Origin of the sequence: Halosimplex aquaticum (assembly GCF_028747785.1) — an archaeon.
In the GTDB taxonomy this organism is placed as follows: Archaea; Halobacteriota; Halobacteria; order Halobacteriales; family Haloarculaceae; genus Halosimplex; species Halosimplex aquaticum.
This window is the reverse complement of sequence record NZ_CP118158.1, coordinates 4,474,468-4,529,376: the sequence shown is the minus strand read 5'-3', so window position 1 is coordinate 4,529,376 and position 54,909 is coordinate 4,474,468. Positions and strand designations below refer to the sequence as shown.

Genomic DNA, 54,909 nt, shown 5'->3' with positions numbered 1-54,909 from the left:
CTCGTCCTCAACACGGAACCCGGCGAGACCGTCAACATGACCGTCCTCCGCGACGGTGAAGTCCAGCAGATCGACGTAACCATCGGCGAGCGGCCGGAGCCGCAGGGCACCTGAAAGCCGCAGGGAACCTGCGGTCCTCGCGGTGCGGTCCGCCACGCCCGAACCCGTCGGCGAACACCTATCTTCGACGCGGCCGTAGATCCGCGTATGGACAGCGACGCGGACGAATCACGCTCGTCGACGGACCGGCTCGACTCCTCGATTGATACGGACGGAGGCGGCGAGACAGAGGACGCCGAAGCGTCGGACCAAGCCGACGGAACCGACGAGGCCGACGAAGCCGACGAGACGGTCCGGGTGTGGCTCGTCGAGCGCACGTACTCCGACGACGAGCAGAACATCATCATCCTCGTGTACGCGACGCTCGACGGCGAGCGCTACTTCCGCAAAGAGCGGGCGCTGACGAGCTTCACGAGCGATATCCGCGAGACGACCGCCGCCGTCGACGTCTCACCGAGCAACCTCGGAACGGTCGAGGACCCCGAGGAGCGAGACCGGTACGCCGCCGAGGCCGCGCGGATGGCCGACGCCTACGAGCCCGACGACCCGGTCTGAGACCGCTGGGGACCTCAGTCGTCCAGGTCCTCGAACTCGGCGATCCGCTCGCGCAGTTCGGGAGGGATCGGCCGCGATTCGCGCGTCTCCGGGTCGACGAACACCTGCGTCGTCTCGGCCTCGGCGACGAGTTCGCCGTCCTGGCGCAGTTCGTAGGCCGTGGTGAAACTCGACTCGCCGAGGCGGGTGACCGCGACGCCCACGTCGACGGTCGACAGTTCCGTGACCGACGACCGGAAGTCGATGTTCAGCGAGACGACGACGGCGGAGAACTCGTTGATGTCGTCGAGCCCGAGCACCTCCTCGATGTACGCGACCCGCGCCTGCTCGCAGTAGGTCCCGTAGACGACGTTGTTGACGTGGCCGAACGTGTCGAGGTCCCGGTAGCGGACGTCGACTTCGTGTTCGAACGCTGCGTCCATAGCTCCGGTGTGGACGCGCCCGGTGTTAACAGCCGCGGAACTGCGCCCGGGAGCCGCCGCTGGCCCGCGGGCCCTGTTCTGCCGCCCCCACCGACGGGATTACACGTCGGGCGCCCCGAGGGACGAGTGATGGACGAACACACCCGGGACTACGACGTCGGGCCCCCGACGTCCGGTGATCCCGCCGGCTGGCGGGCCGATCGCGGCGCGTCCAACGGGTGGGAGCACGGGACTCTCCGGCGCGCGGTCGTCCACGGCGTCGCCCTCTTCAACGCGGGCGAGTACCACGAATCGCACGACTGCTTCGAGGACGAGTGGTACAACTACGGGCGCGGGTCGACCGAGAGCAAGTTCCTCCACGGGATGGTCCAGGTCGCCGCCGGCGCGTACAAGCACTTCGACTTCGAGAACGACGACGGGATGCGCTCGCTCTTCCGCACGGCCCTGCAGTACCTCCAGGGAGTCCCCGACGACTACTACGGCGTCGACCTCCACGAGGTCAGGAACACGCTCGCCGACGCCCTCGACGACCCGTCTGTCCTCCGTGAGTGGCAGATCCCCCTGGACGGCGAGCGACCGGTCGCCGACGACCGGGACTTCGCGTACGCCGAGTCGCTGGAACACTGACGACCGCCAGGGCGGAGCGCTCGGTCGGATCAGAGCTCTACGGCCTCGTATCCGCTCAGGGTCTCCGGGACGGTGACGGTGGTCTGGGTGGTGGCACCGGACTTCGTCGTCAGCTTGATCCGGACGGTGCTGCCCTCCCGGAGCGGTTCGTCGGTCTCGTCGACGTTGACCGTGCCGTCGCTCGTCTCCAGCGTCACGTTCGTCGGGGCCTCGCCGGTGTCGAACGTCAGGATGAACCTGTCGTCGGCGTCGTTGAGAACTGGGAGCGAGTCGTCCGCGTCCTTCAGCGCCGTCGCCGCGAAGTCGGCGTCGCCCGCGTCGACCCGGTAGTGGGTGAGCTTGTAGACGCCGCTCGGGTCGATCCACTGGACGGTGACGTTCTGGAGGTCGACGTTCCCCGCGCCCGGGTTCGCCTGGACGGTGACGTTCACGCGCCCGATGACCTCCTCGCCGCCGACCATCCCGACCGCGCCCGACTTCGGCGCGACGTCTATCCGGTCAGTCACCTGGTCGCTGGAGGCCTGGCCCGTCTGCGCGGACTTCGTCTGGAGGAACCCTGCGGTGTTGATCAGGACACCGGCCGCGATCGCCGCCACCAGGACCATCGCGATGAAGACGATGAGCGTTCCGATACCGACCTGTGCTTTGCCGTCAGATCTGCGTACGAACATCTGTGAGTCACGTTCCGAAACGGTGGCCCGCCTGCCGCTCGATCGACGTGTCCGGCGAACCCCTCGTTGGTACCCGTGCTTTCGAGAACTGCCTAATAAACGTGTTCGAGCGGTTATCAACGGTGAGTCCGCCGGCGTCCGTGGCCGGCCGAGATCGACGTCGCAAAAAGGGAGGAGTCGGCGGCCGACGCGTCCCGGAACGTGCCAGTCACGGGAGAAAGCGGTCCATCTATAGGGGCCAAACCGGTACCACGGATCGATGCGAATCGAGACGCTGGGCGACGGAGAGCCCGAGATCGCCGTCGTCGGTGGGATCCACGGCGACGAGCCTGCCGGCGTCGAGGCGGTCGAACACTTCATGGAGACGCGACCGGACGTCGCGAGACCGGTGAAGCTGGTGATCGCGAACGAGGAGGCCATCGAGCGCGGCGACCGCTACGTCGAGGCGGACCTGAACCGCTCGTTCCCCGGCCGCGCAGACGGGCAGAGCCACGAGATCAGGCTCGCTCACGCCCTCGGCGAGGAGGTCGGCGACTGCGTGACGCTGGCGCTGCACACCACCCACTCGTACGAGGGGATGTTCGCGCTCGTCGACGAGATCCGCGACCTCGCCCGCGACATCTGCCCGCGGCTGTCGGTCGACGCGGTGGTCGAGACGGGCCACGCCGAGGGGCGGATCTTCGAGGTGGCGCCCGACACCATCGAGGTCGAGTGCGGCTACCAGGGCTCCGAGCAGGCGGCGCGCAACGCCCGGCAGGTCACCCGCGAGTTCCTCGCCGCGACCGGCGCGCTCGCCGACGAACAGACGCCCCACCAGACCGACCTCCCCGTCTTCAGGTTAGGGGACCCCGTGCCGAAGGTCGACGCCGAGACGTACGAGGTGTTCGTCGACAACTTCGAAGAAGTCCTCGCGGGCGAGAAGGTCGCGGCCGCCGACGGCGAGGCCGTGATCGCCGACACCGACTTCCACCCCGTCCTGCTGTCGGCCTACGGCTACGAGGACGTGTTCGGCTACACCGCCCAGCGCGTCGGGACGCTCTCGGGCTGAATCGCGGCTGTCTCCGGGCGACGGCTCACTCCAGCCTCGGATTCACTCCTCGTCCGCCTCGAAGACGACGGTCGTCAGGTCCCGGTCGAGGGCGCAGAAGTCGTGGGGCGGGTCGCCGACGACCGTCTCGATGGTCCGTTCCTCGTCGAACTCGACGCCTTCGGGTTTGCAGTACTCGTGGCTCGGGCAGTCGGTGTGGGGGCAGGGGCCCTCCAGTGACACCTTGCTCCCGGCGTAGGCGCTGGCGCTCGCGACGTTTGCGCGGACCGACGCGGGTTCGACCTCGACGGCCACGACGCCGGCGTCGTGGACGGCGCAGTCGAGCGTGTTCCCGTTCTCGCGGACGGAGTCGACGCGATAGCGGCGGCCCTCGGTGAGGTTGAGACACTGGTCGCGGTACGGACAGCCCTCGCAGGCGCTCGACTCGCCGCGGTAGACGAACTCCTGGCCGGGGTCGGCCAACCGCGACCCGACGAGCGTGAGCGTCGACATACTCCCGATTTCACACCGACGCGGATTAAGGGTCTCGGCTCCGCCCCGCCTGACAGAAACCGACGGTCGACGACGCGGGACACCGCCCCCGGTTCGCCCGCCTCACTCCTCGCGGCCGGTCAGTTCGTCGAGCCTCTCGAAGTACTCCTCGCGAGGGACCTGGTAGAGCGAGCGGTAGTCGACCTCGCCGGCGGCGAACTGGCCCGCTAACTCGACGGCGCCCGCCTGCGCGGCCTCCCGGGAGTCGTAGCGGTCCTCCGAGCGGTTGACCTCCGGCTCCAGGTAGAGCGTGACGAACCACGGGTCGTCGGGACGGGTCTGGTCGCCGGGGTGGCGACGGCGCCGGCCCTTCGTGAGGTAGATAGTCGGGAGACAGGGCGCGGGGAACGCGTCGCTGTCGAACACGTCGGGCCGGTACGCGAGGACGGCCTTGTGGCGCTCCTCCGACCACACCACCCAGTCGTCGTCGAGCCCCTCGAATGGCATGTGTGATGGTGGTCGCCCGCGGACCAAGAGTGACGCGGTCGACGGCAGCTAGCAGTGATGCGGTCGAGGGCAGCCAGCAGTGACGTGGTCGATAGCGGCTAGCTGTCACGCAGTCGACGTCGTCCACCGGCTCGCGCCGGAACGGTTGCGCGGTGTATCGGGCGACCCGAGAGGTGGAACCGGGACAACCCCCGGGTGGCGCTCGCGCGCGCAGCGAGCGCGGAAGCGCCCAGCGTGTCATCGCCGTGACGTTGAATGCTACGTGGTAACGTCACTCACGTGAAAGCGCCGCTCTGACGGTCCGAACGGCCGCGAATCGGCCGACGTTTATATAGCAAGCGAGGGGGCGGTGTGACGATCCCGACGAATCCCACTTCGTCCTGCTTTTTTCGATATATATTACACGAAATAAACGGCCGTGTGGCGCCGTACCGCGGAAAGGCTTATCAGTGCCCAGACCTCATATAATAAATAGTATCGGTGGTTGCTCCACGGTACGCTGTCGCTACTGTCCGAGGGTCGCCCGCGCGGTTCTCGGGAGTTGCGTGTTCACACATGCCAACCGAACACTCGCCCCGGCGGTTCCGGCGGTCCCTGTTGTCCAGCGACGACGAGCCGGGCGGACGGTCCCGGGGGCGACGCACCGACACACGAAACCGCGGCCGCTCGCCGGTCGCGTCCGTCAGCCGGAGCGCGCTGGCGGCACCACAGTTCGACGTGAACTGTCCGTGATAGCATGACACAGGAAACCCTCGAAGAGCTGAGTCGAGAGTACAGAGACACGATCCCCGCGGACCTCCGGGAGCACCGGTCGTTCTCGGCGTACCTCGATCAGCTCTACGACGAGCCCACGATCGCCCGCAACGCCCACCAGCGCGTTGCCGACATGTTCGACTACTACGGCACCGAGTACGACGAAGACGCCGGCGTCGTCGAGTACAAACTCGCCTCGGAAGATCCGCTCAACGACGGCGAGAACACCTTCTACGGACGGATCGTCCACGAGTCGATCCACGAGTTCGTCAACAAGGTGAAATCCGGCGCTCGCGGGCTCGGCCCGCAGAAACGCATCAAGCTCCTCCTCGGCCCGGTCGGGTCGGGGAAGTCCGACTTCGACCGCCAGGTCAGGCGCTACTACGAGGACTACACCCGCTCCAACGAGGGCCGGATGTACACCTTCCGGTGGACGAACCTCTGCGACGTCATCCCGGACCAGGACCCGGCCGACGACACCGTCCGCTCCCCGATGAACCAGGACCCAATCGTCTTGCTCCCACAGGAGCAGCGCGACAGGGTCATCGAGGACATCAACGAGGAACTGGACGCCCCGTACACCATCCGCAACGAGCAGGCGCTGGACCCGGCCAGCGAGTTCTACATGGACCGCCTGCTGGCCCACTACGACGACGACCTCCAGCAGGTGCTGGAGAACCACGTCGAGATCGTCCGCCTCGTCGCCGACGAGAACATGCGACAGGCCATCGAGACGTTCGAGCCCAAGGACAAGAAGAACCAGGACGAGACCGAACTGACGGGCGACGTCAACTACTCGAAGATCGCCGTCTACGGCGAATCGGACCCCCGGGCGTTCGACTACTCCGGGGCGTTCTGTAACGCCAACCGGGGCATCTTCTCCGGCGAGGAACTCCTCAAGTTGCAGCGGGAGTTCCTCTACGACTTCCTGCACGCCACCCAGGAGCAGACGATCAAGCCGAAGAACAACCCCCGGATCGACATCGACCAGGTGATCGTCGGGCGGACGAACATGCCCGAGTACAAGGACAAGAAGGGCGACGAGAAGATGGAGGCGTTCAACGACCGCACCAAGCGGATCGACTTCCCGTACGTCCTCCAGTACGAGGAGGAGGCGCGCATCTACGAGAAGATGCTCAACAACGCCGACCTCCCCGACATCATCGTCGAGCCCCACACCCTGGAGATGGCCGGGCTGTTCGGCGTCCTCACCCGCATCGAGGAGCCCGACACCGGCAACGTCACCCTCGTCCAGAAGGCCAAGGCCTACAACGGCGAGATCGACGAGGCCGAGGACATCGACGTGAAGAAGCTCCGCGACGAGGCCGCCGAGAAGGCCGAGATCGGCGAGGGCATGGAGGGCGTCTCCCCGCGGTTCATCGGCGACGAGATCGCCGAGGCGATCATGGACTCGATGCACCGCAGTCGCGACTTCCTCTCGCCGCTGACGACGTTCAACCACCTCGAAGCCAACATCGAGAACCACGGCTCCATCCCGGAGGACCGGTTCGAGACCTACCACCGCTACCTCGAACTCGTCCGCGAGGAGTACAAGGAGCGGGCCATCGAGGACGTCCGCCACGCGCTGGCCTACGACGTCGACGAGATCCAGCGCCAGGGCGAGAAGTACATGGACCACGTGATGGCCTACATCGACGACGACACCGTCGAGGACGAGATCACGGGCCGCGAGCAGGAACCGGACGAGCAGTTCCTCCGCAGCGTCGAGGAGAAACTCGACCTGCCCGAGGACCGCAAGGACGACTTCCGCCAGGAAGTGTCGAACTGGGTGTCCCGGCGCGCCCGCGAGGGGGACACGTTCAACCCGCAGGACAACGACCGCCTGCGCCGCGCCCTCGAACGGAAGCTCTGGGAGGACAAGAAGCACAACATCAACTTCTCGGCGCTGGTCTCCAGCGGCGAGATGGACGACGACGAGCGCAACCAGTGGATCGACGCGCTCATCGAGCAGGGCTACTCCGAGGAGGGGGCGCGGGAGGTGCTAGAGTTCGCCGGCGCCGAGGTCGCAAAGAGCGAGATGGAAGAGTAGATATGAGCGGTCACGACTTCATCGGCGAGGCCGACCGGTCGCTGGACCGAACCTACGAGGAACCGCGGAGCCTCGCCGAGTACGTCGACCTCGTCCTCGACGAACCGGCGCTGGCCGCCCACGCCTCGAAGTACCTGCTCAGCGCCATCGAGGCCGCCGGGACCAGGACCGTCATCGAGGAGGGCGAGCAGAAGGAGCGCTACCGCTTCTTCGACGACCCGCACAACGACGGCGAGCACGCCATCCTCGGCAACACCGAGGTGTTGAACTCCTTCGTCGACGACCTGCGCTCGATCGCCGCCGGCCGCGGCAAAGACGAGAAGATCGTCTGGCTCGACGGCCCCACGGCGACCGGGAAGTCTGAGCTCAAGCGCTGTCTCATCAACGGGCTGCGCGAGTACTCCAAGACCGACGAGGGCCGCCGGTACACCGTCGAGTGGAACGTCGCCGGCGCCGGCAGCGGCGGCGCGGGGCTGACCTACGCCGACGAGCCGGTCGCCGACGAGGACGACTGGTACGAGAGCCCCGTCCAGGCCCACCCGCTCACCGTCTTCCCCGAAGACGTGCGCGAGGACCTGGTCGCCCGGATCAACGACAACCTCGACGACCACATCCCGGTCCGCGTCGAGGGCCGGCTCGACCCGTTCTGCCGCGAGGCCTACGAGTACCTCGAGGAGAACTACCGCCGCGAGGGGGTCGAGGAGCTGTTCTCGGCGATCACGGACCCCCAGCACCTGCGCGTCAAGAACTACGTCGTCGACGTGGGCCAGGGCATCGGCGTGCTCCACTCGGAGGACGACGGCCCGCCCAAGGAGCGGCTGGTCGGCTCGTGGATGCGCGGGATGCTCCAGGAACTCGATTCGCGGGGCCGGAAGAACCCCCAGGCGTTCAGCTACGACGGCGTGCTCTCGCAGGGCAACGGCCTGCTAACCGTCGTCGAGGACGCCGCCCAGCACGCCGACCTGCTGCAGAAGCTCCTCAACGTCCCCGACGAGAAGTCGGTCAAGCTGGACAAGGGCATCGGGATGGACATCGACACCCAGCTGATCATCATCTCCAACCCCGACCTGGAGGCCCAGCTCAACCAGCACGCCGACCGCGAAGGCCAGGACCCGCTGAAGGCGCTGAAGCGGCGCCTCGACAAACACGAGTTCACCTACCTCACGAACCTCTCGCTGGAGACCGAACTGCTCCGCCGGGAGCTCACCGACGAGACGGAGGTGTGGGACGCCGACTCCTGGGGCGAGCTGGAGGAGTGGATCCAGGAGCCGCTGTCCGTCCACGTCCGCGACGAGAACGACGAGGTGAACGCGAAGGAGCTGGCGCCCCACGCGCTGGAGGCGGCCGCGCTCTACGCGGTCGTGACGCGCCTCGACGTCAGCGACGTGCCGAACGGCCACGACCTCGTGGACAAGGCCCTGCTCTTCGACCGGGGCTACCTGCAGGAGGGCGACGAGCGCATCGAGGCCGACGAGTTCGACTTCACCGACGAGGGCTCCGACGGGAGCCACGGCATCCCGGTGACGTTCACGCGGGACGTGATCGCCGACCTGTTCCACCGCGAGCAGGACCGCCACCACGGGGACCTCGACGTCGAGCACGTCGTGATGCCCCGCGACATCCTCAACGCGATGGCCGAGGACCTCTCGACGGCGCCCGTCTTCTCGAACGCAGAGGCGGCCGACTTCGAGGAGCGCGTCGTGCCCGTGAAGAACCACGTCTTCGGCCAGCAGGAGGACGACGTGCTCGACGCGATGATGCGCGACAAGCGCGTCGACGAGGAGACCGTCGAGGAGTACATCGAGCACGTCTACGCGTGGTCGACCGACGAGCAGATCGAGAACGACCGCGGCGAGTACGTCGACCCCGACCCGCTGAAGATGAAGGTGTTCGAGATCGAGCACCTCGGTCGGTTCGACGAGGTCGACTACGCCGGCAACCGGCCCGGCGAGGCCGTCGAGGCGTTCCGCGAGGACAAGATCATCACCGCCCTCAACCGGCACGCCTGGCAGCGCCGCGACGAGGAGTTCCGCGTCGAGGACGTCTCCCCGAAGGAGATCCCGGTCATCCAGACCGTGCTCGGCAGCCACTCGTGGGACGACGTGAAACGCGCCTACGAGGACTTCGACCCGCGCCAGTGGGACGAGCCGCCGAGCGGTACCGAGACGGCCGACCTGAAGGCGAAGACGGTCGAGAACATGCAGGACATGTTCGACTACAGCGAGGCCTCCGCGGAGCTGACCAGCCGCCACGTCATGAGCCAGGTGAGTTACAAATGGGACTGAAAACTACGCCGACCCCGCCGGCGCGACGCCGGGCGGCGAGCGCCCGAGGTGAACGATGGGACTGAGAGACGACTTAGAGCGCTACCGGGAGGTTGGCGAGAACCGCCGGCAGGACCTCTCGGAGTTCATCCAGTACGGCGACCTCGGCCAGAGCCGCCCGGACTCCGTCCGCGTGCCCATCAAGATCGTCGACCTGCCCGAGTTCGCCTACGACCAGCGCGACAAGGGAGGCGTCGGCCAGGGCGACGCTGAGGAGGGCGACCCCGTCGACGCCGAGCCCCAGCCCGGCGACGGCGACGGGGAGGACGGCGACCCCGGCGAGGAGGGCGGCGAACACGAGTACTACGAGATGGACCCCGAGGAGTTCGCCCAGGAGCTGGACGAGCAGCTCGGCCTCGACCTCGACCCGAAGGGCAAGAAGGTCGTCGAGGAGACCGAGGGCGACTTCACGGACATAACGCGCTCGGGGCCCACGTCGACGCTGGACTTCGAGCGGCTGTTCAAGCAGGGGCTCAAGCGCAAGCTGGCGATGGACTTCGACCGCGACTACGTCCGCGAGGCCCTGAAGATCGACGGCTGGGGCCCCGCGCGGGTGTTCGAGTGGGCCCGCGGCGAGAACATGCCCGTCTCCCGCGCGTGGATCGAGGAGGCCTACGACGAGATCCCAGACGCCGAGAAGACGACCTGGGCCAGCCTCGACGAGATGGAGGAAAACACCGAGCGGGTCGACACGGCCCAGCGCATCCGCCGGGAGGGGATCGAAGAGGTGCCCTTCCGCCGCGAGGACGAGCGCTACCGCTACCCGGAGATCGTCGAGGAGCGCGAGAAGAACGTCGTCGTCGTCAACATCCGCGACGTGTCCGGCTCGATGCGCCAGAAGAAGCGCGAACTCGTCGAGCGGACGTTCACGCCGCTGGACTGGTACCTCCAGGGCAAGTACGACAACGCCGAGTTCGTCTACATCGCCCACGACGCAGACGCGTGGGAGGTCGAGAGCGACGAGTTCTTCGGCATCCGCTCCGGCGGCGGGACGCGCATCTCCAGCGCCTACGAACTCGCCGCGGAACTCTTAGAGGAGTACCCCTGGAGCGAGTGGAACCGCTACGTCTTCGCGGCGGGCGACTCGGAGAACTCCTCGAACGACACCGAGGAGTACGTCGTCCCGCTGATGGAGCAGATCCCGGCGAACCTCCACGCCTACGTGGAGACCCAGCCGAGCGGGAACGCCATCAACGCGACCCACGCCGAGGAGGTCGAGCGGAACTTCCGCGACGCCGACGACGTGGCCGTCGCCTACGTCTCCAGTCCGGAAGACGTCGTCAACGCCATCTACGAGATCCTCAGCACAGAGGAGGAAGCACAATGAGCAGACCGATGAGCGACCGGATCGAGGCCCAGCGCATCGCCGCCGACCTCGAGGAGCCCGTCGACGAGGCGGGCAACCTCGCCCGCAAGTTCGGCCTGGACCCCTACGAGGTGAACTACTGGATCGTCGACTACGACGAGATGAACGAACTCATCGCCTACGGCGGGTTCCAGCAGCGGTATCCCCACTGGCGGTGGGGCATGCAGTACGACCGCCAGCAGAAGCAGGGGCAGTTCCTCGGCGGCAAGGCCTTCGAGATCGTCAACAACGACGACCCGAGCCACGCCTTCCTCCAGGAGTCGAACACCCTGTCGGACCAGAAGGCGGTCATCACCCACGTCGAGGCCCACGCCGACTTCTTCGCGAACAACGAGTGGTTCGGCATGTTCGCGGAGAACCCGAACGCGGCGGCCATGCTCGCGCGGCACGCCGACGCCATCGAGTCGTTCATGACCGACCCCGAGATCGACCGCGGCGAGGTCGAGAAGTGGATCGACCACGTCCTCACGCTGGAGGACAACATCGACCAGCACGTCCCCTACGAGCCCATCGACACCAGGATCGACCTGATCGACGAGCACGAGACCGCGGACGTGGCCGAGCAGCTCGAAGAGCTCGACCTCTCCGACGAAGTGAAAGGACAGGTGTTCACCGAGGAGTGGCTGGAGGCCCAGAGCGACGACGAGGAGGGCGCGACCTTCCCCGCCGAACCGGAGAAGGACGTGCTCGGGTTCCTCCGCAAGCACGGCATGCAGTACGACGGGGACGCCGCGCGGGCCGACGAGATGGAGGACTGGCAGAAGGAGATCCTGGAGATGCTGCGCCGGGAGGCCTACTACTTCGCCCCGCAGAAGATGACGAAGGTCATGAACGAGGGGTGGGCCGCCTACTGGGAGTCGGCGATGATGACCGGCGAGACCTTCGCCGGCGACGACGAGTTCGTCCTCTACGCCGACCACATGGCGAAGGTGCTCGGCTCCTCCGGGCTCAACCCCTACAAGCTCGGCCTGGAGATCTGGCAGTACGTCGAGAACTCGACCAACCGCCGGGAGGTCGTCGAGCGCCTGCTCCGCGTCGAGGGAGTCACCTGGCGCAACTTCCACGACACCGTCGACTTCGAGCAGGTGCTCGGCCTGATCGAACCCGACCCCGAGGTCGCGTCGGTGGTCACGCACCTCGACGATCTCGACCCCGAGGACCCGCGAATCGACGCCGACGCGCTCGAATCCGCCCGAGAGGGCGAGATCGACGTCGAGACCTACCCGTGGAAGGTACTCACCTACGAGGGGCTGGCCGAACGGCACTACTCGCTCACCAAGCCCCAGAACCGCGGATTCGTCTCGCGGGTCAGCCAGGGGGAACTGGAGCGGGTCTCGCGGTACATGTTCGACGATTCCCGGTACGCGTCGGTCGAGGACGCCCTCGCGGACATCGACTACGCCCGCGGCTGGGACCGGATGCGGGAGATCCGCGAGAGCCACAACGACGTGACGTTCCTCGACGAGTTCCTCACCCAGGAGTTCGTCGACGAGAACGAGTACTTCACCTACGAGTACACCCAGTCGACCGGCGACTACCGCGTCACCTCGACGGACTACCGCGACGTGAAGAAGAAGTTGATGCTGCAGTTCACCAACTTCGGCAAGCCCACCGTCGTCGTCGAGGACGGCAACTACAACAACCGCAACGAGCTCCTGCTGGCCCACCAGTACAACGGCGTCATGCTCGACATCGGGCAGGCCAAGGACGTCCTCGAGCGCGTGTTCGAACTCTGGGGCCGACCGGTGAACCTCAAGACCATCGTCAAGGAGTTCGACGAGCACGACGTCGAGGTCGCGAAGCGACGCGACCGCGAGCCCGAACCCGAAGAGGTCGGACGACTGATCCGCTACGACGGCGACGAAGTGACCGTCGAGGAACTCCCGTGGGACGCCGTCGACCACCTCGCCGCCGACGACATCGACTACGACACCAAGCCAGACGAGTGGCTCGCCTGAGCGGGGCCGCGTCTCGCCCCGAATCGTATTTTTCGTTTATCAATTCCACCCGTTAGTTTCGATAACCATTTCTCCCCGATAGTAACAATTGTGGTGATATCGGCGTTTTCAGCGCCAGAGAAAGCCGCTAGGCTTTTATTGCGATGTGGCTAGAATATACGTACCGAATACAGCGGTGTCAGGGGTGGGTCGGTCCCGCAGTCGCCGTGGGGCCGGTCTCCTGACGGGTGAAACAATGTCCGACGACGAAAGCAAGATCGAACTCAATCGACGGCGAGTACTGGGTGGCATAGTGACAGTGGGCGCGGCGGCCGCCGCCGCGGGTGCGGGGACGTTCGCGTACTTCAGCGATTCGGAGGCGAGCAACGACAACCAGGTGAGCGCTGGGACTCTCGACCTGACGCCGGAGAGCGGAAGCCTCGCGACTTTCGCGTTCTCGGAAGTCAAACCCGGCGCCACGAAAGGACCCCACTCGTGGACGCTGAACAACGCGGGTTCCATCGACGGGTCGCTGGACGTCGACGTGACGGTGAACAACAACTCCGGCGTCGACGACGGGTCGTCCGGAACGCCGGCGAACAGCACTGACGTCTCCGAGAGCGACCTCGCGAAGGCTATCGAGGTGACGACGCTCTCGTACGGCGGGGCCGACATCACCGGTCAGATATCCGGGTCGACCACCGGACCCTCCGGGTACTTCACCGCGGGGTCGTCGTATACGTCCCTCTACGACCTGGCCAACAACACGCACGCGGACGGCAGCGGTGACGGAGAGAGCGACGGCGGGAACGACCTGATCGACCTCGCCGACCCGGGGAGCGGGACCGACTTCAAGATCGCCGTCAAACTCCGCAGCGAAGCGGGGAACGACTTCCAGGCCGACGGGCTCGACGTCGCGTTCACCTTCATGTTGAACCAGAACGGCGGACAGTGACCGAGGCCGAATCCCCCCGGTGAGACGCCCGAACGGCGAAGCCCCGGGCTGCTACCGACGACCTGCCGAGAGCGTCGATTCGACGTCGGCGGGGTCGAGAGGCGAACGGTCGAGTACGTCGCCGAACGTCGGCTCTAATGCCGAGAGTCGCGGTATCCGTCAGTCCTCGACGCCGGGCACGCCGGCACAGCCGATATCGCCAGAGATGAACGGCCACCGATCCAGCACTGGACGGCTGTTCGCAGACCGGAGAGCGGAGGGTCTCTCGCCGCCCCAGCGAGCTTCGCCGCCCCGGGCCAGGTGGTCCGATGACCGATAGCTCGACCCGCTTCACGCGCCGCCAGATACTGGGGAGCGCGGCCGCGATAGGTTCGGCGAGCGCCGCAGCCGGCGCCGGAACGATGGCCTACTTCTCCGACGCGGAGTCGAGCACCGGGAACGCAGTTCAGACCGGTACGCTCGCGCTCGGATTCGAAGGGAGCGCCGCCTTTTCGTTCGACACGAGCCTCGCTCCGACCGAGGCGACGAGCGACAGCGTCACGCTCGTTCGGAGCGGTAGCCTCTCGGGGTCGCTCGACGTCGACGTGAGCTACGCCGAGAGCGACGGGGCCGGAAACGACCAGGACGTCAGTCCCCGGGAGGTGGCCGAGAACGTCGAGATACGGACGCTCTCGTACGGCGGATCGGACCTGCGGGGCCAGGTCGACTCCGCGAGTTCGCCGCCGACGCTACACGACCTCGCGACGAACGCGCACGGGTCGAGCGAGTCGACGCAGAACGACCTCGTCGACCTCGCCGATCCGGGAACCGGGACGGAGTTCGCGATCGAGTTGTACCTCACGGACGTCGGCGACAGTTTCCAGAGTGACGGCGTCTCGATCGACTTCGTGTTCCATCTGAACCAGAATGACAGTCAGTAACGTGAACCGGAGCGGACGGCAATGAGCGGCCGGTTGCTCGTCGGAACGCGGGTCGACTGGAGACGGCTCGTGAACCTCGCCGGTCTGCTGGTGGGCGTCACCGTCGTCGCCCTGTTCGTCAGCGCAGCGATTCCGCAGGTCGTCGGCGCGGACGCCAGTTACGTGGTCCGTTCGGATAGCATGTCGCCGTCCATCGAGGCGGGTTCGGTGGTCTACGTGAGTTCGGTGCCGGCCGCCGAGATCTCGACCGGCGACGTCATCACGTTCCGGAACGGGGCGGCCGGCGACCAGCGCGTGACCCATCGAGTCGTGGGGGTCGTCGAGGAGGGCGGAGAACGTCGTTTCCGGACGAAAGGCGACGCGAACGACCAGGCGGACCCCGAGCTCGTCCCGTCCCAGGCCGTTATCGGTCGGGTGGGGTTCCACGTCCCGCTTCTCGGATACGCCATCACGTTCGCACAGACGGACCTCGGGTTGGCCCTGCTGGTGATCGTACCCGCCGTCTTGCTGGCCGTGACCGAACTCTGGGACCTGGCACGGACTGGAACCGACCGAACGACCGGGTCCAGTGACGATACGGAGGAGAACGGCCGTGACTGAAGATACACGGCGGGACGCGGGGAGTGGTTCGAACCGCGGCGTCGTCTCGCGCCGACGGTTCCTCGCCGGGGGGCTGCTCCTGATCGGCGGTAGTTCGCAGCTAGTGGCCTCGGAGACGCTCGCGCGGTTTTCAGACACCGAGACCGCGAGCGGCGCGGTCCGCGTCGAACGAGAACCGAACCTCGACTACCAGATCACGGACAACACCCAGTACGGCAGCGTCGACTATCAGGTCGCCTATCAGGTCGAGTGGGTAAGCGATTTCGACCGCATCGAGATCCAGGTAGAGAACCTCGATAAATCGTACATCTCCGGGGAGACGTTCACGAGGGCGAACACAGAGGGAGTGGTGTCGTATCCGAGCAGCGGTTCCGACGGGGGTGCGGAGAGCAGCGACACGTACCGGTTCACGTTCAGGGTCTATCGGAGCGGGAGCACCGATCCCGTCATCCGAAAGGTCGCAACGGACAACCCGGACGGGGCCGACACCGGCGAAGGCGACTTCGGGAACGGGAACAGTTCGGAGTTAGAGTGGGCGTTCGTCGAGGACACCCCTGACAACTCCGGCGCGAGCTACGACCTGTACTACCAGGTGGTGGAGCGCGACGAGTTCTCGAACGTCCGCATTCGGTTCAAAGACACGACCGAGAACTGGGGGACGCGTACCAGGACAAGCGAGAACGCCCCGAACGGCCACGTCACGTACAGCGTCGATGGGACCGGCGGCCACAGCTTCGACATCGCCGTGGAAGTCCTGAACCAGAACGGGCTGGTCGTGGACAGCACCGAGTTCACCGACGTCGCGGACGGGTCCGACCCCGAGGCGTACGGCGACCCCGTCGAACCCGACAGCCCGAAACTCGACTCCTTCGTCGTTACAGACAACACGGACGGCGCCGGTGCGAAGTACTCGCTCTCGTACCAGACGGCGGACGCCGATCGGTTCGGAGGGGCCAAAATCACGTTCGAGAACGCGGACAATTCGTGGGCGACCGAAACCACCACGACCGGTCAGAATCAGCCCGACGGGACCGTCTCCTACAGCACGGGCGGGACGAACGGGGACCGGTACGAGATAACGGTCGAGGTTCTAGAGACGCGAAACGGGGTCACGTTCCCGGTCGACTCCGGTACGCTCGAAGACGTCGCCGACGGAAGCGGAGCTACGTGGCCCGAAGACACGAGTTGAGTCTTCGGAGACCCATACCAGTCGAGGGCGACTCGATCGAGGCCGGTGAACTCGCCAGGGAACGCCCCGAGACTAGCGTCCTCAAACGGGACACAGTATCAGATGTGATTTTTGCTACAGATAGTATATAACTCGGCCTCTCCTGTTCGTCTATAATGGCAACGGCGGACGCGGACTGGCTGACCCTCGATCGCACGCCGTTCGACGAGGTGTCGTTCTCGCGCGTCTGGCTGCTCGCGCTCGCCACGTACGGCGTCGGCGATATCGTGACGACCATCGCGCTCGTCTACTTCAGTCCGCTCACCACCGAAGCGAACCCGGTCATCAGACAGGCCATCATGGCCTTCGGCGGCGGCGGGTTCCTCGCGCTCAAACTGCTTGTCATCTACGCCTGCATTGGGATCAGCCTCTGGGCGGGCGTCGGCGACGACGACAGGCTCATGTTCTACGCGCCGCCGCTCCTGTTGACCGCCGTCGGCACCTACACGACGGTTCACAACCTCGGGATCCTGTTTCACTGACCCGGCGTTCCGCCGCTCGATTCCGCGAGACCGAACACGACGTCGAACCCCGCGAAGTCGCTCTGTACCTCGTTGCCGGTTTCGGTCGGCAGTCGCCACTCGAAGACGACCGTCACCTCCTCGCCCGCGGCGAGGGATCCGATCGTCCGGTTTCGCGCCTCGACGCCCGCGAGCGGGACGAATCCGCCACCGCCGAGCACCCGGACCGTCTCACCGCCGGAGTACCGAACGGAGAGTCGGACGAGCAGACTCTCGGCGAGCTCGCCCTCGGCCGGCGAATCGTCGGCCGACGCTTCCGCGTTCGTGATGCCGTTTTCCTCGCTCGTGACTGTGAGACTCACGACGGCGAGTTCGCCCGCCGCCGTCCCGTCGTTCCGGAGCGGCAGCCGCGAGACGCCCCCGTCGCCAGGCGCGACGCCCTCCGCTCGGAGGAGCGTCGCGTTCGCGTCGGCAGTCAGCGAGAGGTCCCCCGTCGCACCCGGCGTCGAAGTGGGCGCCGGGCTCTCGGTGGGGAACTGGATCCCCGGCATCACGTTGCCCTGGTCTTCGATGACGAACGTCCCGATGCCGCCGCCGACGAGGACGAGCAACAGCAACAGGAGAAACAGGAGCGACCGCCAGCGCCGTCGTTCGTTCTGGCCGCCCTCGTCGTCGCTCCTCGATGGACGGTCGTCTGCGGGCTCGGCCGGCGCTCCGTCTGGCGGTTCGCCCGATTCGGTCGGGCCGTCGCTGGAGACGGCGTCGGGCGCCTCAGCACCGTCGCGCGATTCCCCGTCCGGCGAGTCGACGGGCGCCCGGTGACTGTCGTTCGCGTCGTCGGAGTCCCGTGGATCACCGGGGTCGCTCATCTTCACCCTCCGTGTTTCGGGGCGGCGACCAGTGGCTATCGGGCGAGGGGAACGACCACGGGCGAATCCGCTCTGAGACGCGGCTGGCAGAGCCGACCCACCCGTCGGTTCGTGCCGCGTGGTCCATCGGTATCTGACACCTCACCCGTCCGCCCGAACCCGGTCCGGAGCCGTCCGCCGATTGCGGAACCCACCCGCTCGGCGGCCGCCGCGACTCCGGTTGTTACGAATACTGATCGGGAGAAAGCCAGTTAAAGCTACTGTGTCACTCGAACCGGTCGAGCGCGTACGCGGAGACGTCCGCGTCGGTCTCGCCGTCGAGAGTCAGGTCCGCGAGCACCTCGCCGAGCGCGGGCGCGAACTTGTACCCCCGGCCGGAGAGCCCGGCGGCGACGGCGACCCGGCCCTCCGAGAGGGTGTCGACGACGAACTGCCCGTCGGGCGAGTTGGTGACCAGCCCGGTGTCGAGGCGCAGCGTCGACCCGGCCGCGCCGGGCACGTAGCTGTCGGCGAACCGCCGGAGCGGCCGTTCGTCGGCCTGCGTCGGCCCGGCGAGGTTGTCCGGTTCGGTCGGCCGGAAGTCCGCCCGTCCGAACTTCATCCCCGGCAGGTACACACCGGGGACGCCGTAGTAGTTCTCGCCGTCGACCGTCGCGACGAACGGCGGCGCCCGTGCGTCGCCGGTTCGCGTCGGGTCCTCGTCTGCGCCGTCGACTGCGCCGTCGGTATCGCCGGTCCGCCCGCCGTCGCTCGGAGCGAACCAGGCGGTCGCGTGGCGGCACGGCTCGACGATGCCGTCGAGGACGTCGACGGACTGGGCGGCCCAGGCGCCGGCGGTGACGACGAGCCGATCCGCCAGGTACGAGTCGCGGTCGGTGTCGACCCGCACGCCGTCGCCGGTCCGCGACCAGTCGACGACGCGCTCGCGCGCCTGCACCGTCGCGCCCTCCGAGAGCGCCGCGGAGACGTGGGCCACCACGCCGCGCTCGGACGCGACGACGGCGCCGTCGGGCTGGTAGAGCGCCTCGGCCCCCTCCGGGAAGTCGTAAGCCGGATACCGCTCGGCCAGTTCGGCGCCGGTGAGCGATTTGAATGCGAGGTCGTGGCGCTCACAGGCGTGACGCGCGCTCGCGACCGGTTCGTCTCCCCCGACGGCGACCGCGAGCGACCCGGTGTCGGTCACCAGATCGGTCCCCGTCGCCCGTTCGAGGTCGCGCCACCCCTCGTGGGCGCGGTCGGCGAGCGCCATCGTGGCCGGGTCGACGTCGAGCAGTCGCTGGAGGAGCCTCGTTCTCCCGTGAGACGAGCCGCGGGCGTGAGGCACGTCGAACCGTTCGAGTCCCAGCACGTCGGCACCCCGCCGCGCGAGGTGGTACGTCGCCGCGCTCCCGACCCCCCCGACTCCCACGACGATCGCGTCGTATCGCCCGCCGCTCGGTGTCATAGGGGTCACTGTGCGTGCATCCGGCAAAGCGGTTACGTCATCGCTCCGTCCGACGCGCCCGCGGGCGGCGGTCGGCGACGGCGTGCTGGCGTCAGTCCGCTTCCGCCCGCGGTTCCGCGTAGATCCGCTCGATGGCGTCATCGTGGACGTTCCGGATGTTGCGGCGCTTCTTCTTCATCGAGGGCGTGAGCAGGTCGTTCTCGACGGTCCACTCCCGGGGGACGAGTTCGAACCGCTTGATCCGCTCGACGCGCTCCAACTCCGCGTTCACCTCCTCGATGGCCTCGCCGACCCACTCGCGGGCGCGCTCGTCGCGACAGACGGCCTCGTCGTCGTCGGGGAGGTCGATCCCCTCGCGGTCGGCCCAGCGGCGCAGCGCGTCGAAGTTGGGGACGACGACGGCGCCGATGAACTTGCGATCGTCGCCGACGACCATCAGCTGGTCGACGCGGTCGCTTGTGGCGAAGCGGTCCTCGATCGGCCCCGGCGCGACGTTTTTCCCCGTCGAGAGGACGACGAGTTGCTTCAGTCGGTCCTTGTAGCGGAGGTACCCCTCCGCGGTGACCTCGACGATGTCGCCGGTCCGGAAGTAGCCGTCCTCGGTGAACGTCGCCTCGGTCTCGGCCGGTGAGTTCCAGTAGCCGTCGGTGACGTTCGGGCCCCTGACTTCCAGTTCGCCGACCGGCCCGTCGGCCTCGGGGAACTGGCCGGAGCCGACCGCGGACTCGTCGACCCGGGCGTCGACGTCGACGACGGGGGGCCCCATCGTCCCCGGGCGGATCGACTCCGGGGGGTTGACCGAGACGACGGGCGCGGTCTCGGTGAGGCCGTACCCCTCGACGACGGGGATCCCCATGCCGAGGAACATCTGGGCGAGGTCCTGGCTGAGGCTGCCGCCGCCGCTGACGAGGAACTCGACCGCGCCGCCGAGGCGCTCTTTGACCGTCGAGTAGACGAGCCGGTCGGCGATCCGGTGTTTCGCCCGGAGGGCGAGCCCCGGGTCGTCGGCCCGGGCGTAGTCGCGCGCCACGTCGACGGCCCACTCGAAGATTCGCTCCTTGGCGGCCGACTCGCTCGCCTGCTCGCGCATGTTGTCGAAGATCCGCTCGTACACACGCGGGACGCTCGCACCGGAGGTCGGCCGGAGGAGTTCCAGGTCCTCGGGGAGCGTGTCCGGGCTCTCGGCGTAGCCGACCGCCGCGCCGGACGCGAACATCAGGAAGTGCCCCGAGAGCCGCTCGAAGACGTGCGCGAGCGGGAGAAAGGAGATAGAGCGCGAGTGGTCGTCGAGGACGGGCGTGTCGCCCTTGTCAGGCCGCGGCCCCATCCGCTTGCGACACTGGTTGACGTTCGCCCGGAAGTTCCGATGGGTGAGCTGTACGCCCTTCGGCTGGCCGGTCGTCCCCGAGGTGTAGATGATGCTCGCCAGGTCGTCGGGGTCGCGCTCGGCGATCCAGGTCTCGTACGTCTCCAGGTCGAACGTCTCCTCGCCGCGCTCGTGCAGCTCGGCCATCGTCAGCGCGTCGTCCCGGTCGGCGGCCGGGCCGTCGGGCGCGCACTCGTCCATGACCACCGAGAAGGAGAGGTCGAGGTCGTCCTCGACCTCGTGGACGCGTTCGAGGAGCGACTCGTCGCCGACCACGACGCCCATCGCGTCGGGGTCGTCGAGGAGGTATCTGACCTGTTTCGGGGAGGAGTCGGTGTAGACAGTCGTCACGACGCCGCCGGCCGCCAGCACGGCGAAGTCGGCGAGCGCCCACTCCATCCGCGTCTCGGCGAAGATCGCCACGCGGTCGCCCGCCTCGACGCCGAGGTCGCGGAAGCCCGCGGCGAGCCGGCGGACGACGGCGCGCATCTCCATGTACGTGATGTCGGTGAACTCCCCGGGCGGCGCTTCCGGGATCACCTCGGGCGCGAGCGAGCGGTCGTAGACGCTGCCTTTGTAGCGCTGGGCCGCGGCCTGGGCGTACCGATCGGCCGCGGATTCGAACATCGCCGCGAGCGTGTCCGACCCGACGACCTCGTCGGTGTAGGACTGCTCGGCGGCCCACCACTGGCCCGTCGGCTCAGGAGAAGCCATGGGACGGCGTAAGCCCCCGTGCATGATATATGTTATCGAACCTACGGCCGACGTTCGCCCGTTGAACGATCGCAAACGATCGGTGCGTTTCAGGCCCCATCCCAGCACTGGAGCGACCTCGGTCGCGACCCGTCTGCCCGACAGGACCGTGGACGAAGCAATAGAGGGGCCGGACCGCGGGAACTCACGAGGAGAGGGGCTTTCACGGTCACGGGGAGTTCACACTCGGCTCATCGGAGCCGTCTCGACCGGAATCGCGCCGGGCGGACAACCGATTCACCGCGACGCGGATCACGCCGGTCGCGACGCCGGCGACTATCGCCAGGGGGACGGTGATCCAGCCGACGAACAGGAGGCTCCACACCGACGCGAGCGGCATGAGAAAGGCGGCGCCGCCCGTTCGCTCGGTCAGGTGCAACAGCGGCCACAGGAACCACGCGACGGGATGTGCGAAGACGCCCGTGAACAGGCCCGCCGCCGCCCCGCCGAGAATCGGTCGTCCGCGGCAGTACCGCTCGACGCCGACCCAGCTTAGCCAGCCCACGAGCGCAGCCGCGATGAGGCTAGCGAGGGCGAACGCCCCGTCCGAGTCCGAGACGGTCGGCCAACCGAACCACGGGACGACGAGGACCGAAGCCAGCGCGACGAACAGCACCGCCGCCAGCGTCGCCCACAGAAACTGACCTCCGCTGAGACGGCGGGAGTCGTCCTCCATCGACGCTCCGTACACGGGCCGATCGTAAATACCCCATCGGACTGACGAATCGAGGGGGACGCTCTCCGCAGATTTCCGGGTAGAGACGGTACCGATGCCATCGCCGGCAGACCGAGGAGTCCGTAGCCGTCGAGGACCGGGCCGGCGACGGATTCAGGTGCACGAATTGGTATAGCGAATACAGATTTACACACTCGATAGGCCGGTTGCACAGCTCGGCGGAGACAACGACTGTCAGCCGAAGATCTGCCCGAAGATCGACGCCTGCGCCCGATGAACGCGTTCGAGGTACGCCGACTTGCTGATCCCGAGTTCGGCGGCCGCCTGGCCGGCGGTCGCCTCGCGGGGGACCGCGAAGTAGCCGGTCGTCAAGCCGGCTTCGACGGCCTCCACCTGCGCGGGCGTGAGGTTCCAGTGGGCCGCGACGGACGGCTCGCCGTCGGAACCGAGCGGCGTGACCCGCTCGATGGTGACGCCGACGGCGTCGCCCGCGGCTTCGAGCACCCCTTGCAGTACCTCCCGGCCGACGACGGCCCCACTGTAGAACTCCTCCCCGTCTCGGTACCGCAGCGACTCCGCGAGGAAGCCCGCGTTCGTCAGGTCGTGGACCACGCAGGGCGCCTTCGAGAGACAGCGGTAGGTCTCGCGGCCGTCCGCCCGCGCGACGTGGAGGTAACGGACCCGGTCGTCTTCGTCGAGCGCTGCCGCGACGCCGGAATCGGCGGGACCGCTACAGTGGACCAGCGCGTTCCCGTCGGTGCGCAACTGGGGCGGGCGGGCGTCGACCGTGACCCCAGCGGCCTCCGTCGCGCGCGCGACGGGGCAGTCGTCTCCCGTCACCCGGAACTCCACGGCGAGACACTGGTCGATCATTCCGGTTTGTTCGTCCCCGCCGCGTATAAACCCGCGATATAATCGGGTCAATACGTACCCGCGGCAGAACCATAATTATTAATATGGATATAGAAGCGGTCGAGCAACGAGCGGGGCCGCGGGAGTTCGGGCCCGCCGACGACATGCCCGAGGAGTACCGGAAAGCGGCGACGCGGATGCTCCAGTTCCACGCGAACAGCGAGATAATGGGCGCGTACCTAGAGAAACCGTTCATCCGGCAGTCGCCGAGCGTCGACCGGAAACTGGCGTTCAGCGCGAAGGTGCAGGACGAGATCGGCCACGGTCAGTTGCTGTATCGCGCCGCCGAGGCGCTCGGCGTCAAGACCCGCGAGGAGATGCTGGACGAGCTCGCCCGCGGCGACGGGAAGTTCCTCAACTGCTTCCACTACGAGATGACCGAGTGGGCGGAGACGCCGATGATCGCCTTCTTCGTCGACGGCGCGGCGATGAAGCGCCAGGCCACGCTCAAGCAGTCGAGCTGGACGCCCTACGCGCACGCGATGGACAAGATCTGCTTCGAAGAGGGGTTCCACGTCAAACACGGCGAGGACATCATGCGCGAACTCGCCACGGGGTCGCGCAAGGAACAGCGGCTGCTTCAGGAGGCGTTCGACAGGTGGTGGCCGCGCATCCTCCAGTTCTTCGGGCCGACCGACGACAAGAGCACCCACCACGACTTCGCCGCCGACGTGGGCCTGAAGACGATGACCAACGACGAACTGCGCAACCAGTTCCTCAACGCCTACGTCCCGAAGGCTCGCAAGTACGGGCTGGAGATCCCCGACGAACCCCGTATCCGCTACCACGAGGACGACGACCGCTACGAGGTGGTGGAAGACGACCTCGACTGGGACGAGTTCTTCGCCATCGCGAAAAACGAGTATCCCGAGGGACTCGACCAGATCAACGGTCGGGCGGCAGCCCGCGACGCCGTCGCGTGGGCCCGCGACTCGCTGGAGTCGACCGGCGCGGGCGGTTCGGGGAGCCCGACGGCGCCCGTCGGGGGCGACTGAGGATGCGCTGGGAGGTCTTCAGACAGGAGCGACGGGGGAAGTACCACAAACACTGCGGGGACGTGCACGCGCCGGACCGCGAGATGGCGACGCTGTTCGCCCAGATCCAGCACGGGCGGCGGATGACGACGAACAGCCTGTGGGTCGTCCCGAGCGACGAGGTCACCGAGGTCGACGCCGACGACACCGCCTTCGGGGGGCGGACGGACAAGGCCTATCGGTGGGCGACCGCGTACAACGTCGACGCCAGCTTCGCCGAGGAAGTCGCTGACTCCGAGAAAGAGCAGGCCGCCGCAGAGAGATCGAGGGGTGGGGACTGATGCCCGCTTTGCGAGCGCTCGCGGAACTGGACGACGAGGAGCGGTCGGCGGCCGAGGCGCTCCTGTTCAGGCTCGCGGACGACGAGTTCGTCCTCGCGGAGCGCTACACCGAATGGCAGGTGGTCGCGCCGACCCTCGAATCGGACCTCTCGCTCGCGAACATCGCCCAGGACGAACTCGGGCACGCGCGCGTGAGGTTCGACGCCCTGGGCGAACTCGGGTACGACGAGCGGGACCTCGTCTGGGAGCGCGACCCCGGAGCCTTCCGCCACAGCACGCTCGTCGAGTTGCCCTTCGCGGAGGGCGACTGGGCCGACGCGATCCTCCGAGGGTACCTCTACGACGCGGCCGAGGACCTCCGTCTCGACGCCGTCGCGGCGTCCGGCGTTCGAGAACTCGTCGACCCGGTCGAGAAGATCCGGAGCGAGGAGGAGTACCACCTCGACCACGCCCAGACGTGGCTCGAACGGCTCTGCGACGACGAGGGCGGCCGGGAGCGCGTGCAGGCGGCCGCCGACCGGCTGTTCCCGTACGCGCTGACCCTGTGGGCCCCGGGAGCGGAGGCGTCCGCGATCCGCGACCACGGGTTCCGCGGCGAGTCGCTCGAATCGATGCGGGGGCAGTGGCTCGATACGGTCGCCTCGTTCCTGGAGAGCCTCGACGTCTCGGTGCCGTTCGACCCGGGCGACGACCCCGCGGAGTCGCTTCCCGCTGCGCGGGGCCGCGACGGGAGCCACACCGACCACTGGCCGGAACTCCACGACGAGTTGACCGAGACCTACCGCGAACTCGGTCGAAGCGACGTCCGGCGACTCCGGGGTGAGAACGCGTGAGCGACGTCTTTCCCGACGAGGAAGCGCCCATCGAGGACGATATCGAAGCGGCCGGTTCGGAGCCGACGCCGTGCGCATATACCGAATATCACGATATCAAATCCGGGGTGGAACGGGATCTCCCCGCCACGGGAAGCGACGCGGAGGGCGTCGAAGCGCGGGTCTGGGACGCGCTCCGGGAGGTCGAGGACCCGGAGATGCCGGTCAGCGTCGTCGACCTCGGGCTGATCTACGGCGTGTCCGTCGCCGACGGCGTCGCGGCGGTCGAGATGACGCTCACCTACACGGGGTGTCCCGCGCGGTCGATGATCACCGACGAGATCGAGCGGGCGGCCGCGAGCCCCGACGGCGTCGAGGCCGCCGACGTGCGATTGGTGTGGTCGCCGGAGTGGACCCTGGACATGGTGACCGAAGCAGGACGCGAGCGACTCCGCGAGTTCGGGGTGAGCGTCTGATGGGCCGCCGCGCCGACCCGAGCGTCGAGGCCGGCGGTGAAGACGCGGCCGTCGCGTGTCCGTACTGCGGGTCGACCGAGACGGAGCGCGACCACCCCAAGGGGCCCTCGCTCTGTCGATCGATGCACTACTGCACCGCCTGCGACCAGCCCTTCGAGGCGATGCGGGACTGAAGACTCTTCACCCACCGTTGCCAACGGCGGGCATGCGCGTTCACGCGGTCGCCCTCGTCGCGTTGCTGGCGGTCACCGCCGGCTGTAGCGCCCTCGGTGGACAGTCTCCCGATGCGACGACGGAGACCCCCGCGCCGACCGAGGCCCCGACCGACGAGCCGTGCCGGACAGACCTGCTACTGACGTCCGAGGGCAACGACCGGGTGACGCCGAAACCGCTGCCCGAGGAGCGCCCGGACCAGGACCCGGAAGCCGTCGGGCAGTTCGCACGCGAGTACGAGCGGGCCTTCGCTCACAACCACGAGATCGGCGAGCGGGCCCGCGACGTGACCGTCGAACTGCAGGGAACGACCGTCAGGTCGGTCGACGGCGGGTACCGCGTCCGCGTCCACGTCTGGACGCGAACGGTCGTGGATCCGCCGACGGCGGCGACCGACACCGGGACGACCACTCGGGAGTCGTTCTACGACGCTCACTACTTCGTCTCCGAGGGGGTCGTTCGTCGGGCCGAGACCGAGCGCCACGGGACGCTCCCCGACGACGACCTCTCGCAGTCGGGGCTCACGCTCGCGTGCTGGGAGTAGTCCGGAGTCCACGCGACGGCCACACCGGGGTCCTTTTTTGGACAGCGCGGCGAGACTGGAGTATGACCGAACACGACGGGTGGTTCGCGGGGCTCGATCCCGGCGACGCCGAGGCCGCGGTCGAGCGGATCCGGACCGGGTCGGCCGCGGCGCCGGCGGAGTGGTCGGCGCTCGCCGTCGACGAGGGGTTCGCCGACGACGCCGACGACTACTACCGGCGCCTCCACGACGCGACGTTGGCGGCCGCGCGAGCGGGCGTCCACGAGCGCGAGCGCGCGGACGACAAACAGCTCATCCACGCCGTCCGCGCCATGGACGACTGCGAGCGCACCGCCAACGAACTCGCCGAGCGCGTCGCCGAGTGGGCCGGCACGCGCTTCGACGACGCGGAGACCGGCGTCGAGTACGCCCGTGAACTCGCCGCGGGGACCGAGGGTCGAGAACCCGCCGACCCCGGGGAGGAACGCCTCCTCGCCCTCGCCGAGCGGACGGCCGCGCTGGCCGACGAGGCCGACGAACTGCGGACCTACGTCGAGGAGACGACGCCAACCGTCGCGCCGAACCTCGCGGCGATGGCCGGGCCAGTGCTCGCCGCCCGACTGATCTCGCTGGCCGGCGGGCTCGACAGCCTGGCGAAGAAGCCGTCCAGCACCGTCCAGGTCCTCGGCGCCGAAGACGCACTCTTTGCCCACCTCCGGGGGTCGGCCAGCTCGCCGAAACACGGCGTCATCTTCACCCACGAGTACGTTCGCGGCACGCACCCGGACGAGCGCGGGTCCGCGGCGCGCGCGCTCGCGGGAAAACTCACCCTCGCCGCCCGCGTCGACCACTACAGCGGCGACCGAAAGCCCGAACTCGACGCCGAACTGGACGAGCGCATCGCGACCATCCGGGCGCGGACCGCATCCGGCGGGAACGACGACGGCGCCGGGGGTGACGACTCGTGAGCGACCTGCCCGACGGCGTCGAGCGGCGCGAGTTCGACGGCGTCGAGCGGCTGGCGACGCGAGGCGAGCCGGTCTACGGCGAACCGACCGACGGCGAGTGGCGCGCGTGGAACCCCGACCGGTCGAAGCTCGGCGCGATGCTCGAACTCGGGATGGACACCGGAGTCGACGGCGGCGAGACGGTCCTCTACCTGGGGGCCGCCGCCGGGACGACCGCGAGCCACGTCGCCGACTTCGCCGGCCCGACCTACGGCGTCGAGTTCGCCGCCCGCCCCGTGCGCGACCTGCTCGACGCCGCCGAGCCGCGCGGCAACCTCTTTCCGCTGCTGAAGGACGCTCGCAAACCCGAGACGTACGCCCACGTGGTCGAGCCCGTCGACGTTATCGTCCAGGACGTCGCGACGCGCGGACAGGCGAAGGTTGCGACTGCCAACGAGACGTTCCTCCGCGAGGACGGCCGACTCCTGATCGCGATCAAGGCCCGGAGCGAAGACGTGACCCGCGACCCGGAAGACGTGTTCGCGGACGTGCTCGACGAGCTCGAATCGACCTACGAGGTGCTGGAGACCGAGCGGCTCACCCCCCACCACGACGACCACCTCGGCGTCGTCGCGACGCCGCGCTGACCGTTTTCGCGCTCGGTGGCCCTGTCGGTGTTCCGGAGGTGTTATCCGTCGACAGGGCAGAGAGGCTTGTAGGCGGCACGGTCAGCAGCACCTTTCGGTTCGCGTGGTTTCCACGTGGACTATCGCTGACTGACCTAAACCGTCTCTCTAACGACACCGAGCGACTGCCATCGGTTTTCAGAGAGACGGATCCGCGGCTCGGACGAACGTTCGGGGACGACGGAAACTGCGGTTTTTGGTGACCGACTCGCCGCGCCGATCAGTACCTGTCCCGCCCGACGAGGAAGTACAGGACGATCCCCAGGAACGGCGCGAAGAAGACGACCAGCGCCCAGAGGAACGCCGGCTGGCTGCTGTTGGCCTGTGCGTCCTGGTACGTCCAGACGATCATCGCGAGGGAGACCGCCAGTAACAGGATGGCGAACAGGAAGAAAAACGCGGCCGCGCCTGACTGTAACGCTATCATGGAGGGCATCTGTGGCGAATGATTCCGTCACGTTGATAAATATCTTGTGTTGGATGCCCGAGTGACGGGCGCCGCAGGTCCGTCGTGCGATTTCGGGGAGGTCGGGAGCGGCTCTGGCCGGGTCAGTCGGGGCGACTCCGGTCAGGGCGGACGGGAGCGGCTCCGGTCGTGGCGGTCGGGGGCGACTCACGTCGGGGCGGACGACGCACGCGGGAGAAGGGAAATTTTTAGCGCTGTCGGCCCGACGTACGTCTCGATGGACGAGCGGGGTTCGCGCGACGCCTTCAGCCGGATGGGTACGATCGGCATCGAGGAGGAGTACTACGTCGTCGACGAGGACGGCCGCCCCACCTCGGGCACGGACGAACTCGTCTACGAGTCCGATCCGCCCGAGTTGCTGGAGGGACGGCTCGACCACGAACTGTTCAAATGCGTCATCGAGTCCCAGACGCCGGTCATCGAGGACCCGACCGACGCCCGCGAGCACCTGCTCGCGATCCGCGAGGCGCTGGTCGACCACGCCACCGCCCACGGCTTCGACATCGCCGCCGCCGGACTCCACCCGCTCGCGAAGTGGCGCGAACTCGAACACGCCGAGAAGCCGCGCTACAAGTCACAGCTCGACCGCATCCAGTACCCCCAGCACCGCAACACGACCGCGGGCCTGCACGTCCACGTCGGCGTCGACGACGCCGACAAGGCCGTCTGGATCGCGAACGAACTGCGCTGGCACCTGCCCGTGATGCTCGCGCTGTCGGCCAACTCGCCGTACTGGAACGGCTTCGACACCGGGCTCCAGTCCGCACGCGCGAAGATCTTCGAGGGGTTGCCCAACACCGGGATGCCGACCGCCTACGAGGACTACGAGGCGTTCGACGACTTCGAACGACGGATGCTGGAGACAGGGAGCATCGACGACCGCGGCGAGTTGTGGTTCGACGTGCGGCCCCACTCCGGCCACGGCACCGTCGAGGTCCGCACCCCGGACGGACAGGCCGACCCCGACCGAGTGCTCGCGTTCGTGGAGTACACCCACGCGCTCGTGGAGGACCTCGCCGCCCGCTACGAAGACGGCGAACCAAGCAGCGACTTCCGCCGGGAACTGTACGACGAGAACAAGTGGCGGGCGATGCGCCACGGCCGGGACGCCGCTCTGCTGGACCGGGAGTTCGAGTCCACGACGGGCCTCGGCGAGATCGTCGACCGCGAGACCGAACGGCTCGGGATCGACGGCATCGCCGACCTCTACGACGCCGAGAGCGGCGCCGCACGTCAGCGCCGGTTGCGCGAAGAGAAGGGCGTCGACGCGCTCTGCGACGCGCTGCGACTCCAGTACGAGTGAATCCCCGTGCACCCCCGTGATTTCCGGAGAGCGGGAACGTCGGCAAGATTTTTACCCGACAGGGGCTTTCGTCCTCATAGAAGCGACGTATGTCTACAGACGATCCTTCGGACGACAGAGAGGGGAGCGAACAGCCGGACGCGGACTTACCGGACGGCGACGGTGGGAACGTGCGCGAACGGCTCGAACAGGAGGCCGACAAGGCCGTCACGCAGTTCGACGAAGGGATCGTCGACATGCTCTCGTGGGTGCTGGAAACCGAGACGCGGGCGCGCATCTACGTCTTCTTGCGGCAGAACCCAGACAGCACGAGCGACGAGATCGCCGACGGCACCGGGCTGTATCCGAGCACCGTGCGGGAAGCGCTGGCCGAGCTCCACGACGAGGGGAAGGTCACGCGCCAGAAGCGCGAGAACGACGGCGCCGGCAACAACCCCTACGAGTACAGCGCGATGGCGCCGAGCGAGCTCGTCGGCAACGTCGTCGACGACGTCCAGGAGGAGCTCAACACCGTCTTCAACCTCGACCAGATCCTGGGGAGCGACGACGAGCAACCGACCGTCGACTCGGAACCCGTCACGATCACCGTCGAAGACCACACCGACGACGCGGGGGACGCCACGGGGGGAGCGGTCGACGACGATACCGACGAAGCGGCAGGGGGCGGCGCGGACGCAAACACCGGGAACGGGGCGGGCCCGCGATCTGACGACGACGACGAACACGACGACTACTGAGTCGGCGGGCGGGAACTGTTCTCAGCGACGGGTCGTACCGGCGGAGTTCGGGGAAAGCCGAAGGCACTTTACCGGGGACCCACCAACTGAGCGTGTATGAAGGTCGCGCTGGGCGGGACGTTCGATCCGGTCCACGACGGACACCGCGCGCTGTTCGAGCGCGCGTTCGAGCTGGGCGACGCCACCGTCGGACTGACGAGCGACGACCTCGCGCCCAAGACGCGCCACGACGACCGCTACGTCCGCCCGTACGACCAGCGCGAACGGGACCTGGACGCCGAACTCGCGAAACTCGCCGACCGCTTCGACCGCGAGTACGAGATCCGGAAGATCGACGACCCGACCGGGTTCGCCCCCGAACCGCAGTTCGACGCGCTGGTCGTCTCGCCGGAGACCGAGACCGGCGGCAAGCGGATCAACGAGATCCGCCGGGACGACGGGAACGAACCGCTCGACATCGAGGTCGTCGACCACGTCTACGCCGAGGACGGCGAGATCATCTCCAGTACTCGCATCGTCCGCGGCGAGATCGACGAACACGGCAATCTGACCCCCGAGCGCGACGGTCGCGAGGCCCCGGCGGAAACCGACGTCGACACCGCGTCCGCCGCTTCGGCGGCCCGATCGCCCGACGGCGGACCGGCCGACGGCGGACCGGCCGACGCCGAAACCGACGACGCCTGATTCTCCGTCCTCGGCCGTCGAGCGCCTGCGGCGTCCGACGACAGTTCCGTTACCAACCGGGCGCGTCCAGCCCTTCGCCTTCGAGGATGTCCTTCCAGCGCTGCTGGATCGTGAGTCGCGACACGTCGGCGGCGTCGGCGATGACGTTCTGGCTCCGGCGGTCGCCTTCGACCAGGCCGGCGACGTAGAGGCTGGTCGCCATCACCGCTCGCTTCGAGCGGTCCGTCTCGGGGACGTTCGAGAGAAACAGGTCGGACGCGCGAGAGCGGACCGCGGGGTCGAGGTCGAGGCGCTCGGCGAGCGCCTCTATCTCGTCGAGCCACTCCGCGTTCTCGACCTGGTCGCGGGCGCTGTACATCGATCTCTCGTACCCGTTCCGCCTACTTAAATCCACGACGGGCGAGCGATGGATCGGCGAGCGAACCCGCAACGGCCTTGGGCGCACCGGCCGAACTCCCGGTCGTGACACAGTGGGTCGAGAATCCGACGGGCGGGCGGGACCGCGGACCGGGCGCGCTCGCTCGCGCGTGGGCGGAGGTGCTCGTCCGCCCTCGGCGACTCTTCCGGTCGGGCGTCGCGCCGGGCGATCAGGCGCCGGGGCTCGTGTTCGCGGGGACGGTCGTGTTCGTGGAGGAACTCACGCGGGTGCTCAGCGGCGCGGCCTCCTACCCCGTCTTCGGCGGCCGACCGCTGGCGTCGACCGCGCTCGTCCTCGCGGTCGCGGTCGTCTTCGTCGCGCCGGCGGCGCTGCACCTGACCGCCGCCGTCCAGACGCTCATCCTCGTCCCGACCGCGCCCGACCGCGCGGGCGTCAGCGAGACCGTCCAGGTGATCGCCTACGCGACGGCGCCCTGCGTCTTCGCCGGCCTCCCCCATCCGCTCGTCCGCGTGGCGGCGACCGGCTACGGGAGCGTCCTCCTCGCCGTCGGGATCAGCGACGTCCACGGCGTCTCGCTGCCGAAGGCCGGCGCGCTCGCGGCCCTCCCGGCGGTGCTCGTCTTCGGCTACGGCTTCCGCGGGTTCGCGGCCCTCTCGGCGCTGACCGGGCTGACCTGGGCGGACGTCGTCGCGAACCTCTCCTGAATCCCCCGGGCGGTCGTCGCCGCGCTCGGGCCGCCGACCACGGCAGTTTAAGCGCGCGCCGGCCGGATCGACGGTATGCTCAGTCTCGATCTGGAGGAGTTCATGTTCGAAGTGAAAGACGGCGCGATCAAACACGTCGGTCCGTCGAACAAGACGGCGACGGCGAAGCTCTACGACGTGGACGGGGTCGACGTCCGGGAGTTCGGGGACAAGCGCGTCAAACTCGCGTTCGAGGACGAGGACGGCAACGAGGTCGAAGTGGCGCTGTTCCCGGAACAGGCCCGAGAGGTGGCCCGCGGGATCGAACTGCTCGAAGACGACAGTCCCGTGTTCGAGTGAGATCGGGCCCCGAACCGTCGTTTCCGGCCGTAGAGCGGCTCTCACAGCGGCGAACTGGTCGTCCGGGACGCCGACAGACGGCGAGCGCGTTTCGACAACCGTTTTAGGGTCGGGCCGTTTCTACCTGCCAATGGGTTCGTGTATCATCTGCGGAACGTCTGTCGACGGTCGCATCTGCGACCTTCACGAGGAAGACGTCGTCTTCGAGTTCCGAGGGAATCAGCCCGACCAGCTGACGGTCGATCGCTACTACCGCGGAACGGTCGACGGCTACGCCGAGTTCGGCGTGTTCGTCGACATCGGCGACAGCGTCACTGGACTGCTCCACCGGAGCGAGCTCGACCGCCGTCTGGAGAGTCTCGACTGGGAGTCCGGCGACACCGTCTTCGTGCAGGTACAGCAGGTGCGTGACAACGGGAACATCGACCTCGGCTGGTCCATCCGCCAGTCCGAAGACGAGTTCCGCGGCACGCTCGTCGACGACCCCGCGAAAGACGCACCGTATCTCAAAGAGGACGAATCGGGAAATGAGGACGCGGCAGCCGACGACGATTCGGCTGCCGGCGCGTCCAGCAGTGAACAGACCGACGACGCCGACGACGTGACGAGTCGCTCCGAGAGCGACAGCCGCGACGCCGGCGAACGTCACGAGAGCGACGCCGACAGGAGCGACACCGACGAGAGTGACGCGGACGAGGGCGACCGAGAGCCCGCCGAGACGACCACCGCGGCCGCGACCGAGTCGACCGCGACCACGGCCGGGGCCGAGAGCGGGGCCAGCGGCGACGGCGGTGCGACCGCCGCGAGCGGCGGAGGCGGCGGCGCCAGCGCGGTCGCCGAGGAGCCGTCCCACGTCGCCATCGAGACGCTCTCGGACCGCGTCGGCGAGACGGTCCGCCTCGAAGGCGTCGTCGAGAGCGCGCGCCAGACGAGTGGGCCGACCGTCTTCGAGATCCGCGACGAGACCGACAGCGTCGAGTGCGCCGCGTTCAAGGAAGCGGGCGTCCGCGCCTACCCCGAGATCGGCGGCGACGACGTCGTCCGACTGGACGGCGAGGTCCGCGAACGACGCGGCGAACTCCAGGTCGAGACCGAGGCGCTCGTCAAACTCGAGGGCGACGAGCGCGATGCCGTCGAGGACCGACTGGCCGACGCGCTCCGTTCGCAGGCCGAGCCCGAGGCCGTCGACCCCATCGCGGACGACGACGTCGTCGCGGGCCTGACCGAGGAGGTCCGCGAGGTCGCGACGGCGGTCCGGAAAGCGGTGCTCGAAGAGCGACCGGTCGTGGTCCGCCACAGCGCGACCGCCGACGGCTACGTCGCCGGCGTCGCGCTGGAGCGGGCGACGCTCCCGCTCGTGCGCGACCAGCACGACCAGCACGACGCGGTCTACCACTACTTCGACCGCCGACCCCTGGAGGGCGGCGTCTACGACATGGACGACGCCACCAAGGACGTGACGCGGATGCTCGAAGCGCGCGAGCGCCACGACGAGAAGCTCCCGCTGTTCGTCTTCGTCGCCGCCGGCGGGACGAGCGGTTCACTCGACGGCTTCGAACTGCTCGACCTGTACGGCGCCGGCCGCGCGCTCGTCGACGACGTCGAGGTCGACCCCGAGGTCGCCGAGACGGTCGGCGCGCTCGTCGCACCCGACGCCGCGGGCGCTTCCGAGACCACCTCCACGACGCTGGCAGCCAACGTCGCCGCCCACGTCAACGAGGACGTGCGCGCCGACCTGCAGCACCTCCCGGCCGTGAGCTTCTGGGAGGACACCCCCGAGCCGTACGTCGAGGCCGCGAGCGACGCGGGCTACGACGCCGAGGCGGTCCGCGAGGTCCGCGAGGCGGTCGCGCTGGAGGCGTTCTACCAGTCCTACGAGGACAAGCGCGAACTGATCACGGACCTGCTGTTCGGCGAGGGCGAGGGCCACGGAGGCCTCGCCGGCCACGTCAGCGAGCAGTTCCGCCAGAAGCTCGACACGGAGGTCGAGACTGCGGAAGCCAACCTCGATACGCAGACGCTCGAGGACACGAAGGTTGCCGTCCTCGACACGGACGCGTTCACCCACCGCTACGAGTTCCCGCCGACGGAACTCCTGCTGGACGAGCTCCACCGCCGTCACCGCGACGACGTCGCCGCGGTCATCGGCGTCTCCGAAGACGAACTCCACATCCGTAGCGACTCACCGATCGACGTGCGGGACGTCGCCGACCGCGCCCGCGAGTGGGTGCCCAACGCCGGCCTCACGGCCACGTCGGCTCGCGACGGCAAGCTGGAGTACATCGCCGGCGAACGCTCGGCCGTGCTCGACACGGTCATCGACGTCGTCGCCGACGAAGTCGCCTGACCGGTTCTGCTTTTTCCGCCGGCCGCTCCCGCGAGCGGCTCCTCCGCGATCACCGATCGCCGACCCACAAGACGGATATGTCACTGCGTAGTCTCTCCGGTGATGGAACGTCGACAGTTTCTCCGCGCGGGTCTGGTCGGCGCTCTCTCCGTCCCTGCCGGCTGTGCCGCGCTGGGCGATACCGGAGACCCGACGCCGACTCTCGGCGATGGAAGTCCCGAAGCGGTGGTTCGGAAATTCTACACGACGGCGGACTGGGAACGTCGACGTGAACTCGCCCACAATAGCTCGGAGGCATACCAGTACGTCGACTACAGGGAAGCGGAGTCCGCCAGTCCGAATCGTGTTCTTCGCGTCGACACGAAAGAACAGGGAGCGGACACGGCCGTCGTCCGTATCGCGTACGAGTCCGGAAGTTGCAACGTGGACTGCCCGACCTACGTCGAGAACGTCACGATGCGGCGGGACGGTGACGAATGGCGATTGTACGACGCCGAACGAGTGAGCGGGTCCCCGGACACACCGACGCTACCAAAACTGAGCGAACAGACGCCGAAACCGGCGCGGCCGGCTATCCAGAACGACGTCGAGTTCGACCACACGGAGTCGCAATCGACGGGGGAGTCCGCTGTCGGCTCGCGAGCGGCGACCGATGCAGACGCGTCTCCCACGTGGACCGTCCTCGTGTGGAACGATTCCGCGGAGGCGCGCTCGATCACCGTGGCCGTGTTCGGCGAATCCGCCGGTCGCGCTCTCTCCGAGACGATCGAGTTCCCGGCGAACGGGTATCACACAGTGCTCCTGTTCGAACCGGACACGTACACGATCCAGATTCAGGCCGCCGACCGCGCCCGCCACGAGTATCGGATCGACGCCGACAGGTTCGACTGCAACAGCCACACCACGGAGGTCCGCGTCGCTCCGACCGGGGACGTCGAGTACGTCGAGAGCAGTACGCTGGTCGCCTGTTCGGTGACCGTAGAGTGATCGGGGCGGGCGGTCTCGCGGTAACCGCCGAACAGCGTCGCGGAACGACCGGCACGTGGACTTTTCCGCTCGCTGGACGTGCCGTCGATATGGCGGACGAATCCGATAGCGACCGACACGGCGACCCCGTCGTCACAGCGTCGGCCCTCGACTGGGACGAGTACGACCACGGCGACAGACAGTTCCGCCGCAAGCAACTCGGCGCGGCGGCCGGCGGCGAGGACCTGGGGACCAGTCTCTACGAACTCGAACCCGGCAAGCGGACGTGGCCGCGACACTACCACGCCGGCAACGAGGAGGCCATCTACGTCCTCGGCGGCGAGTTGACGCTGTGGCTCGGCGCCGACGAAGCGGACGGCGCCGGAGCGGGCAGTGCCGGGGAGACCGAACGCGCGCTCGAACCCGGCGACTACGTCGCGCTCCCGAGCGGCCCGGACCACGCCCACGAGGTCGAAGCGCGCGGGGCGGAGACGGCGCGGTTCCTCGTGATCTCGACGATGAACGAGCCGGACATGTCGGTGCTGGTCGAGAGCGGCGCGGCGATGCTGTTCGCCGGCGGCGCGCCCGGCAACTACGACGACCGGTACATCTCGAAGACGGTCGACCTGGACGCAGAAGTCGACTACTGGGACGAGTAGCGGTCAGTCGTCCGCGGCCGGTTCCGCCTCCGGATCGAAGACGCCGCGGCGCAGTCCCTCTCGGACGGGGTCGTGTTCGGCGTCGGTCGGCGGCGGCGCGGTCACGAGCAGCGCTTCCAGTTTGCCGCCCTCGTCGGCCTTGACGCCGCGGTCAACGTCGGCGGGGACGACCACCACGTCGCCGGGTTCCACCTCGTGCTCGGTGTCGCCCTCGCGGACGACGCCCGTTCCCTCGCGGACGTGGACGGCCACGTCGCTGCCGGGCGCGTGGACGGGGATGAACTGCCCCGGCTCGAAGTACCCGCAGACCACCTTCATGTGGTCGCTCTCGAACACGCCCCGGGCCGAGAACTGGTCGTCGTCGTACTCCCGTTCGGCGTCGAAGTCCGTCGCTGGCATCTCTAGTCGGGACGAGGGGCGACGACCGAAAGCGAGTGGTCCCGAACGTGTTCGCCGGCGTGCGACGACCGGTATCGGGCTGGACGCGTCTGCACGGTAGCGACACGCTTATTCGCGCCAGGCGACGAAATGAGACAACGCGATGAGCACCGAGACGCCGGATGCGACAGAGGCCGAGACCGACGAGCCGGAGGCCTTCCTGGAGGCCTGCCGGGAGCTGGTCGACCGCATCCTCGCCGGCGAGATCGAGAAAGACGACGTCGAGCGGGCGAAAAAGGAGGTCTGCGGGAAGTACTCCTCGCCGAAGGTCCCGCGAAACTCCGACCTGATCGACTTCGGTCCGGAGGACCGGCGCGAGGAACTGGAGGAGGTGCTCCAGCGCAAGCCCGTCCGGACCGCCTCGGGCGTCTCGCCGGTGGCGATCATGACCTCGCCCCACCGGTGCCCGCACGGGAAGTGCCTCTACTGCCCCGGGGGCCCGGACTCGGAGTTCGCCTCGTCGCAGTCGTACACCGGCCACGAGCCCGCTGCGGCCCGCGGCGTGCAGAACGACTACGACCCCTACGGGCAGGTACGCCTGCGGCTCGAACAGCTCCGGCAGATCGGCCACCCCGTCGACAAGGTCGAACTCATCCTCATGGGCGGGACGATGACCGCCCGGAGCCACGACTACCAGGAGTGGTTCGTCAAGCGCGCCCTGGAGGCGATGAACGAGTACGACCCCGAGGGGACCCCCGAGCCCGCGGAGGACGAGAGCTTCGCCCAGGACCCCGAGGAGCACGAGTTCAGCTACGTCGAGGACGTGATCGCCGAGAACGAGACGGCCGACGTGCGCAACGTCGCGACGACGTTCGAGACCAAGCCCGACTGGTGCGACCCCGAGCAGATCGACCGGATGCTCGACCTCGGCGCGACGAAGGTCGAGGTGGGCGTCCAGACCACCTTCGAGCGGATCAACCGGGAGATGCACCGCGGGCACGGCACGCAGGACGCCATCGACGCGAACCGCCGGCTGCGCAATTCGGGATTCAAGGTCGGCTTCCACATGATGCCCGGCCAACCCGGGATGTCCAAGGAGATGTGCCTTGAGGACTTCCGGCGCATCTTCGAGAACACCGACTGGCGCCCTGACTTCCTGAAGATCTACCCCACCCTCGTCGTGGAGGGCACCGTCACCTACGACTGGTGGCGCAAAGACGAGTTCGAGCCGCTCTCCAACGACGAGGCCGCCGAACTCGTCGCGGAGATCAAGTCCATGATCCCCGAGTACACCCGCCTCCAGCGCGTCCAGCGGGACATCCCCGCGGACTTCATCGAGGGCGGCGTCTGGAAGTCCAACCTCCGCCAGCTCGCCCGCCAGCGGATGGAAGAACACGGCTGGACCTGCGACTGCATCCGCTGTCGCGAGGTCGGCCACCACGACGAGACGCCCGAGGAGATCACCCTCGACACGGACGTCTACGAAGTCGCCGGCGGCACGGAACACTTCATCAGTTTCGAGGACCGCGAGAAGGACATCCTCGTCGGGTTCTGTCGGCTACGGTTCCCGAACGATCCCGTCCGGCGGGAGCTGGAAGACGCGGCCGTCGTCCGCGAACTCCACGTCTACGGGAGCGAGGTCGGCGTCGGGCAGTCCGCCGACGACGACGGCCACCAGCACCGCGGCTACGGCAAGCGCCTGCTCCACGAGGCCGAGCGGCTGGCCGCCGACGCGGGCTACGGTAAGCTGGCAGTCCTCTCGGGCATCGGCGTCCGGCAGTACTACCGGGAGAAGCTCGGCTACAAGCAGGACGGGCCGTACGTGAGCAAGCGTCTATAGGGGATCGTACCTGGCGTTCGCTTCGGTCGGACTCTCGTGTCTGTTCTCGTCCCTCCCGGGCGGAACAGATCGGCGTGGGCGAGCGGTTTTTCCGTCCCGAGAGTGTCTTTCCCGGTACATGCCGACGCGACTCGCCGAGGGAGTCTGGATGCTGGACCTCGGATTGGTCCCGCCGCTGTCGACCAACGGCTACCTCGTCGACGACGGCACTGTCACGCTGATAGACCCCGGACTCTTCTGGAACCGGCCGTCGCTCGGCGCCGAACTGAGCGAGATCGGCTACGAGGTCGCGGACGTCGACAGGGTGTTCCTGACCCACTACGACCTGGACCACACCGGCGGCTTGCGAGCGCTCGACGGAGAGTTCGACGGACCGGTCTACATCGGCGCCGACGACCTGGCGCTCGTCCGCCGGGAACAGCACCCGAAGCTGATCCACCACAAGGGGCTGTTCCACCGGGCCGCGCGGCGGCTGTTCCCGCTCCCGGCCCACATGGATCTGCGCGGCGTGGAGGACGGCGAGGAGATCGGCCGCTTCACGGCGTTTCACACGCCCGGCCACAATCCGGGACACACGGTGTTCGTCCACGACTCCGGCGTCGCGTTCCTCGGCGACCTCGTCTGGGAGAGCGACGGTCGGCTCACGCCGCCGATCTGGTTCGACTCCTACGACATGCGCGAGATCGGCGAGAGCATCCGCGGGCTGGCCGAGCGCGTCCCGTCGTTCGAGGTCGCGGCGGTCGCTCACGGGACGCCGCTGATTCGGGATGGTCGCACCAAGCTGCTGGAATGTGCGGCCCGGCTCTGAAGGCGTCTGGCGTTCTTCCATTCCGAGCGGGTCGTTTCCGTGCTTCGTTCACTACGAGATGCTTACCTTAGCAGTTGTTTCTGTGGATCAACTTGTGGAATGAAATTGAAAGAGAGCGACCGCTACTGACAGCAAGCGATGAAAGCCCTCGGCGGGCTCGCGGTCGCTGAGCGAGATATCCTCACTTCGTTCGGATAGTGCCCGCTCAGGCGACTCTCCTACGGCGCGAGCCCGCCTCGCCCTTTCAGTCCGCCAGGAGAGCAAACGCTCCTGAGCCCTGGCTCGCTTCGCTCGCCAGAACGCCAGGAACCGCAGGACAGCACCCGCACAGCACCGCAGACAGCCTCACACCTCCCCAACCGACTGCGGTGCTCACTGCGTTGCGCTCCTCATCCCTCGCGCGGCTTCGTCGCGGCACGGAGGCCGCGACAGCGCGCGCCACCGCAATTGTTCACCCTTCGGGCTGTATTAGGCATTCGCGCGAACGTAGTGAGCGCGATTCACCGGTCGCGACCGGCCTTTTTCACCCATGTTTTTGGCCCGGGGGTGCCCGCAGCGAACGCAGTGAGCGAGGACACCCCCCCCGGCCAAAAAGATGGTTCGACAGGACTTTGCGCCCGAGGGCGGACCTTGGGATATGGACAGAAAGCGGGAGCTGACGAGCGTCGACCTCGCGGCGCTGGAGGGTGAGCTGTCGGTCTACGAGGGGGCGGGCGTCGGCAAGGTGTATCTCTATCCCGACGCCGATCTGCTGCGATTTCGGATGCGCCACTACGACCACGGTCGCACGGAGTTGCTCGTCGAAGTCGGAGAGAACAAGCGGGTCAACGTCACCGCGCCGGACCACGTGCCCGAGGCGCCCGAGCGGCCGCCGAACTTCGCGATGATGCTACGGAATCGAATGCAGGGCGCCGAACTCACCGACGTCTCACAGTACGAGTTCGACCGCATCCTCGAACTCACGTTCGAGCGCGACGAGGAGACGACGCGTGTGGTCGCCGAACTGTTCGGCGACGGCAACGTGGCCATCCTCGACGGGACCGGCGAGGTGATCGACTGCCTCGAAACCGTGCGCCTGAAGTCGCGGACGGTCGCGCCGGGCGCCCAGTACGAGTTCCCGAGCGCGCGGTTCAACCCGCTCGGCGTCGACTACGACGCCTTCGCGGCGCGGATGCGCGACTCGGACTCAGACATCGTGCGGACGCTCGCGACGCAGCTGAACTTCGGCGGCCTCTACGGCGAGGAGCTTTGCACGCTCGCAGGCGTCGACTACAACGTCCCCATCGAGGAAGCGACCGACGAACAGTTGCACGCGCTCTACGACGCGATGCGGCGACTGGCCGACCGGCTGGCGGACAGCGACCTCGATCCGCGGGTCTACTACGAGCTCTCGAACCCCGACGCGGAGGACCCGACCGACGAGGATGGGGAGATCGACGGCCGCCGCGTGGATGTGACGCCGATCCCGCTGGCGGAGTACGACCAGCGCTACGGCGAGCCCTTCGAGTCGTTCAACGAGGCGCTCGACGACTACTTCACCTACGCAAGCGACGAGGGCGACGACTCGGGCGACTCGGCCGGCGGCGCCAGCCAGCGACCGGACTTCGAGTCGGAGATCGAGAAACACGAGCGGATCATCCAGCAGCAGCAGGGCGCCATCGAGGACTTCGAGGAGCAGGCCGAGCGCGAGCGCGAGAACGCCGAGGCGCTGTACGCCAACTACGACCTGGTCGACGACATCCTCTCGACGATCCGCGAGGCCCGCGGGGCCGACCACTCGTGGGACGACATCGAGGAGCGATTCGCCGAGGGTGCCGAGCAGGGCATTCCGGCCGCCGAGGCAGTCGTCACCCTGGACGGGAGCGAAGGGACTGTGACGGTCGAGATCGACGGCGAGCGCGTCACGCTGGACGCGAACGAGGGCGTCGAGAAGAACGCCGACCGACTGTACAAGGAGGCCAAGCGCATCGAGGGCAAGAAGGAAGGCGCCGAGGAGGCCATCGAACAGACCCGCAGGGAACTGGAGGAAGTCAAAGAACGTCGCGACGAGTGGGAGGCCGCCGAGGCGGGCGAGGCCGGTGCCGACGGCGACGGCGACGAATCGGACGACGAGGGCGGCGAGGACGAGGAGGTCGACTGGCTGTCCGAGCCGTCGATCCCGGTCCGGCAGTCCGAGCACTGGTACGAGGACTTCCGGTGGTTCCACACGAGCGACGGCTTCCTCGTTATCGGCGGGCGCGACGCCGAGGACAACGAGGACCTGGTCAAGAAGTACCTCGACCGCGGCGACCGCTTCTTCCACGCGCAGGCCCACGGCGGGCCCGCGACGATCCTGAAGGCCACGGGGCCGAGCGAGTCCTACGACGGCGACGTCGACATCCCGGAGTCGAGCAAGCGCGAGGCCGCCCAGTTCGCCGTCTCGTACTCCTCGGTCTGGAAGGACGGCAAGTTCGCCGGCGACGTCTACGAGGTCAGCCCGGACCAGGTGTCGAAGACCCCCGAGAGCGGCGAGTTCCTGGAGAAGGGCGGGTTCGCCATCCGCGGCGACCGGACCTACTACGAGAACACGGAGGTCAGCGTCGCGGTCGGGATCACCTGCGAACCCGAGACGCGGGTCATCGGCGGCCCGCCGAGCGCCATCGAGCCCGCGACGGAGACGGCGATCCGCGTCGAACCCGGCCGCTACGCGCAGAACGACATCGCCAAGCGCCTCTACCGCGAGTTCAAGGAGCGCTTCGCCGACGACTCGTTCCTCCGGAAGATCGCCAGCCCCGACCAGATCCAGGAGTTCCTACCCCCGGGCGGCAGTCGGATGAGCGACGACTGAACGGGACGCAGACCCCTTCCCGAAACCTATTTGCCGAGGAGTGCTAACGTCAACCATGCTCCCTGAGGTGCTGTGGATCCTCGGACTGCTGGTCCTCGTCTTCCTGCCGGGGCTGTGCTTCGTCGCGCTCTTTCGCCTCATCGACTACGTCGCGGACGACGAACTCATCGCGCGCGTGGAGAACGGGGAGTTCCGGTCCGGGTCGCCGATGCGTCGAACCGCCGGGAGCCGAACCGAGCGCGCACCGGACCGATCCCCGCCGGCCGGCGAACGGGTCGTCTGTCGGGCGTGCGACGCGGACAACTGGGATCACGCGGACTACTGCTGGAACTGTCTGGAGAAGCTCTCCGGGTGAGGGCCGCGAGGCGGGAACCGGCTACCGCACCGCGCCGCTCACTCCCGCGGTTCGACGCCGACGGCGTCGTAGCCGGCCTCGCGGACGGCGTCGACGAGCCCGTCCTGGTCGACGTCGGCCTCGTAGTAGAACACCACGTCGAAGGTCCCCTCGCGGAGGAGCTGCTGGCACTCCCAGACGAACTCGTCGCCGTCGAGGGTGAGGCCCTGGTGCTGGTTTACGCCGAACTCCGGGTCGTCGTTGCCGGAGTAGACGTAGGTGTCGGTCGGCTCGACGCCGGCGTGCTCGGCGATGTAGTTGCCGATCTCCAGGGTCGCCTCGTGGAGCGTCGGCTCCTGGTCGCCGGAGATGTCGGTGTGGACGATCAGGCCGACGAGTTCGATCTCGCCGGGTTCGAGGAGTGCCTGCGCGCGCTGGTACAGGTCCGTGTCGACGGCGTCGGCGTCGCTCATTGCCCGTAGGTGCGAGCCGCTGGCTCTTGTGTCCCACGGTCTGGGGTCGCCAGAATTGCCGCGAGCGCGGCCGCTCGCCGAAGATATTCGGGGCGCTCCGGGGAAGACCCGGAGCGCTCGTGATCGACGGCAAGTGACGGGGCCGTCGCTCGCCGTCGGAACGGACGTGCCGCGGATGCGGCAGAACCCGTCGTCGAGACGCCTTACAGGCGCTCGAGGTTCGTCGCGCGCGGGCCTTTGTCGGCCTGCTCGATGTCGAACTCGACTTCCTGCCCCTCCTCGAGGTCAGGACCGCCGACGTCCTCCATGTGGAAGAACACGTCTTCGTCGGCGTCGTCGGTATCGATGAAGCCGTAGCCGCCCGTATCGTTGAAGAAGTCGACCTTGCCTTTCGCCATCGTTAGAGGCGCTCCAGGTTGGTCGCACGCGGACCCTTGTCCGCCTGCTCGATGTCAAACTCGACTTCCTGACCCTCTTCGAGGTCGGGGCCGCCGACGTCTTCCATGTGGAAGAAGACGTCCTCGTCCGCGTCGTCGGTGTCGATGAAGCCGTAGCCGCCGGTGTCGTTGAAGAAGTCGACCTTACCTTTTGCCATGGTTACAGTCGCTCCAGGTTCTCGGCGCGCGGGCCTTTGTCTGCCTGAACGATGTCGAACTCGACTTCCTGCCCCTCCTCGAGGTCAGGACCGCCGATGTCCTCCATGTGGAAGAACACGTCCTCGTCGGCGTCGTCAGTGTCGATGAAACCGTAACCGCCAGTGTCGTTGAAGAAGTCTACCGTACCGGTCGCCATTGCGTTTGCAGAGAGGAGATGCCCCTATTAAAACCTGGCGGGATGGTACGAGTGGTGGTATCACACCTCACGTCACGGCGGTGTCGCGAGCGCGTCGGCGAGCCGTTCGACCGGGTGCGGCGGGCGTTCGCCGGACTCGCGGTCGTCGCGGTCACCGAGTTGCGACCGGCAGGAGGCGCCCGGGGCGACGACCGTCTCGCCCGGGCTGTCGTCGACCTGCTCGAAGAGGATCTCGCCGATCGCCTTGCTCATCGAGTAGTGTTCGGCCTCGTAGCCGAAACTGCCGGCCATGCCGCAACAGCCGGAATCGAGGGCGTCCACCTCGTAGCCCGCCCGCCGGAGGATGCCGACCGCGTGGTGGTCCTTCTTGGTCGCCTTCTGATGACAGTGGCCGTGGTAGGTGAGCGTCTCCGCGGGCGCGTCGAACTCGATGACGTCGTCGAGGCGATTTCTATCGACGTACTCGCAGGCGCCGTACGCGTTCGCGGCGACCGTCTCGGCGGCCTCGCCCGAGAGCAGGTCGAGGTAGTCGTGCTGGAACATGACCGCGTCGGAGGGTTCGACGACGACCAGGTCCCAGCCGTCGGCCAGGCGAGGGGCGAGCGCCTCGACGTTCCGCTCGGCGCGCTCGCGGGCCGTATCGAGGAAGCCCTTCGAGTGAGCCGCACGCCCGCTGGCGGTCACGTCGTCGGGCACGTCCACGTGGACGCCCGCGGCTTCGAGGACGCGAACCGCCGCTTTCCCGGCCTCGGGGTGGCTGTAGTTCGTGTAGGTGTCGGGGAAGACCAGCGCCTTCCGCTCGGCCTCGCTCTCCGGGACGGCCGCCTCGCGGCCGGCGAACCAGTCGACGAACGACTCCCGCTCGAAGGTGGGCAGCGTCCGCTCGCGAGCGATGCCGAGCAGGCGCTCGGCGACGAGGCCGCTTCCCGGGAGCTTCTGGAGCCAGTTGGAGACCGGTGCCGTGGCGCTCCCGAGCGCGCTGAGTCGGTCGACATCGGCGAACAGCCGTTCGCGTATCGACGTGCCGTGCTCCTCGTGGTGAGCGTGCTCGACCTCGGCCTTCAGTTTCGCCATGTCGACCTCGCTCGGGCAGTCCCGGGCGCAGCCCTTGCAGCCGATGCACAGATCCAGCACCTCGCTCACGAACTCGTCGTCGGTGGGGTCCTCGGGGAGGTCCCCGCTCATCGCCTGCCGGAGCATGTTCGCCCGACCGCGCGTCGCCGTGACCTCCTCGTCGGCCGCGCGGTAGGTCGGACACATCACGCCTCCGGTGGTGTCCTGGCCGCCGCGACAGCCGCCGCAGCCGTGACAGAGCTCGACCATCCCCTGGAATCCGTTGTCGTTGTCCCACTCCAGGGTCGGCTCGAACCCCGCGTCGAAGGCGTACTCGGGGTCGAACCGCAGGTTCTCGGTCATGTCGACCGTGCGGGCGCGGTCGGGCGCGTCGCCGGCGGCCACGTCGGTCTCGTCGACGCCGACGACCTGTCCCGGGTTGAGCAGCCAGTCCGGATCGAACGTCGACTTCAGCTCCTGGAACAGCCCCCAGACATCCTCGCCGTACAGCTTCCGGTTCCACTGGGTTCGGGCGCGGCCGTCGCCGTGCTCGCCCGAGACGCTCCCGCCGTACTCGACGACCAGGTCCGTCACGTCGTCGGCGATGGACTCCATCGTCTCGGCGCCCTCGACCGTCTTCGTGTTGATGAGCGGCCGGATGTGCAGGCAGCCGGGGCCCGCGTGGGCGTAGAAGCTCGCGTAGGTCCCGTGGGCTTCGAGGACGGCCTGGAAGTCCGCGACGAACTCGGGGAGGTTCTCGGGCGGGACCGCCGTGTCTTCGAGGAAGCTGCCGTGTTTGTCGTCGGTCGTCCGCGAGAGCAGGATCGGCAGGCCGCTCTTGCGAAGCTTCCAGAACCGCGCGCGCTCGGCCTCCTCGTGGGCCTCGCGGGCGCCGAACGCCCGGATCGGCGCGTCGGTCGTCTCCGCGGCGCCCTCGGCCGGTTCTGCCTCGGTCGCCGCCTGTCCTGCGTCGGCACCGACCGCGTCGACCGGCGCTCCGCTCCCGCCGGTCTTCCCGAGTCGGTCGGCGACCAGGTCGGCGACGCGCTGTTTCCCCTCCTCGTCGGACTCGGCGTAGAACTCGACGAGAAGGACCGAGCCGGTCCCCTCGGGGAGGACGGAGTCGACGAGGTCGCCGAACTCCTCGGTCTCCTCGGCGAGGTCCAGGAGCACGCCGTCGAGCACCTCGACGGCCGCCGGGTCGTGTTCGAGGATGGGCTGGACGTCTTCGAGCGCTTCGAGCAGCGTCTCGTAGGTCAGTAGCGCCAGTCCCTTCGTCTCGGGAACCGGTTCGAGCGAGACGGTCGCCTCCGTGACGACACCGAGCGTCCCCTCGCTCCCGGCGAGCAGTCGCGCGACGTTGACGGTCTCTCGATCGCCGGCGAGCGCCTCGCGGGCCTCGGCGACGAACGCGTCGAGGTTGTACCCCGAGACGTTGCGTTTGAGCTCCGGGAACGCCGATTCGACGCTCTCGATCTCCTCGTCGACGATCCGTGCGAGTTCGGCGTAGATGCGCCCCTCCAGGTCGCCATCGGGGTCCGCACGGTCCCTCAGTTCGTCGAGCGTCACCTCGCCGAATCGGGTGACGGTTCCGTCGGCGAGCACCACCTCGCACTCCTCGACGTAGGCGTCGGTCTTGCCGTACTGCAGCGAGTGGGCGCCCGTCGAGTTGTTGCCGATGGCGCCGCCGAGCGCGGACTTGTCGCCCCAGGCGGGGTCGGGCGCGAACTTCAGGCCGTGGGGCGCGAGTTCGGCGTTCAGTTCCGCGAGGATCGCCCCGGGTTCGGCCCGCGCCACCCGCTCCTCGGGGTCGACCGACAGCACCGCGTCCATGTGTCGCGTGAAGTCGAGGACGACGGCTTCGTTGACGGCCTGTCCGGCCAGCGAGGTGCCGCCGCCCCGCGGGAGGACGGGAATCGACCGCTGCGCGCAGTAGGAGACGACGGCGGCCACGTCGGCCGTCGACTCGGGGTAGACGACGCCGACGGGCGTCACCTCGTAGATACTCGCGTCGGTCGCGTAGAGCTGTCGCGAGTAGTCGTCGAAGCGGACCTCGCCCGCGACCCTGTCCCGGAGGTCGGCGACCAGACCCGGTCGCGCAACCGCGTCGGCCGCGTAGTCGTAGTCCGCCCGCGGGTCCCCCGCGGGGTCGGACTCCGGCCGGTCGCTCGTTCCCATGGCCGACGCCTACGCGTTTCCACCGATTAAAGCCCTGCCTTCGCCGGGTGAGTCGAGACAAGTGCGGGCGGGCGACCTCGACGGAGTCGCCGCCCGCCCGAAGCAGAATGCGGGATCTCGCTACTCGGGGCCGAGTAGCGTCCGATGACAGCACCACAGTGGCAGTGTGGCGTCGGTGGCTGGCAGTGGTCGGTTCGCGTGCGATACCTCACGGCCTGTTCCGGGCGGGGTCGCCCGGTGTGGTACGCTTCGTCAACCGTCGGGCGCTCGACGCCCGAACTTCGCAATAGATGATCGCCGAGAACGACGGTTAAAACTTGTCCACAAGGGGAGTTTAGACACGTTATATCGATTGTACGCCCATAGATTCTCCATAGTAGTGGACAGAGTTCGATCAGATTCGAGGAGTTCGAGTGGATCGTCGACCGCACCGGAGATGTGGATCCGTGTCTGGGCCAGAGCGGAGCAACGAGGGCGACGCGGCGCCGTGAACAGGGTGGAGTCGAAGGCGGGCGGTGGAACGGAAACGAGCGTCAGAACTCGCGCCACTCGGTGGGCTTGCCGGCGAGACCGAGGACGCGCGCTTCGCGGCGGCCGTCCTCCTCGCGGATCTCGATCATGCCGTCGAACGCCTGCTTGATGACCTGGAGCGTCTGGTCGTCGTGGGCGCTGGAGTCGATGGTGAACAGGCCCAGGTACCCGGCCGAGTCGAACCGCGAGGAGAGGACGTGGCAGAACTTGAAGACGGTCTTGCGGTCCGTGTATGTGAGCATCGTCGACAGCGACGTGAGCGCGAACCGCCCGCTCTCGGCGCCGTTGTTGTGGAGGTATTCGAGGCACTCGGTGATCCCGATGCCGATGCCGGTGAGGTCGCCGGGCGAGGAGACGTGGTAGACGTAACTCCCCGAGGCGGTTGCTTCGCCGCGGCGGCTGCCGTCCCCGCGGCAGTCGACGACGCTGACGGTCGACGGGTCGGCGTCGGGGGCGCGGTCGAGGAAGTCGTCGAGGACGCTCTCGGCGCGGTCGCCCGTCGTGACGACGAGCGCGCCCTGACCCTCCGCGGCGCCGTCGGCGAGCACGGACATCGCGAGGTCCTCCTTGCCGCTCATCGCGGGGCCGGAGACGAGGATGTTCGACCCGGGGCGGACCGATTCGAGGACGTCGAACTCCAGCACGTCGGTCAGGTCGTACGCCGGTTCGGAGTCGCTACTCCTCGCCATCACTCAACCCCCGAAGCGTCGCGATGAAGTCCTCGTCTCCCTCGATGCCGCCGAGCGCGTCCCCCAGATCGTCCCTGATCTCGTCTATCCGCTCCTGCAGTCGGTCGTACTCCTCGTGGTCGGCGAGTTCGGTGCTGCTCTTGGTCGCCTCCAGGGTCGCCTGCGTCTCGACCAGCGAGTAGTACTCCTGGAGCAGGTCGTCGTACTCCGAGCGCTCCAGCAGGTTCTCCACCGTGTCGTGGAGCTGCTCGCTCCGGATGGGCTTGCAGAGGTACGCGTCGAAGCCCATCTCCAGGATGTCGAAGTCCGGTTCGACCGCGGTGACCATCGCGACCCGGCACTCCAGACCCCTGTCGCGGATGCGCTTCAACACCTCGTCGCCCGAGAGACCGGGCATCATCCGGTCCAGGAGGACCACGTCCACGTCGTCGTCCAGTTTCGCCAGCCCCTCGTCCCCACTCTGGGCCATTCTGACCTCGTACTCGTCGGCGAGCCAGAGGTTGTACGTCTCGGCGACGTCGGGCTCGTCCTCGACGATGAGTACGACTGGCGTGTCCGATCCTTTCATCTGCTCTCTACGGCGTGGTTGTTGTTCATCACACATAGCCCTGTGGGTACCCGCCCCGGCCCAGATGGCAGAGAGCGTCGGGTTTTCGGCGGATACGCGGTCTGACTCTCGGTCCCGCGGCCGGCTCCGCGACCCCGCTCGACGGGCCTCGACGCGGGCCCGGATCGATTCGACCGCGCCGAAGCGACACGCTCTAACGACGGCCGGGCCAACCGGGACGCATGATCGCCAACGTCGCCGAGGGACAGCAGGTCTTCACGAGCAACGCCTTCCTCGTCACCGGCGACCGAACCGTCCTGGTCGACGCCGGCAGCGAGTTCGACGCGGTCGCCGAAATCCGCGAGCGCGACGCCGCGCTCGACGCGGTCGTCCTGACCCACACCCACCCCGACCACGTCGGCAACACCGCGGCCCTCGCCGACGCCTTCGACTGCGACGTCTGGGGGTTCGACCCCGACCACGAACTCGTCGACCACGCCGTCGCAGACGGCGAGGAAGTCCTGCTCGGCGACCACACCTACGAGGCGCTTCACACCCCCGGTCACAAGGACGACCACCTCTGTTTCTACGCCGCCGACCCCCAGATCCTCTTCGCGGGCGACCTCGTGTTCGCCAACGGGAGCTTCGGTCGAACGGACCTCGCCGAGGGCGACCGCGGCGTCCTGATCGACAGCATCGAGTACGTCCTCGACACCGTCTCGCCGAGCCTCGCGGAGATGCACACCGGCCACGGACAGAGCGTCACCGGGAACCCGTACGAGCACATCGAAACCGCGCTCCGGGCGGCGCAGTTCTGAACTCGCGACAGAAACCGGGCTCTCCAGTCACTCCGACCTGTCGTCCGCTTCGTTCGCGTCGCCAGCGTCGTTCGCGCCGCCAGCGTCGTCCGCGTCGCCAGGGTCTTCGACGGTGTACTCGTCGATCCACGGCGGTTCGGTGCGGTCTCTCGCCCACGAGAAGAGGTGCCGCTTGTCGTTCGCGTAGTAGTAGCGATAGGCGTCGACGTAGTCGTCGGCCGCCCACTCGCCGGTGAGTTGCGGCGGGTCGGACAGGTCAGTCGAGGGCCAGTCGAGTTCCCTGACCGCTTCGAGGTCGAGGCCGGCGACCTGCTCCCACGAGCCGTGTGACTCCTCCGGCGTGTGGTCCCAGCGGTAGCGCCACTCCTCGTGGGCGGCGTCGGTGTACGCCCGCAGGTACTGCCAGTTCTCGAACGAGTCGGCGGCCCACTGCGTCAGCGGGTTGTCGGCGTGCGTGAACGACAGGTCGTCCTCGTGGCCGCGCAACTGGACGGCCGTCGTCAGCACCATCGAGCACTCGAAGACGCTGCTTGTCACGTGCCTGTCGACGAGCCAGGCCGCTGCTTGCCGGAGGTCCCGGTCCAGCCAGAACGCGTTGACCACGCGGTCGATTGGGGACGTACGCAGTTAGGTCGACCGCCGGTCGCGCTCCCGACCGGTCACCGCATCGACTCCTCGGTCGACCGATACGTCCATCGGGTCCGCCGCTCGCGGCGACCGGTCGCCAGGTCCGCCGCCCGTCGGAAGCCGAGGTAGGTCAGGACCGCCCCCACGAGGCCGGTCACCGCGAAGTCGAGCGGCCAGTGGGGCGGGTAGTCGCCGGGCGGATTTCGGAGGCTCCCCGGGAGTTCTGCCAGCGCCTCCTGGTACCAGAACAGGTACGCGAGCAGGTAGAACCCGCCGATTATCAGCCACAGCCAGTCGGTCCGGTGGACCCACGCGAGGAGGTAGCGGATCATCGTCCCACCCCCGCGAACCGCCGGACCGGTTCGACGAGCGCCGTTCCCAGTTCCTCCGGGACGAAGTGGCCGACGCCGTCGAGGACCGTCGCGTCCGTCCGCTCGAACCCGGTTCGCCAGCGGCGGACGAACGACCCGTGTATCGGGTCGCGGCCGCCCCACACCAGCCTGATCGGCGTCTCGCCGAGCGCGTGCCGGCGCCGCCAGATCCGCGACAGCCACGCCCGGGCGCGACCGACGGCCCCCGAGAGGACCCACGTTGCCCGTCGGGATTCGGGATCGGCAAGCGGTGCCGCGTAGTGGCGGTACCGCGCGGCAGCGAGGTCGAACCGGCCGCTCACCGCCGCAGAGAAAACGAGCGGCGCGACGGCCGCCCGCGCGAAGACGTTGTGGCGGAGGTAGAGCCAGCGGGCGAGGCGGGTGTGCGTGACCGCGCTGCTGAGCCGGTCGAACGCCCGCTCGCGCGGCCAGCACCACGTGTTCATCGCGACGACACCGGTGACCTCCTCGGGGCGGCGCGTCGCGAAGTCCATCCCGAGCGGGCCGCCCCAGTCGTGGAGGACGAGCGCGCAGTCCCGCAGCGAGAGGCGGTCGACGAACCGCCGGAGCGTCCGTGCCAGCGCCGGCGGCCGATACGAAAACGCCGCTGGGTCGTCCGACAGCCCGAACCCCGGGAGGTCGGGCGCGACGCAGCGGTACTCGTCGGACAGCCCCGAGATCAGGTGCCGGTAGAGGAACGACCACGTCGGATTGCCGTGGACGAACAGCAGCGTCGGCCCCTCTCCCTCGTCGACGTAGCTGATCTCGCCCGCCGGGAGCGAGAGTCGGTCGGGCTCGAAGGGGTACCGCGACCGGTCGAGCCAGTCCGGCGTCGCGGCGCCGCGCAGGCGGCCGTCGCTGGCGTCCGTCGCAGTCATCGCCGTACCACCCCCCGGGGCCGGTCCGGCCGCCGCCGGTCGAGCGCGCGCTGGGCCGGCCCGCTCGCGAGCGCGCGGACGCCGAGCCGAGAGAGCGAGTGCCGGAGTCGACCGCGGACGAGCGCGCCCGCCGCGGTGCCGAGTTTCGCCGACGGGCCGACCCGGTAGACCGGCTTCGGGTTCGGCGCCTCGGCGGCTTCGAACAGTACGTCCGCGACGCGCTCGGGGCTGTTGATGCCCGGGCCGCCGCGCTCGACGACGTCGATGGATTCGAGGACGCGATAGAGGTCCTCGTACGCGTCGGTGTGCGGCGTCGACTCGATCTCGGCGAGCGCGCGGTCGTAGAAGTCGGTCGCGACGAAGCCCGGTTCCACCGTCACGACGTCGACGCCCAGGTGCGAGACCTCCTGGCGGAGGGCGTCGGTCGCCGACTCGAGCGCGAACTTCGAGGCCGTGTAGATCCCGAGGCCGGGCGGCGTCAACCCGCCGACGCCCGCGGTCACGTTGACGACGGTCCCGCGACCCCGCGCTCGCATGGCCGGGAGGACCGCCCGGATCAGTTGCAGCGGGCCGAACGTGTTGACCTCGAACTGCCGGCGCACGGCGTCGCCGGGGACGTCTTCGATCGGACCGAACTGCCCGTAGCCGGCGTTGTTGATCAGACAGTCCAGGCGCCCGAATTCGTCGAACACCCGCCGGACGGCGTCGTCGACGGCGGCGGGGTCGGTCACGTCGAGTTCGGCGGTTCGACAGCCGGCCGCCGCGAGGTCTCGGACGTCCGCCCCGTCGCGCGCGGTCGCGAAGACCTCCCACCCGCCGGCGAGAAAGCGACGCGCCGTCGCGCGGCCGATTCCGGACGAACAGCCGGTGACGAGGACGGTCTTCCTCATGCGATCGTTTGGCACGCGTCGCGGTTAGCTGTTGGGTGACCGGCGGCATCACGCGGTCGTGCGGTCACACCGGCGCGCGGTCACTCGAACGCCGTCGCGAGCACCGCGTCGTAGGCGTGGTGGTACGCGTCGGCGACCGACTTCGGGTCCGCCCGGGCGTCGGCGGACAGCGGCGGCAGTCGGGCCTCGGTTTCCGGGTCGACCAGGTCGGTCACGTCACCGACCCGCTCCTCCAGTTGACCGGCGTCCGGGCCGCCGCTGGCGACGGCGCAGCCCTTCGCGTAGCGGTCGCCGTCGTAGACGCGGACGCGACCCGGTTCGACCACCGCGACGGCGTCGGGGTCGACGTCTCGAAACGGCCGGGCCACGTCGGCGTAGGACTCGACGACGGCGCGCTCGGCGGTCTCGACGTCGGCGAGGAGCCCGCGCTGGGCGGGCAGGTGGCGCTCGGCCATGAGACCGTTGAACTCGCCGACGGAGGAGACCCGCGGCGCGTCGGCCAGCGGGAGCGCGTCGCGGACCGCCTCGGGGAGTTCCACGGTCCCGTTGACGACGTAGCCGTCGCCGACGCGGTCGACGAGGAACTCGCGGTCGTCTCGGCCGAGGATACCGGTCCCACCGCCGGCGGACGGTCGCCAGAGCCGGTGGACGGCGTTGACGTCCTCGGGTTCGACCGGGCCAGCGCTCGCGGCGGCGAGCTTCCGGGCGTCCTTGCCGTAGAGGCGCCCGTCGGCCGTCGCGGTGCGGACGTCGTCGTGGTCGAACCAGTAGTCGTTGCCGGCGCGCGGCTTGAACCCGACCGCGTCGGTCCGCGCGACGAGCCCGGTCGAGAACGTCGTCTTCCCGGCGTCGACGCGCGCGCCGCCGGCGACGAGTATCCTCATCTACCGCCTCCCGCCGCCCTCATTGCTCGGCGGTGTCGGAGGCGTCGACGCCCGCCGCGAGCCCGTAGTAACCGGGGTCGTTGTCGGCCTCCGGCTCGGCGAAGACGAACTCGTCGCTGTGGGTCATCATCCACGGGATGGCCCAGTCGAGCAGGACGTTCTCCGTCTCGATGTCGAGTTCCTCCTCGGGGTCGACGCCCTGGAGCAGGCGACCGACCTCGTAGATGGTGTACATCTCGTCGGCGTCGAGCACCTCCGCGGGCTCGCGGAACGCCAGCGGGCGCAGGTCGTCGAACTCGGACTTCGGTCGTGGCATGGACACGGATACTCCCCCTCCGCGCCTAAACCCCTCGAAAGACGCTCGGCGTGCGCTCGCGTGGTCGGACCCGCGGCTACTCGGTCGGGCGCGAAAAAATCGGCGAAGGTGAACTGACTCGTCGTTACTCGAAGTGGCCGACGGCGGTCTGGTACTGGTCGGCGACCTCGTCCCAGTCGACGACTTCGAAGAAGGCGTCGATGAAGCTGCCGCGGTCGGGGCCGTAGTCGTAGTAGTAGGAGTGTTCCCAGACGTCCAGCGCGAGAACGGGATGTGCACCCCACAGCGCGCCCTGGTCGTGCTTGTCCACGGCGATATTCCGCAGTTGTTTGGCGACGGGGTCGTAGACCAGCAGTGCCCAGCCGCCCGCGGCGGACGCGGCGGCCTCGAACTCGCCCTTCCAGCCCTCGTACGAGCCGAAGTCCTCCTCGATGCGGTCGGCCAGCTCGCCGTCGGGCTCGCCGCCGCCGTTCGGGGACATGTTGTCCCAGAACAGCGTGTGCAGGTAGTGCCCACAGCCGTTGTGGGTGACGTTGCCCAGCGCGCCCGCGGTCGACGAGTAATCGCCCGACTCGCGCGCGTCGGCCAGCGTCTCCTCGGCCGAGGCGAGGCCGTTGACGTAGCCCTGATGGTGCGTGTCGTGGTGCCACGTCAGCACCTGCTCGCTGATGTGCGGCTCGAGGGCGTCGTAGTCGTACGGGAGCGGTGGCAGCTCGGGATCGGATTGTTCTGGCATAAGATATCCCTCCGATCCGGAGGTCGGCTGGATACCTGTTAAAGTTTGAGGAACTGGATGCGAGAGAGTCACAGCCAATCGGTCGCGAACCGCCGCCACGACCGGGGAACACACCGGAACTAGAACGCGCCGCGGTGAGGATCGATCCATCAGTCGCTCGTGGTGTTGGGCCGACGAGCGCCCCGCGGTCCGCTCCGGACTCACCCGTCTCCGCGGGCCCGTTCGAACATCTCGATGGCGCGCTCGCGACGCTCGCTGTGGTCGACGATCGGAGCGGGGTAGTCGGGCGCGAGCATCTCGCGGAGGCCCCGGTCGAGTTCGTCCCACTCGTGGATCGCGTCGGCGGGGATGTCCCGGAGTTCGGGCACGTGTTCGCGAATGTACTCCCCGCTGGGGTCGTATCGCTCG

Annotated in this window: 60 protein-coding genes and 1 pseudogene (2 of these 61 cut by a window edge); 34 read left to right on the top strand and 27 right to left on the bottom strand. The window is 68.2% G+C overall.

Annotated elements, in window-relative coordinates; translation table 11 throughout:
• Positions 1–114, top strand: partial view of a S1C family serine protease gene (locus PSC72_RS22400; protein ID WP_274323643.1) — the 3' end only. 1,056 nt of this gene lie to the left of the window's left edge; only the last 114 of its 1,170 coding nucleotides appear in the window; its start codon lies beyond the left edge, outside the window; its stop codon occupies positions 112–114.
• A 243-nt stretch (positions 115–357) separates the two neighbouring features.
• Positions 358–615, top strand: a complete 258-nt coding sequence (locus PSC72_RS22395; protein WP_274326210.1) for a hypothetical protein — start codon at positions 358–360, stop codon at positions 613–615.
• A gap of 14 nt (positions 616–629) precedes the next feature.
• On the opposite strand, the gene PSC72_RS22390 is transcribed toward PSC72_RS22395, so the two are convergent.
• Positions 630–1,037, bottom strand: coding sequence for an acyl-CoA thioesterase (locus PSC72_RS22390; protein WP_274323642.1), 408 nt, complete (start codon positions 1,035–1,037; stop codon positions 630–632).
• A 129-nt stretch (positions 1,038–1,166) separates the two neighbouring features.
• Between PSC72_RS22390 and PSC72_RS22385 the strand changes: the two genes are divergently transcribed.
• Entirely contained in the window at positions 1,167–1,664 is a 498-nt protein-coding gene (locus tag PSC72_RS22385) for a DUF309 domain-containing protein (RefSeq protein ID WP_274323641.1), read from the top strand.
• A gap of 29 nt (positions 1,665–1,693) precedes the next feature.
• Here the strand turns inward: PSC72_RS22385 and PSC72_RS22380 are convergent, their stop codons facing one another.
• Positions 1,694–2,335, bottom strand: coding sequence for an archaellin/type IV pilin N-terminal domain-containing protein (locus tag PSC72_RS22380; protein WP_274323640.1), 642 nt, complete (start codon positions 2,333–2,335; stop codon positions 1,694–1,696).
• A 259-nt stretch (positions 2,336–2,594) separates the two neighbouring features.
• On the opposite strand from PSC72_RS22380, the gene PSC72_RS22375 reads away from it, so the two are divergent.
• On the top strand, positions 2,595–3,383 hold the full coding sequence (locus PSC72_RS22375) for a M14 family metallopeptidase (protein WP_274323639.1): 789 nt from the start codon (positions 2,595–2,597) through the stop codon (positions 3,381–3,383).
• A gap of 42 nt (positions 3,384–3,425) precedes the next feature.
• On the opposite strand, the gene PSC72_RS22370 is transcribed toward PSC72_RS22375, so the two are convergent.
• Both PSC72_RS22370 and PSC72_RS22365 read right to left on the bottom strand, forming a co-directional pair.
• Positions 3,426–3,875 carry a UPF0179 family protein gene (locus PSC72_RS22370; protein ID WP_274323638.1) on the bottom strand — a complete coding sequence of 150 codons (450 nt, stop codon included), beginning with the start codon at positions 3,873–3,875 and terminating at the stop codon, positions 3,426–3,428.
• 102 nt (positions 3,876–3,977) lie between these two features.
• Positions 3,978–4,361, bottom strand: coding sequence for a DUF5820 family protein (locus PSC72_RS22365; RefSeq protein WP_274323637.1), 384 nt, complete (start codon positions 4,359–4,361; stop codon positions 3,978–3,980).
• A 736-nt stretch (positions 4,362–5,097) separates the two neighbouring features.
• Between PSC72_RS22365 and PSC72_RS22360 the strand changes: the two genes are divergently transcribed.
• From PSC72_RS22360 to PSC72_RS22320, 9 genes are all read left to right on the top strand, one after another.
• On the top strand, positions 5,098–7,164 hold the full coding sequence (locus PSC72_RS22360) for a PrkA family serine protein kinase (protein ID WP_274323636.1): 2,067 nt from the start codon (positions 5,098–5,100) through the stop codon (positions 7,162–7,164).
• A gap of 2 nt (positions 7,165–7,166) precedes the next feature.
• Positions 7,167–9,449: a PrkA family serine protein kinase gene (locus tag PSC72_RS22355; protein WP_274323635.1), complete on the top strand. Its 2,283-nt coding sequence runs from the start codon at positions 7,167–7,169 to the stop codon at positions 9,447–9,449.
• Between the two features lie 55 nt (positions 9,450–9,504).
• Positions 9,505–10,815, top strand: coding sequence for a YeaH/YhbH family protein (locus tag PSC72_RS22350; protein WP_274323634.1), 1,311 nt, complete (start codon positions 9,505–9,507; stop codon positions 10,813–10,815).
• Between the two features lie 8 nt (positions 10,816–10,823).
• Positions 10,824–12,812 carry a SpoVR family protein gene (locus tag PSC72_RS22345; protein ID WP_274326209.1) on the top strand — a complete coding sequence of 663 codons (1,989 nt, stop codon included), beginning with the start codon at positions 10,824–10,826 and terminating at the stop codon, positions 12,810–12,812.
• A gap of 235 nt (positions 12,813–13,047) precedes the next feature.
• Entirely contained in the window at positions 13,048–13,746 is a 699-nt protein-coding gene (locus PSC72_RS22340; protein WP_274323633.1) for a TasA family protein, read from the top strand.
• Positions 13,747–14,054: 308 nt separating this feature from the next.
• Complete coding sequence (locus tag PSC72_RS22335; protein WP_274323632.1) at positions 14,055–14,666, top strand: TasA family protein; 612 nt, start codon at positions 14,055–14,057, stop codon at positions 14,664–14,666.
• Between the two features lie 21 nt (positions 14,667–14,687).
• Positions 14,688–15,266, top strand: coding sequence for a signal peptidase I (locus PSC72_RS22330; protein WP_274323631.1), 579 nt, complete (start codon positions 14,688–14,690; stop codon positions 15,264–15,266).
• On the top strand, positions 15,259–16,455 hold the full coding sequence (locus tag PSC72_RS22325; RefSeq protein WP_274323630.1) for a hypothetical protein: 1,197 nt from the start codon (positions 15,259–15,261) through the stop codon (positions 16,453–16,455). Before PSC72_RS22330 ends, PSC72_RS22325 begins: the two co-directional genes overlap by 8 nt.
• A gap of 155 nt (positions 16,456–16,610) precedes the next feature.
• Positions 16,611–16,976: a hypothetical protein gene (locus PSC72_RS22320; RefSeq protein ID WP_274323629.1), complete on the top strand. Its 366-nt coding sequence runs from the start codon at positions 16,611–16,613 to the stop codon at positions 16,974–16,976.
• Here the strand turns inward: PSC72_RS22320 and PSC72_RS22315 are convergent.
• The 5 genes from PSC72_RS22315 to PSC72_RS22295 form a co-directional block, all read right to left on the bottom strand.
• Entirely contained in the window at positions 16,970–17,824 is an 855-nt protein-coding gene (locus PSC72_RS22315; RefSeq protein WP_274323628.1) for a hypothetical protein, read from the bottom strand. The two genes, PSC72_RS22320 and PSC72_RS22315, sit on opposite strands and share 7 nt — an antisense overlap.
• A gap of 265 nt (positions 17,825–18,089) precedes the next feature.
• Positions 18,090–19,268 carry an N-methyl-L-tryptophan oxidase gene (solA, locus tag PSC72_RS22310; protein ID WP_274323626.1) on the bottom strand — a complete coding sequence of 393 codons (1,179 nt, stop codon included), beginning with the start codon at positions 19,266–19,268 and terminating at the stop codon, positions 18,090–18,092.
• Positions 19,269–19,359: 91 nt separating this feature from the next.
• A complete protein-coding gene (locus tag PSC72_RS22305; protein WP_274323625.1) occupies positions 19,360–21,348 on the bottom strand; it encodes an AMP-dependent synthetase/ligase in 1,989 nt (662 codons plus the stop codon).
• A 208-nt stretch (positions 21,349–21,556) separates the two neighbouring features.
• Positions 21,557–22,063 carry a hypothetical protein gene (locus PSC72_RS22300; protein ID WP_274323624.1) on the bottom strand — a complete coding sequence of 169 codons (507 nt, stop codon included), beginning with the start codon at positions 22,061–22,063 and terminating at the stop codon, positions 21,557–21,559.
• Between the two features lie 234 nt (positions 22,064–22,297).
• Positions 22,298–22,936: a helix-turn-helix domain-containing protein gene (locus PSC72_RS22295; RefSeq protein WP_274323623.1), complete on the bottom strand. Its 639-nt coding sequence runs from the start codon at positions 22,934–22,936 to the stop codon at positions 22,298–22,300.
• 83 nt (positions 22,937–23,019) lie between these two features.
• Between PSC72_RS22295 and paaA the strand changes: the two genes are divergently transcribed.
• From paaA to PSC72_RS22255, 8 genes are all read left to right on the top strand, one after another.
• Entirely contained in the window at positions 23,020–23,970 is a 951-nt protein-coding gene (gene paaA, locus PSC72_RS22290) for a 1,2-phenylacetyl-CoA epoxidase subunit PaaA (protein WP_274323622.1), read from the top strand.
• Positions 23,971–23,972: 2 nt separating this feature from the next.
• Entirely contained in the window at positions 23,973–24,290 is a 318-nt protein-coding gene (gene paaB, locus PSC72_RS22285) for a 1,2-phenylacetyl-CoA epoxidase subunit PaaB (protein ID WP_274323621.1), read from the top strand.
• Positions 24,290–25,123, top strand: a complete 834-nt coding sequence (gene paaC / locus PSC72_RS22280) for a 1,2-phenylacetyl-CoA epoxidase subunit PaaC (protein ID WP_274323620.1) — start codon at positions 24,290–24,292, stop codon at positions 25,121–25,123. Before paaB ends, paaC begins: the two co-directional genes overlap by 1 nt.
• 29 nt (positions 25,124–25,152) lie before the next feature.
• Positions 25,153–25,578 carry a 1,2-phenylacetyl-CoA epoxidase subunit PaaD gene (gene paaD, locus PSC72_RS22275; protein WP_328518196.1) on the top strand — a complete coding sequence of 142 codons (426 nt, stop codon included), beginning with the start codon at positions 25,153–25,155 and terminating at the stop codon, positions 25,576–25,578.
• Positions 25,578–25,751, top strand: a complete 174-nt coding sequence (gene paaE / locus PSC72_RS22270) for a 1,2-phenylacetyl-CoA epoxidase subunit PaaE (RefSeq protein WP_274323618.1) — start codon at positions 25,578–25,580, stop codon at positions 25,749–25,751. The genes paaD and paaE overlap by 1 nt, the downstream gene beginning before the upstream one ends.
• A 32-nt stretch (positions 25,752–25,783) precedes the next feature.
• Positions 25,784–26,335 (top strand): hypothetical protein, encoded by a 552-nt coding sequence (locus tag PSC72_RS22265; RefSeq protein WP_274323617.1) that lies wholly within the window; start codon positions 25,784–25,786, stop codon positions 26,333–26,335.
• A 62-nt stretch (positions 26,336–26,397) separates the two neighbouring features.
• On the top strand, positions 26,398–27,282 hold the full coding sequence (locus tag PSC72_RS22260; RefSeq protein WP_274323616.1) for an NOP5/NOP56 family protein: 885 nt from the start codon (positions 26,398–26,400) through the stop codon (positions 27,280–27,282).
• Positions 27,279–27,908: a fibrillarin-like rRNA/tRNA 2'-O-methyltransferase gene (locus PSC72_RS22255; RefSeq protein WP_274323615.1), complete on the top strand. Its 630-nt coding sequence runs from the start codon at positions 27,279–27,281 to the stop codon at positions 27,906–27,908. The genes PSC72_RS22260 and PSC72_RS22255 overlap by 4 nt, the downstream gene beginning before the upstream one ends.
• 259 nt (positions 27,909–28,167) lie before the next feature.
• Here the strand turns inward: PSC72_RS22255 and PSC72_RS22250 are convergent, their stop codons facing one another.
• Entirely contained in the window at positions 28,168–28,383 is a 216-nt protein-coding gene (locus PSC72_RS22250) for a PLDc N-terminal domain-containing protein (RefSeq protein ID WP_274323614.1), read from the bottom strand.
• Positions 28,384–28,630: 247 nt separating this feature from the next.
• Between PSC72_RS22250 and PSC72_RS22245 the strand changes: the two genes are divergently transcribed.
• The 3 genes and pseudogenes from PSC72_RS22245 to PSC72_RS22235 all read left to right on the top strand — a co-directional run.
• Complete coding sequence (locus tag PSC72_RS22245; RefSeq protein WP_274323613.1) at positions 28,631–29,716, top strand: glutamate--cysteine ligase; 1,086 nt, start codon at positions 28,631–28,633, stop codon at positions 29,714–29,716.
• Positions 29,717–29,805: 89 nt separating this feature from the next.
• Complete coding sequence (locus PSC72_RS22240; RefSeq protein ID WP_274323612.1) at positions 29,806–30,453, top strand: winged helix-turn-helix domain-containing protein; 648 nt, start codon at positions 29,806–29,808, stop codon at positions 30,451–30,453.
• Positions 30,454–30,549: 96 nt separating this feature from the next.
• Positions 30,550–31,029 (top strand): annotated as a pseudogene (locus PSC72_RS22235) (phosphopantetheine adenylyltransferase); the annotation flags it as partial.
• Between the two features lie 157 nt (positions 31,030–31,186).
• Here PSC72_RS22235 and PSC72_RS22230 read toward each other — a convergent pair.
• Entirely contained in the window at positions 31,187–31,495 is a 309-nt protein-coding gene (locus PSC72_RS22230) for a cyclin family protein (protein ID WP_274323611.1), read from the bottom strand.
• Between the two features lie 104 nt (positions 31,496–31,599).
• On the opposite strand from PSC72_RS22230, the gene PSC72_RS22225 reads away from it, so the two are divergent.
• From PSC72_RS22225 to PSC72_RS22205, 5 genes are all read left to right on the top strand, one after another.
• A complete protein-coding gene (locus tag PSC72_RS22225) occupies positions 31,600–32,220 on the top strand; it encodes a YIP1 family protein (RefSeq protein ID WP_274323610.1) in 621 nt (206 codons plus the stop codon).
• Positions 32,221–32,295: 75 nt separating this feature from the next.
• The gene (locus tag PSC72_RS22220; RefSeq protein WP_274323609.1) at positions 32,296–32,559 is read left to right on the top strand and encodes a hypothetical protein; all 264 of its coding nucleotides are present in this window, start codon (positions 32,296–32,298) and stop codon (positions 32,557–32,559) included.
• Between the two features lie 130 nt (positions 32,560–32,689).
• Complete coding sequence (locus PSC72_RS22215) at positions 32,690–34,906, top strand: DHH family phosphoesterase (protein WP_274323608.1); 2,217 nt, start codon at positions 32,690–32,692, stop codon at positions 34,904–34,906.
• A 102-nt stretch (positions 34,907–35,008) separates the two neighbouring features.
• Entirely contained in the window at positions 35,009–35,893 is an 885-nt protein-coding gene (locus PSC72_RS22210; RefSeq protein ID WP_274323607.1) for a hypothetical protein, read from the top strand.
• 89 nt (positions 35,894–35,982) lie between these two features.
• Positions 35,983–36,531: a cupin domain-containing protein gene (locus PSC72_RS22205; RefSeq protein ID WP_274323606.1), complete on the top strand. Its 549-nt coding sequence runs from the start codon at positions 35,983–35,985 to the stop codon at positions 36,529–36,531.
• Between the two features lie 3 nt (positions 36,532–36,534).
• On the opposite strand, the gene PSC72_RS22200 is transcribed toward PSC72_RS22205, so the two are convergent.
• Positions 36,535–36,930, bottom strand: a complete 396-nt coding sequence (locus tag PSC72_RS22200; RefSeq protein WP_274323605.1) for a cupin domain-containing protein — start codon at positions 36,928–36,930, stop codon at positions 36,535–36,537.
• 142 nt (positions 36,931–37,072) lie between these two features.
• Here PSC72_RS22200 and PSC72_RS22195 point away from each other — a divergent pair, with 142 nt between their 5' ends.
• The 4 genes from PSC72_RS22195 to PSC72_RS22180 all read left to right on the top strand — a co-directional run bounded on the left by PSC72_RS22195 (position 37,073) and on the right by PSC72_RS22180 (position 42,739).
• On the top strand, positions 37,073–38,749 hold the full coding sequence (locus PSC72_RS22195) for a tRNA uridine(34) 5-carboxymethylaminomethyl modification radical SAM/GNAT enzyme Elp3 (protein ID WP_274323604.1): 1,677 nt from the start codon (positions 37,073–37,075) through the stop codon (positions 38,747–38,749).
• 118 nt (positions 38,750–38,867) lie between these two features.
• A complete protein-coding gene (locus PSC72_RS22190; protein WP_274323603.1) occupies positions 38,868–39,557 on the top strand; it encodes an MBL fold metallo-hydrolase in 690 nt (229 codons plus the stop codon).
• Positions 39,558–40,194: 637 nt separating this feature from the next.
• Positions 40,195–42,384 carry a ribosome rescue protein RqcH gene (gene rqcH, locus PSC72_RS22185; RefSeq protein ID WP_274323602.1) on the top strand — a complete coding sequence of 730 codons (2,190 nt, stop codon included), beginning with the start codon at positions 40,195–40,197 and terminating at the stop codon, positions 42,382–42,384.
• Positions 42,385–42,439: 55 nt separating this feature from the next.
• Complete coding sequence (locus PSC72_RS22180; protein ID WP_274323601.1) at positions 42,440–42,739, top strand: hypothetical protein; 300 nt, start codon at positions 42,440–42,442, stop codon at positions 42,737–42,739.
• Between the two features lie 38 nt (positions 42,740–42,777).
• Here PSC72_RS22180 and PSC72_RS22175 read toward each other — a convergent pair whose 3' ends face one another.
• The 7 genes from PSC72_RS22175 to PSC72_RS22145 form a co-directional block, all read right to left on the bottom strand.
• Positions 42,778–43,191 (bottom strand): DUF5778 family protein, encoded by a 414-nt coding sequence (locus PSC72_RS22175; protein WP_274323600.1) that lies wholly within the window; start codon positions 43,189–43,191, stop codon positions 42,778–42,780.
• 203 nt (positions 43,192–43,394) lie between these two features.
• On the bottom strand, positions 43,395–43,589 hold the full coding sequence (locus PSC72_RS22170) for a cold-shock protein (RefSeq protein WP_123537499.1): 195 nt from the start codon (positions 43,587–43,589) through the stop codon (positions 43,395–43,397).
• A gap of 2 nt (positions 43,590–43,591) precedes the next feature.
• The gene (locus PSC72_RS22165; protein ID WP_123537499.1) at positions 43,592–43,786 is read right to left on the bottom strand and encodes a cold-shock protein; all 195 of its coding nucleotides are present in this window, start codon (positions 43,784–43,786) and stop codon (positions 43,592–43,594) included.
• A 2-nt stretch (positions 43,787–43,788) separates the two neighbouring features.
• A complete protein-coding gene (locus tag PSC72_RS22160) occupies positions 43,789–43,983 on the bottom strand; it encodes a cold-shock protein (protein WP_006883802.1) in 195 nt (64 codons plus the stop codon).
• A gap of 72 nt (positions 43,984–44,055) precedes the next feature.
• On the bottom strand, positions 44,056–47,214 hold the full coding sequence (locus PSC72_RS22155; protein WP_274323599.1) for an FAD-binding and (Fe-S)-binding domain-containing protein: 3,159 nt from the start codon (positions 47,212–47,214) through the stop codon (positions 44,056–44,058).
• 533 nt (positions 47,215–47,747) lie between these two features.
• Positions 47,748–48,434: an RAD55 family ATPase gene (locus tag PSC72_RS22150; RefSeq protein ID WP_274323598.1), complete on the bottom strand. Its 687-nt coding sequence runs from the start codon at positions 48,432–48,434 to the stop codon at positions 47,748–47,750.
• Positions 48,421–49,002: a HalX domain-containing protein gene (locus PSC72_RS22145; protein WP_274323597.1), complete on the bottom strand. Its 582-nt coding sequence runs from the start codon at positions 49,000–49,002 to the stop codon at positions 48,421–48,423. The genes PSC72_RS22150 and PSC72_RS22145 overlap by 14 nt, the downstream gene beginning before the upstream one ends.
• Positions 49,003–49,223: 221 nt before the next feature.
• On the opposite strand from PSC72_RS22145, the gene PSC72_RS22140 reads away from it, so the two are divergent.
• Positions 49,224–49,799, top strand: coding sequence for an MBL fold metallo-hydrolase (locus PSC72_RS22140; RefSeq protein WP_274323596.1), 576 nt, complete (start codon positions 49,224–49,226; stop codon positions 49,797–49,799).
• A gap of 27 nt (positions 49,800–49,826) precedes the next feature.
• On the opposite strand, the gene PSC72_RS22135 is transcribed toward PSC72_RS22140, so the two are convergent.
• From PSC72_RS22135 to PSC72_RS22100, 8 genes are all read right to left on the bottom strand, one after another.
• On the bottom strand, positions 49,827–50,402 hold the full coding sequence (locus PSC72_RS22135) for a hypothetical protein (protein ID WP_274323595.1): 576 nt from the start codon (positions 50,400–50,402) through the stop codon (positions 49,827–49,829).
• 56 nt (positions 50,403–50,458) lie between these two features.
• The gene (locus tag PSC72_RS22130) at positions 50,459–50,758 is read right to left on the bottom strand and encodes a hypothetical protein (protein ID WP_274323594.1); all 300 of its coding nucleotides are present in this window, start codon (positions 50,756–50,758) and stop codon (positions 50,459–50,461) included.
• Positions 50,755–51,675, bottom strand: coding sequence for an alpha/beta fold hydrolase (locus PSC72_RS22125; RefSeq protein WP_274323593.1), 921 nt, complete (start codon positions 51,673–51,675; stop codon positions 50,755–50,757). The genes PSC72_RS22130 and PSC72_RS22125 overlap by 4 nt, the downstream gene beginning before the upstream one ends.
• Positions 51,672–52,565, bottom strand: coding sequence for an SDR family oxidoreductase (locus tag PSC72_RS22120; protein ID WP_274323592.1), 894 nt, complete (start codon positions 52,563–52,565; stop codon positions 51,672–51,674). The genes PSC72_RS22125 and PSC72_RS22120 overlap by 4 nt, the downstream gene beginning before the upstream one ends.
• 80 nt (positions 52,566–52,645) lie before the next feature.
• Entirely contained in the window at positions 52,646–53,449 is an 804-nt protein-coding gene (locus tag PSC72_RS22115; RefSeq protein WP_274323591.1) for an ATPase, read from the bottom strand.
• A gap of 19 nt (positions 53,450–53,468) precedes the next feature.
• On the bottom strand, positions 53,469–53,765 hold the full coding sequence (locus tag PSC72_RS22110; RefSeq protein ID WP_274323590.1) for a DUF5827 family protein: 297 nt from the start codon (positions 53,763–53,765) through the stop codon (positions 53,469–53,471).
• A 124-nt stretch (positions 53,766–53,889) separates the two neighbouring features.
• Complete coding sequence (sod, locus tag PSC72_RS22105) at positions 53,890–54,501, bottom strand: superoxide dismutase (RefSeq protein WP_274323589.1); 612 nt, start codon at positions 54,499–54,501, stop codon at positions 53,890–53,892.
• 200 nt (positions 54,502–54,701) lie between these two features.
• On the bottom strand, positions 54,702–54,909 hold the 3' end of the coding sequence (locus tag PSC72_RS22100) for a cryptochrome/photolyase family protein (protein ID WP_274323588.1). 1,193 nt of this gene lie beyond the right edge of the window; the window shows 208 of its 1,401 coding nt (coding positions 1,194–1,401); the start codon falls outside the window, past its right edge; it ends in the stop codon at positions 54,702–54,704.

Excerpts from the sequence above, each read along its gene's own strand:
- PSC72_RS22390 (WP_274323642.1), bottom strand. The coding sequence starts at position 1,037 with ATGGACGCAGCGTTCGAACACGAAGTCGACGTCCGCTACCGGGACCTC.
- PSC72_RS22385 (WP_274323641.1), top strand. The coding sequence starts at position 1,167 with ATGGACGAACACACCCGGGACTACGACGTCGGGCCCCCGACGTCCGGT.
- PSC72_RS22380 (WP_274323640.1), bottom strand. The coding sequence starts at position 2,335 with ATGTTCGTACGCAGATCTGACGGCAAAGCACAGGTCGGTATCGGAACG.
- PSC72_RS22375 (WP_274323639.1), top strand. The coding sequence starts at position 2,595 with ATGCGAATCGAGACGCTGGGCGACGGAGAGCCCGAGATCGCCGTCGTC.
- PSC72_RS22370 (WP_274323638.1), bottom strand. The coding sequence starts at position 3,875 with ATGTCGACGCTCACGCTCGTCGGGTCGCGGTTGGCCGACCCCGGCCAG.
- PSC72_RS22365 (WP_274323637.1), bottom strand. The coding sequence starts at position 4,361 with ATGCCATTCGAGGGGCTCGACGACGACTGGGTGGTGTGGTCGGAGGAG.
- PSC72_RS22360 (WP_274323636.1), top strand. The coding sequence starts at position 5,098 with ATGACACAGGAAACCCTCGAAGAGCTGAGTCGAGAGTACAGAGACACG.
- PSC72_RS22355 (WP_274323635.1), top strand. The coding sequence starts at position 7,167 with ATGAGCGGTCACGACTTCATCGGCGAGGCCGACCGGTCGCTGGACCGA.
- PSC72_RS22350 (WP_274323634.1), top strand. The coding sequence starts at position 9,505 with ATGGGACTGAGAGACGACTTAGAGCGCTACCGGGAGGTTGGCGAGAAC.
- PSC72_RS22345 (WP_274326209.1), top strand. The coding sequence starts at position 10,824 with ATGAGCGACCGGATCGAGGCCCAGCGCATCGCCGCCGACCTCGAGGAG.
- PSC72_RS22340 (WP_274323633.1), top strand. The coding sequence starts at position 13,048 with ATGTCCGACGACGAAAGCAAGATCGAACTCAATCGACGGCGAGTACTG.
- PSC72_RS22335 (WP_274323632.1), top strand. The coding sequence starts at position 14,055 with ATGACCGATAGCTCGACCCGCTTCACGCGCCGCCAGATACTGGGGAGC.
- PSC72_RS22330 (WP_274323631.1), top strand. The coding sequence starts at position 14,688 with ATGAGCGGCCGGTTGCTCGTCGGAACGCGGGTCGACTGGAGACGGCTC.
- PSC72_RS22320 (WP_274323629.1), top strand. The coding sequence starts at position 16,611 with ATGGCAACGGCGGACGCGGACTGGCTGACCCTCGATCGCACGCCGTTC.
- PSC72_RS22315 (WP_274323628.1), bottom strand. The coding sequence starts at position 17,824 with ATGAGCGACCCCGGTGATCCACGGGACTCCGACGACGCGAACGACAGT.
- solA (WP_274323626.1), bottom strand. The coding sequence starts at position 19,268 with ATGACACCGAGCGGCGGGCGATACGACGCGATCGTCGTGGGAGTCGGG.
- PSC72_RS22305 (WP_274323625.1), bottom strand. The coding sequence starts at position 21,348 with ATGGCTTCTCCTGAGCCGACGGGCCAGTGGTGGGCCGCCGAGCAGTCC.
- PSC72_RS22300 (WP_274323624.1), bottom strand. The coding sequence starts at position 22,063 with ATGGAGGACGACTCCCGCCGTCTCAGCGGAGGTCAGTTTCTGTGGGCG.
- PSC72_RS22295 (WP_274323623.1), bottom strand. The coding sequence starts at position 22,936 with ATGATCGACCAGTGTCTCGCCGTGGAGTTCCGGGTGACGGGAGACGAC.
- paaA (WP_274323622.1), top strand. The coding sequence starts at position 23,020 with ATGGATATAGAAGCGGTCGAGCAACGAGCGGGGCCGCGGGAGTTCGGG.
- paaB (WP_274323621.1), top strand. The coding sequence starts at position 23,973 with ATGCGCTGGGAGGTCTTCAGACAGGAGCGACGGGGGAAGTACCACAAA.
- paaC (WP_274323620.1), top strand. The coding sequence starts at position 24,290 with ATGCCCGCTTTGCGAGCGCTCGCGGAACTGGACGACGAGGAGCGGTCG.
- paaE (WP_274323618.1), top strand. The coding sequence starts at position 25,578 with ATGGGCCGCCGCGCCGACCCGAGCGTCGAGGCCGGCGGTGAAGACGCG.
- PSC72_RS22265 (WP_274323617.1), top strand. The coding sequence starts at position 25,784 with ATGCGCGTTCACGCGGTCGCCCTCGTCGCGTTGCTGGCGGTCACCGCC.
- PSC72_RS22260 (WP_274323616.1), top strand. The coding sequence starts at position 26,398 with ATGACCGAACACGACGGGTGGTTCGCGGGGCTCGATCCCGGCGACGCC.
- PSC72_RS22250 (WP_274323614.1), bottom strand. The coding sequence starts at position 28,383 with ATGCCCTCCATGATAGCGTTACAGTCAGGCGCGGCCGCGTTTTTCTTC.
- PSC72_RS22245 (WP_274323613.1), top strand. The coding sequence starts at position 28,631 with ATGGACGAGCGGGGTTCGCGCGACGCCTTCAGCCGGATGGGTACGATC.
- PSC72_RS22240 (WP_274323612.1), top strand. The coding sequence starts at position 29,806 with ATGTCTACAGACGATCCTTCGGACGACAGAGAGGGGAGCGAACAGCCG.
- PSC72_RS22230 (WP_274323611.1), bottom strand. The coding sequence starts at position 31,495 with ATGTACAGCGCCCGCGACCAGGTCGAGAACGCGGAGTGGCTCGACGAG.
- PSC72_RS22220 (WP_274323609.1), top strand. The coding sequence starts at position 32,296 with ATGCTCAGTCTCGATCTGGAGGAGTTCATGTTCGAAGTGAAAGACGGC.
- PSC72_RS22215 (WP_274323608.1), top strand. The coding sequence starts at position 32,690 with ATGGGTTCGTGTATCATCTGCGGAACGTCTGTCGACGGTCGCATCTGC.
- PSC72_RS22210 (WP_274323607.1), top strand. The coding sequence starts at position 35,009 with ATGGAACGTCGACAGTTTCTCCGCGCGGGTCTGGTCGGCGCTCTCTCC.
- PSC72_RS22205 (WP_274323606.1), top strand. The coding sequence starts at position 35,983 with ATGGCGGACGAATCCGATAGCGACCGACACGGCGACCCCGTCGTCACA.
- PSC72_RS22200 (WP_274323605.1), bottom strand. The coding sequence starts at position 36,930 with ATGCCAGCGACGGACTTCGACGCCGAACGGGAGTACGACGACGACCAG.
- PSC72_RS22195 (WP_274323604.1), top strand. The coding sequence starts at position 37,073 with ATGAGCACCGAGACGCCGGATGCGACAGAGGCCGAGACCGACGAGCCG.
- PSC72_RS22190 (WP_274323603.1), top strand. The coding sequence starts at position 38,868 with ATGCCGACGCGACTCGCCGAGGGAGTCTGGATGCTGGACCTCGGATTG.
- rqcH (WP_274323602.1), top strand. The coding sequence starts at position 40,195 with ATGGACAGAAAGCGGGAGCTGACGAGCGTCGACCTCGCGGCGCTGGAG.
- PSC72_RS22180 (WP_274323601.1), top strand. The coding sequence starts at position 42,440 with ATGCTCCCTGAGGTGCTGTGGATCCTCGGACTGCTGGTCCTCGTCTTC.
- PSC72_RS22175 (WP_274323600.1), bottom strand. The coding sequence starts at position 43,191 with ATGAGCGACGCCGACGCCGTCGACACGGACCTGTACCAGCGCGCGCAG.
- PSC72_RS22170 (WP_123537499.1), bottom strand. The coding sequence starts at position 43,589 with ATGGCGAAAGGCAAGGTCGACTTCTTCAACGATACGGGCGGCTACGGC.
- PSC72_RS22165 (WP_123537499.1), bottom strand. The coding sequence starts at position 43,786 with ATGGCAAAAGGTAAGGTCGACTTCTTCAACGACACCGGCGGCTACGGC.
- PSC72_RS22160 (WP_006883802.1), bottom strand. The coding sequence starts at position 43,983 with ATGGCGACCGGTACGGTAGACTTCTTCAACGACACTGGCGGTTACGGT.
- PSC72_RS22155 (WP_274323599.1), bottom strand. The coding sequence starts at position 47,214 with ATGGGAACGAGCGACCGGCCGGAGTCCGACCCCGCGGGGGACCCGCGG.
- PSC72_RS22150 (WP_274323598.1), bottom strand. The coding sequence starts at position 48,434 with ATGGCGAGGAGTAGCGACTCCGAACCGGCGTACGACCTGACCGACGTG.
- PSC72_RS22145 (WP_274323597.1), bottom strand. The coding sequence starts at position 49,002 with ATGAAAGGATCGGACACGCCAGTCGTACTCATCGTCGAGGACGAGCCC.
- PSC72_RS22140 (WP_274323596.1), top strand. The coding sequence starts at position 49,224 with ATGATCGCCAACGTCGCCGAGGGACAGCAGGTCTTCACGAGCAACGCC.
- PSC72_RS22130 (WP_274323594.1), bottom strand. The coding sequence starts at position 50,758 with ATGATCCGCTACCTCCTCGCGTGGGTCCACCGGACCGACTGGCTGTGG.
- PSC72_RS22125 (WP_274323593.1), bottom strand. The coding sequence starts at position 51,675 with ATGACTGCGACGGACGCCAGCGACGGCCGCCTGCGCGGCGCCGCGACG.
- PSC72_RS22120 (WP_274323592.1), bottom strand. The coding sequence starts at position 52,565 with ATGAGGAAGACCGTCCTCGTCACCGGCTGTTCGTCCGGAATCGGCCGC.
- PSC72_RS22115 (WP_274323591.1), bottom strand. The coding sequence starts at position 53,449 with ATGAGGATACTCGTCGCCGGCGGCGCGCGCGTCGACGCCGGGAAGACG.
- PSC72_RS22110 (WP_274323590.1), bottom strand. The coding sequence starts at position 53,765 with ATGCCACGACCGAAGTCCGAGTTCGACGACCTGCGCCCGCTGGCGTTC.
- sod (WP_274323589.1), bottom strand. The coding sequence starts at position 54,501 with ATGCCAGAACAATCCGATCCCGAGCTGCCACCGCTCCCGTACGACTAC.